Source organism: Roseovarius tolerans, assembly GCF_900109855.1.
GTDB lineage: Bacteria > Pseudomonadota > Alphaproteobacteria > Rhodobacterales > Rhodobacteraceae > Roseovarius > Roseovarius tolerans.
In genome coordinates, this window is the sequence record NZ_FOBO01000014.1 from 57,463 (window position 1) to 106,988 (window position 49,526).

The 49,526-nt window shown below is 61.9% G+C and carries 47 protein-coding genes and 1 pseudogene (1 of these 48 running past the window's edge); 25 read left to right on the plus strand and 23 right to left on the minus strand.

Annotated features, from left to right (window positions below):
- Positions 1 to 393, minus strand: partial view of a xanthine dehydrogenase molybdopterin binding subunit gene (xdhB, locus tag BMX04_RS13805; protein WP_074787422.1) — the beginning only. Its footprint begins 1,944 nt before the window's first position; 393 of the gene's 2,337 nt are visible here — the first part of the coding sequence; it begins with the start codon at positions 391 to 393; its stop codon lies off the left edge, out of view.
- Positions 390 to 1,796: a xanthine dehydrogenase small subunit gene (xdhA, locus tag BMX04_RS13810; protein ID WP_074787424.1), complete on the minus strand. Its 1,407-nt coding sequence runs from the start codon at positions 1,794 to 1,796 to the stop codon at positions 390 to 392. Before xdhA ends, xdhB begins: the two co-directional genes overlap by 4 nt.
- A 162-nt stretch (positions 1,797 to 1,958) precedes the next feature.
- On the opposite strand from xdhA, the gene dnaE reads away from it, so the two are divergent.
- Complete coding sequence (gene dnaE, locus BMX04_RS13815; protein ID WP_074787426.1) at positions 1,959 to 5,459, plus strand: DNA polymerase III subunit alpha; 3,501 nt, start codon at positions 1,959 to 1,961, stop codon at positions 5,457 to 5,459.
- A gap of 96 nt (positions 5,460 to 5,555) precedes the next feature.
- On the opposite strand, the gene BMX04_RS13820 is transcribed toward dnaE, so the two are convergent.
- A complete protein-coding gene (locus BMX04_RS13820) occupies positions 5,556 to 5,750 on the minus strand; it encodes a SlyX family protein (RefSeq protein WP_050662312.1) in 195 nt (64 codons plus the stop codon).
- Positions 5,751 to 5,860: 110 nt separating this feature from the next.
- On the opposite strand from BMX04_RS13820, the gene hisS reads away from it, so the two are divergent.
- The 3 genes from hisS to hisG are packed head-to-tail and all read left to right on the plus strand — an operon-like array spanning position 5,861 to position 9,209.
- Positions 5,861 to 7,432 carry a histidine--tRNA ligase gene (gene hisS / locus BMX04_RS13825; RefSeq protein ID WP_074787428.1) on the plus strand — a complete coding sequence of 524 codons (1,572 nt, stop codon included), beginning with the start codon at positions 5,861 to 5,863 and terminating at the stop codon, positions 7,430 to 7,432.
- Positions 7,432 to 8,517 carry an ATP phosphoribosyltransferase regulatory subunit gene (locus BMX04_RS13830; protein WP_074787430.1) on the plus strand — a complete coding sequence of 362 codons (1,086 nt, stop codon included), beginning with the start codon at positions 7,432 to 7,434 and terminating at the stop codon, positions 8,515 to 8,517. Before hisS ends, BMX04_RS13830 begins: the two co-directional genes overlap by 1 nt.
- Positions 8,514 to 9,209 carry an ATP phosphoribosyltransferase gene (gene hisG / locus BMX04_RS13835; RefSeq protein ID WP_074787432.1) on the plus strand — a complete coding sequence of 232 codons (696 nt, stop codon included), beginning with the start codon at positions 8,514 to 8,516 and terminating at the stop codon, positions 9,207 to 9,209. The genes BMX04_RS13830 and hisG overlap by 4 nt, the downstream gene beginning before the upstream one ends.
- Positions 9,210 to 9,280: 71 nt before the next feature.
- Here hisG and BMX04_RS13840 read toward each other — a convergent pair whose 3' ends face one another.
- The 3 genes from BMX04_RS13840 to BMX04_RS13850 form a co-directional block, all read right to left on the minus strand.
- Positions 9,281 to 9,874: an outer membrane protein gene (locus BMX04_RS13840; RefSeq protein ID WP_050662316.1), complete on the minus strand. Its 594-nt coding sequence runs from the start codon at positions 9,872 to 9,874 to the stop codon at positions 9,281 to 9,283.
- Between the two features lie 288 nt (positions 9,875 to 10,162).
- On the minus strand, positions 10,163 to 10,792 hold the full coding sequence (locus BMX04_RS13845) for an outer membrane protein (protein ID WP_074787434.1): 630 nt from the start codon (positions 10,790 to 10,792) through the stop codon (positions 10,163 to 10,165).
- Positions 10,793 to 10,933: 141 nt separating this feature from the next.
- Complete coding sequence (locus BMX04_RS13850; RefSeq protein WP_074787436.1) at positions 10,934 to 11,383, minus strand: DUF1489 family protein; 450 nt, start codon at positions 11,381 to 11,383, stop codon at positions 10,934 to 10,936.
- 101 nt (positions 11,384 to 11,484) lie between these two features.
- Between BMX04_RS13850 and BMX04_RS13855 the strand changes: the two genes are divergently transcribed.
- Positions 11,485 to 13,752, plus strand: a complete 2,268-nt coding sequence (locus BMX04_RS13855; protein ID WP_074787438.1) for an adenosylcobalamin-dependent ribonucleoside-diphosphate reductase — start codon at positions 11,485 to 11,487, stop codon at positions 13,750 to 13,752.
- A gap of 443 nt (positions 13,753 to 14,195) precedes the next feature.
- Here BMX04_RS13855 and BMX04_RS13860 read toward each other — a convergent pair whose 3' ends face one another.
- The 4 genes from BMX04_RS13860 to BMX04_RS19575 form a co-directional block, all read right to left on the minus strand.
- A complete protein-coding gene (locus BMX04_RS13860; RefSeq protein ID WP_074787439.1) occupies positions 14,196 to 14,543 on the minus strand; it encodes a hypothetical protein in 348 nt (115 codons plus the stop codon).
- A gap of 265 nt (positions 14,544 to 14,808) precedes the next feature.
- A complete protein-coding gene (locus tag BMX04_RS13865; RefSeq protein ID WP_074787441.1) occupies positions 14,809 to 15,150 on the minus strand; it encodes a hypothetical protein in 342 nt (113 codons plus the stop codon).
- Positions 15,151 to 15,331: 181 nt separating this feature from the next.
- The gene (locus BMX04_RS13870; protein ID WP_244888555.1) at positions 15,332 to 15,823 is read right to left on the minus strand and encodes a CIA30 family protein; all 492 of its coding nucleotides are present in this window, start codon (positions 15,821 to 15,823) and stop codon (positions 15,332 to 15,334) included.
- A gap of 267 nt (positions 15,824 to 16,090) precedes the next feature.
- The gene (locus BMX04_RS19575; RefSeq protein WP_217644487.1) at positions 16,091 to 16,492 is read right to left on the minus strand and encodes a hypothetical protein; all 402 of its coding nucleotides are present in this window, start codon (positions 16,490 to 16,492) and stop codon (positions 16,091 to 16,093) included.
- Here BMX04_RS19575 and BMX04_RS13875 point away from each other — a divergent pair.
- The 5 genes from BMX04_RS13875 (at position 16,487) to BMX04_RS13890 (ending at position 20,250) form a co-directional block, all read left to right on the plus strand.
- Positions 16,487 to 16,774, plus strand: a complete 288-nt coding sequence (locus BMX04_RS13875; RefSeq protein WP_244888558.1) for a hypothetical protein — start codon at positions 16,487 to 16,489, stop codon at positions 16,772 to 16,774. The two genes, BMX04_RS19575 and BMX04_RS13875, sit on opposite strands and share 6 nt — an antisense overlap.
- A gap of 195 nt (positions 16,775 to 16,969) precedes the next feature.
- On the plus strand, positions 16,970 to 17,257 hold the full coding sequence (locus tag BMX04_RS13880; protein WP_074787443.1) for a co-chaperone GroES: 288 nt from the start codon (positions 16,970 to 16,972) through the stop codon (positions 17,255 to 17,257).
- Between the two features lie 44 nt (positions 17,258 to 17,301).
- On the plus strand, positions 17,302 to 18,939 hold the full coding sequence (groL, locus tag BMX04_RS13885) for a chaperonin GroEL (protein ID WP_074787445.1): 1,638 nt from the start codon (positions 17,302 to 17,304) through the stop codon (positions 18,937 to 18,939).
- Between the two features lie 107 nt (positions 18,940 to 19,046).
- Positions 19,047 to 19,181, plus strand: coding sequence for a hypothetical protein (locus BMX04_RS19770; protein WP_276325617.1), 135 nt, complete (start codon positions 19,047 to 19,049; stop codon positions 19,179 to 19,181).
- Positions 19,182 to 19,617: 436 nt separating this feature from the next.
- On the plus strand, positions 19,618 to 20,250 hold the full coding sequence (locus tag BMX04_RS13890; protein WP_074787447.1) for a tyrosine-type recombinase/integrase: 633 nt from the start codon (positions 19,618 to 19,620) through the stop codon (positions 20,248 to 20,250).
- A gap of 97 nt (positions 20,251 to 20,347) precedes the next feature.
- Here the strand turns inward: BMX04_RS13890 and BMX04_RS13895 are convergent, their stop codons facing one another.
- Positions 20,348 to 21,199, minus strand: coding sequence for a LysR family transcriptional regulator (locus BMX04_RS13895; RefSeq protein ID WP_074787509.1), 852 nt, complete (start codon positions 21,197 to 21,199; stop codon positions 20,348 to 20,350).
- A gap of 106 nt (positions 21,200 to 21,305) precedes the next feature.
- On the opposite strand from BMX04_RS13895, the gene BMX04_RS13900 reads away from it, so the two are divergent.
- The 5 genes from BMX04_RS13900 to BMX04_RS13920 are packed head-to-tail and all read left to right on the plus strand — an operon-like array spanning position 21,306 to position 26,098.
- Positions 21,306 to 21,905, plus strand: a complete 600-nt coding sequence (locus tag BMX04_RS13900) for an amino acid synthesis family protein (RefSeq protein ID WP_074787449.1) — start codon at positions 21,306 to 21,308, stop codon at positions 21,903 to 21,905.
- Positions 21,877 to 22,665: an alpha/beta fold hydrolase gene (locus BMX04_RS13905; protein ID WP_074787451.1), complete on the plus strand. Its 789-nt coding sequence runs from the start codon at positions 21,877 to 21,879 to the stop codon at positions 22,663 to 22,665. The genes BMX04_RS13900 and BMX04_RS13905 overlap by 29 nt, the downstream gene beginning before the upstream one ends.
- On the plus strand, positions 22,662 to 23,573 hold the full coding sequence (locus BMX04_RS13910) for a flavin reductase family protein (protein WP_074787453.1): 912 nt from the start codon (positions 22,662 to 22,664) through the stop codon (positions 23,571 to 23,573). The genes BMX04_RS13905 and BMX04_RS13910 overlap by 4 nt, the downstream gene beginning before the upstream one ends.
- Positions 23,574 to 23,576: 3 nt before the next feature.
- Positions 23,577 to 24,611 carry an LLM class flavin-dependent oxidoreductase gene (locus BMX04_RS13915; RefSeq protein ID WP_074787455.1) on the plus strand — a complete coding sequence of 345 codons (1,035 nt, stop codon included), beginning with the start codon at positions 23,577 to 23,579 and terminating at the stop codon, positions 24,609 to 24,611.
- An 8-nt stretch (positions 24,612 to 24,619) separates the two neighbouring features.
- On the plus strand, positions 24,620 to 26,098 hold the full coding sequence (locus BMX04_RS13920) for an aldehyde dehydrogenase (RefSeq protein ID WP_074787457.1): 1,479 nt from the start codon (positions 24,620 to 24,622) through the stop codon (positions 26,096 to 26,098).
- 272 nt (positions 26,099 to 26,370) lie between these two features.
- Here the strand turns inward: BMX04_RS13920 and BMX04_RS13925 are convergent, their stop codons facing one another.
- Positions 26,371 to 27,294 carry a LysR family transcriptional regulator gene (locus BMX04_RS13925; protein ID WP_074787459.1) on the minus strand — a complete coding sequence of 308 codons (924 nt, stop codon included), beginning with the start codon at positions 27,292 to 27,294 and terminating at the stop codon, positions 26,371 to 26,373.
- 104 nt (positions 27,295 to 27,398) lie between these two features.
- On the opposite strand from BMX04_RS13925, the gene BMX04_RS13930 reads away from it, so the two are divergent.
- The 3 genes and pseudogenes from BMX04_RS13930 (at position 27,399) to BMX04_RS13935 (ending at position 29,563) form a co-directional block, all read left to right on the plus strand.
- Complete coding sequence (locus BMX04_RS13930) at positions 27,399 to 28,385, plus strand: sterol desaturase family protein (RefSeq protein ID WP_074787461.1); 987 nt, start codon at positions 27,399 to 27,401, stop codon at positions 28,383 to 28,385.
- 43 nt (positions 28,386 to 28,428) lie between these two features.
- Positions 28,429 to 28,527 (plus strand): annotated as a pseudogene (locus BMX04_RS19445) (integrase); the annotation flags it as partial.
- 223 nt (positions 28,528 to 28,750) lie between these two features.
- Positions 28,751 to 29,563 carry a class I SAM-dependent methyltransferase gene (locus tag BMX04_RS13935; RefSeq protein WP_074787511.1) on the plus strand — a complete coding sequence of 271 codons (813 nt, stop codon included), beginning with the start codon at positions 28,751 to 28,753 and terminating at the stop codon, positions 29,561 to 29,563.
- An 87-nt stretch (positions 29,564 to 29,650) separates the two neighbouring features.
- Here the strand turns inward: BMX04_RS13935 and BMX04_RS19450 are convergent, their stop codons facing one another.
- Positions 29,651 to 29,791, minus strand: coding sequence for a hypothetical protein (locus tag BMX04_RS19450; protein WP_175477375.1), 141 nt, complete (start codon positions 29,789 to 29,791; stop codon positions 29,651 to 29,653).
- A 293-nt stretch (positions 29,792 to 30,084) separates the two neighbouring features.
- On the opposite strand from BMX04_RS19450, the gene BMX04_RS19670 reads away from it, so the two are divergent.
- A complete protein-coding gene (locus tag BMX04_RS19670) occupies positions 30,085 to 30,219 on the plus strand; it encodes a LacI family DNA-binding transcriptional regulator (protein ID WP_083398195.1) in 135 nt (44 codons plus the stop codon).
- Positions 30,220 to 30,509: 290 nt separating this feature from the next.
- Here BMX04_RS19670 and BMX04_RS13945 read toward each other — a convergent pair whose 3' ends face one another.
- Both BMX04_RS13945 and BMX04_RS19120 read right to left on the minus strand, forming a co-directional pair.
- Positions 30,510 to 30,863, minus strand: coding sequence for a hypothetical protein (locus BMX04_RS13945; protein ID WP_074787463.1), 354 nt, complete (start codon positions 30,861 to 30,863; stop codon positions 30,510 to 30,512).
- A 279-nt stretch (positions 30,864 to 31,142) separates the two neighbouring features.
- On the minus strand, positions 31,143 to 31,484 hold the full coding sequence (locus tag BMX04_RS19120; RefSeq protein WP_074787465.1) for a hypothetical protein: 342 nt from the start codon (positions 31,482 to 31,484) through the stop codon (positions 31,143 to 31,145).
- Between the two features lie 575 nt (positions 31,485 to 32,059).
- On the opposite strand from BMX04_RS19120, the gene BMX04_RS13960 reads away from it, so the two are divergent.
- Entirely contained in the window at positions 32,060 to 32,935 is an 876-nt protein-coding gene (locus BMX04_RS13960; RefSeq protein WP_244888556.1) for a class I SAM-dependent methyltransferase, read from the plus strand.
- 27 nt (positions 32,936 to 32,962) lie between these two features.
- Complete coding sequence (locus BMX04_RS13965; protein WP_074787469.1) at positions 32,963 to 33,211, plus strand: nitronate monooxygenase; 249 nt, start codon at positions 32,963 to 32,965, stop codon at positions 33,209 to 33,211.
- A 60-nt stretch (positions 33,212 to 33,271) separates the two neighbouring features.
- Here BMX04_RS13965 and BMX04_RS13970 read toward each other — a convergent pair whose 3' ends face one another.
- The 4 genes from BMX04_RS13970 to BMX04_RS13985 form a co-directional block, all read right to left on the minus strand.
- Complete coding sequence (locus tag BMX04_RS13970) at positions 33,272 to 34,360, minus strand: extracellular solute-binding protein (protein WP_074787471.1); 1,089 nt, start codon at positions 34,358 to 34,360, stop codon at positions 33,272 to 33,274.
- Positions 34,317 to 36,005, minus strand: coding sequence for a chloride channel protein (locus BMX04_RS13975; RefSeq protein ID WP_175477376.1), 1,689 nt, complete (start codon positions 36,003 to 36,005; stop codon positions 34,317 to 34,319). Before BMX04_RS13975 ends, BMX04_RS13970 begins: the two co-directional genes overlap by 44 nt.
- A gap of 427 nt (positions 36,006 to 36,432) precedes the next feature.
- Positions 36,433 to 37,242: an SDR family oxidoreductase gene (locus tag BMX04_RS13980; protein ID WP_074787475.1), complete on the minus strand. Its 810-nt coding sequence runs from the start codon at positions 37,240 to 37,242 to the stop codon at positions 36,433 to 36,435.
- A gap of 12 nt (positions 37,243 to 37,254) precedes the next feature.
- A complete protein-coding gene (locus tag BMX04_RS13985; RefSeq protein ID WP_074787477.1) occupies positions 37,255 to 38,124 on the minus strand; it encodes an SDR family NAD(P)-dependent oxidoreductase in 870 nt (289 codons plus the stop codon).
- A gap of 160 nt (positions 38,125 to 38,284) precedes the next feature.
- Here BMX04_RS13985 and BMX04_RS13990 point away from each other — a divergent pair, with 160 nt between their 5' ends.
- The 3 genes from BMX04_RS13990 (at position 38,285) to BMX04_RS19580 (ending at position 41,096) form a co-directional block, all read left to right on the plus strand.
- Complete coding sequence (locus BMX04_RS13990; protein ID WP_074787478.1) at positions 38,285 to 39,169, plus strand: AraC family transcriptional regulator; 885 nt, start codon at positions 38,285 to 38,287, stop codon at positions 39,167 to 39,169.
- A 210-nt stretch (positions 39,170 to 39,379) separates the two neighbouring features.
- A complete protein-coding gene (locus BMX04_RS13995) occupies positions 39,380 to 40,168 on the plus strand; it encodes an enoyl-CoA hydratase/isomerase family protein (RefSeq protein WP_074787480.1) in 789 nt (262 codons plus the stop codon).
- Between the two features lie 235 nt (positions 40,169 to 40,403).
- Complete coding sequence (locus BMX04_RS19580; protein WP_083398197.1) at positions 40,404 to 41,096, plus strand: alpha/beta fold hydrolase; 693 nt, start codon at positions 40,404 to 40,406, stop codon at positions 41,094 to 41,096.
- Positions 41,097 to 41,209: 113 nt separating this feature from the next.
- On the opposite strand, the gene BMX04_RS14005 is transcribed toward BMX04_RS19580, so the two are convergent.
- The 4 genes from BMX04_RS14005 to BMX04_RS14020 form a co-directional block, all read right to left on the minus strand.
- Complete coding sequence (locus tag BMX04_RS14005; RefSeq protein WP_074787484.1) at positions 41,210 to 43,225, minus strand: CocE/NonD family hydrolase; 2,016 nt, start codon at positions 43,223 to 43,225, stop codon at positions 41,210 to 41,212.
- A gap of 82 nt (positions 43,226 to 43,307) precedes the next feature.
- On the minus strand, positions 43,308 to 44,606 hold the full coding sequence (locus tag BMX04_RS14010; protein ID WP_074787486.1) for an ATP-grasp domain-containing protein: 1,299 nt from the start codon (positions 44,604 to 44,606) through the stop codon (positions 43,308 to 43,310).
- 70 nt (positions 44,607 to 44,676) lie between these two features.
- Complete coding sequence (gene cphA / locus BMX04_RS14015; protein WP_074787488.1) at positions 44,677 to 47,319, minus strand: cyanophycin synthetase; 2,643 nt, start codon at positions 47,317 to 47,319, stop codon at positions 44,677 to 44,679.
- A complete protein-coding gene (locus BMX04_RS14020) occupies positions 47,306 to 48,166 on the minus strand; it encodes a cyanophycinase (RefSeq protein WP_083398198.1) in 861 nt (286 codons plus the stop codon). The genes cphA and BMX04_RS14020 overlap by 14 nt, the downstream gene beginning before the upstream one ends.
- Before the next feature lie 219 nt (positions 48,167 to 48,385).
- On the opposite strand from BMX04_RS14020, the gene BMX04_RS14025 reads away from it, so the two are divergent.
- Positions 48,386 to 49,312, plus strand: coding sequence for an isoaspartyl peptidase/L-asparaginase family protein (locus BMX04_RS14025; protein ID WP_074787490.1), 927 nt, complete (start codon positions 48,386 to 48,388; stop codon positions 49,310 to 49,312).
- Positions 49,313 to 49,526 lie beyond the last annotated feature (214 nt).

The window sequence follows — 49,526 nt, forward strand, 5'->3', positions numbered from 1 at the left end:
GTCGTCGATGCTGAGGATCGGCGTAGCCTCATCATAGGCAACCTCCGCCTGCCGCGCCGCGCGGCGCGCGGCAAGGTGGCTCTCGGCGATGACCAGAAACAGCGGCTGGCCGTGATACTGCACCGCGCCGGTGCAAAGCAGCGGCTCGTCATGCGCCGAGGGCGAGCAATCGGCACCGTGCGGCAGATCATCGGCCGTCAGCACCGCCACCACACCGGCGCTCTCACGCACGCGCGCCAGATCCATCCCAGTCACCCGCCCGCATGCAATCGCGCTCAGGCCAAAGGCCAGATGCAGCGTGCCGCGCGGGGTGGGGATATCGTCGACATAGCGCGCAGCGCCCGTCACATGCAGGCGAGCGGCGTCATGGGGCAGCGGTTTGGCGATGCTCACGGCTGCACCTCCAGCACCGATATGGGTGCGCCTTGATCCTCGAAGAAATAGCGCCGCAACAGATTGCACGCGACGCTGAGGCGATACTCGGCAGAGGCGCGCATATCCGAAAGCGGTGCGAAATCCTCGGCCCAGGTCTCCTGCGCGGCGTCGATGGTCGCCTCGGTCCAGGGCTGACCCAATAGCGCTGCCTCGACATGGGCAGCGCGTTTTGGAATGCCCGCCATGCCGCCGAAACCGATGCGCGCGGCGCGCACATGGCCCTCCTCGACGGTGATGTTGAAACAGCCGAGAACCGCCGAGATGTCCTGATCGAACCGCTTGGAGACCTTGTAACAGCGCAGCCGGTCGAGCTGGCGCGGGACGCTGATCGCTTCGACGAATTCCCCCGGCGCGCGGTCCTGCTTGCCGTAGTCCAGAAAGAAATCCTCCAACGGCATCGCGCGGCGGGTATCGCCGTGACGCAGATGCAGTGTCGCGCGCAGCGCGATCAGCGCGGGCGCGTTGTCGCCGATGGGCGAGCCATTGGCGATATTGCCCCCCAGCGTCGCCGCCGCGCGCACCTGTTCCGATCCATAACGCCGCAGCATCGCCGCATAGGACGGGTGATGCGGTGCGATCACCTCCATCAGCAGGGCGATGGTCAGCCCGGCACCGAGGCGAATCTCGGTGTCACTGATCTCGACCGCCTGCAGATCGGCACAACCGTTCAGGAAAATCGGCCTCTCCAGATCGCGCAACTGCTTGGTCACCCAAAGCCCCACATCCGTCGCCCCGGCAATCAGCGTGGCCTGCGGATGAGCGGCAAAGAGCCGTGCCAGCTCATCCGTGGTTTTTGGGTGCCACGCCCGAGGGGGGCTGTCTGCCCCCCGCCCTTCGGGCTCCCCCGAGAGTATTTCTGCCAAAAAGAAACCGGGATCGTCTCGCATCCAATCCGGCACCGGCGCATCCTCGGCGGCGCGGGCGGCGCGCAGGATGGGGGCGTAGCCGGTGCAGCGACAGAGATTGCCGGCGAGCGCGCGGTCGTGATCGGTCTCGCCATTGAGATGCGCGCAGGCCATGGAGGCGATGAACCCCGGCGTGCAAAAGCCGCATTGCGAGCCGTGGCACTCGATCATCGCCTGTTGCACCGGGTGCAGCGCGCCATCCGGCCCGCTGATGCCTTCGACGGTGCGCACCGCCTTGCCGTGTAGCTGCGGCAGCAAGAGGATGCAGGCGTTGAGCGGGCGCGCGCCGGTCTCGTCGCTGACGATCACCGTGCAGGCGCCGCAATCGCCTTCGTTGCAGCCCTCTTTGCTGCCGGTGAGGCCGCGCACCTCGCGCAGCCAGTCGAGCAGGGTCGTGGTCGGGGGAAGGCCCCCCGCATCCACGGTCTCTCCGTTCAGAAGAAACGTGAGGGTCATGTCCGGTGCCTGCCGCCTTACCGAATACCTGCCCGTGATGTGCCTGACCTTCGATGCGGCGTAGAAGGCGGCGGGCGTGTCCTGTCGGTCTTCGATGAAAACGGTCGAACCGGCGTTTGGCAAGTCTTTTGTTTCGCGCGCGCCCTCAGTAAGGTTGCCCTCATGAGCGCCAATCCCCGATTCATTCACCTGCGTGTCCACACCGAATATTCCCTTCTCGAAGGGGCGGTGCGGCTCAAGAAACTGCCCGGCCTGTGCGAGGCGGCGGGCATGCCCGCCGTGGCCGTTACCGACACCGGCAACATGTTCGCAGCCCTAGAGTTTTCCGTCTCTGCGCAGGCGGCGGGGGTGCAGCCGATCATGGGCTGTCAGGTCGACCTCGAATATGTCGCCACCAGCCCCGGAGAACGCATCAAGCCGCCCGCACCCGTGGTCCTGCTGGCCCAGAACGAGCGTGGCTACGAGAACCTGATGAAGCTCAATTCTTGCCTCTACCTGCGGGGCGACGGGCAATTGGCGCATGTCACGGTCGAGGAGCTGGAGCACCATGCCGAAGGCGTGATCTGCCTGACCGGCGGGCCCGACGGCCCAGTGGGGCGGCTCTTGCAGGGTGGGCAGCGCCCGGCAGCCGAGGCGTTGATGGGGCGGCTGGCAAAGGCGTTCGGCGACCGGCTTTATGTCGAATTGCAGCGCCATCCGGGCGAGAGCGGCGCGCCGGACCCCGAGCGGCTGACCGAGCGCGGCCTGATCGAGATGGCCTATGCGATGGACCTGCCGCTGGTGGCGACCAATGACGTCTATTTCGAGACCCCGGACATGTACGAGGCGCATGATGCGCTCCTCTGCGTGGCCGACGGGGCCTATGTCGATCAGAGCGAGCCGCGCCGCCGCCTGACGCCGCAGCATTATTTCAAGTCGCAGGAAGAGATGGCGACGCTCTTCGCCGACCTGCCCGAGGCGCTGGAAAACACCGTCGAGATCGCCAAGCGCTGCGCCTTCGGATGCTACCGGCGCGACCCGATCCTGCCGCGTTTCGCCGATGACGAGATCGACGAATTGCGCCGCCAGGCACGCGGGGGGCTTGAGGCGCGGCTTGCCGTCATTCCCCATGCCGCCCCGGTCGAGGACTATGAAAAACGGCTCGATTTCGAGCTTGGCATTATCGAGGGCATGGGCTTTCCCGGCTATTTCCTGATCGTCGCCGATTTCATCAAATGGGCCAAGGAGCAGGATATTCCGGTTGGGCCTGGGCGCGGATCGGGCGCGGGTTCGCTGGTGGCCTATGCGCTCACCATCACCGATCTTGACCCACTGCGCTACTCGCTCCTCTTCGAGCGGTTCCTCAACCCCGAGCGGGTGTCGATGCCCGACTTCGATATCGACTTCTGCATGGATCGCCGCGAGGAGGTGATCCAGTATGTGCAAGGAAAATACGGTCGCGACCGCGTGGGGCAGATCATCACCTTCGGGGCCCTGCTCTCCAAGGCCGCGGTGCGCGATATCGGGCGGGTGCTGCAAATGCCCTATGGGCAGGTGGATCGCCTGTCCAAGATGATCCCCGTCGAGGGCGTCAAACCGGTCAGCATCTCACAGGCGCTGACGCAGGAAGAGCGGCTGCGCGAGGCCGCGAAATCAGAAGAGGTGGTGGACCGACTGCTGAATTACGGCATGAAGGTCGAGGGGCTGTTGCGCAACGCCTCCACCCATGCTGCAGGGGTGGTGATCGGCGACCGGCCCTTGGATGAGCTGGTGCCGCTCTATCAGGATCCGCGCTCCGACATGCCCGCCACGCAGTTCAACATGAAATGGGTGGAACAGGCGGGTCTGGTCAAGTTCGACTTTCTCGGTCTGAAAACCCTGACCGTGATCCAGAACGCGATCGAGCAGATCCACAACGAGGGGCGCGACCTGCATATCGCCGCCGATGGCAGCACCATCTACGAGCCCTTCCCGGGGGCCGAGAACGATATCGGGCAGATCCCGCTCGACGACGAAAAGACCTACGAGCTTTATGCCCGCGCCCGCACCGTCGCCGTGTTTCAGGTGGAAAGTTCCGGCATGATGGACGCGCTCAAGCGGATGAAACCCACCTGCATCGAGGATATCGTGGCACTCGTCGCGCTCTACCGTCCCGGCCCGATGGAGAACATCCCGAAATATTGCGAGGTCAAGAACGGGCTGAGCGCGCGCGATAGCCTGCACCCCTCGGTCGATCACATCCTCGACGAGACGCAGGGCATCATCGTCTACCAGGAACAGGTGATGCAGATCGCGCAGGAAATGGCGGGCTATTCGCTTGGCGGGGCCGACCTCTTGCGCCGCGCCATGGGCAAGAAAATCCAGGCCGCGATGGATGCCGAACGGCCCAAGTTCATTGCGGGCGCCAAGGACAACGGCGTCGACGATGCCAAGGCGCTCGAAGTCTGGAACCTGCTTGATAAATTCGCCAATTACGGCTTCAACAAGTCCCACGCCGCCGCCTACGCGGTGGTCAGCTATCAGACGGCGTGGCTCAAGGCCAATCACCCGGTCGAATTCATGGCCGGGGTCATGAACTGCGATATCCACCTCACCGACAAGCTGGCGGTCTATTTCCAGGAGGTGAAGAAGGGGCTGCGCCTCGACTGGCTACCACCATGCGTGAACCGGTCCGAGGCCACATTCATGGTGCGTCAGGGCGTGCTGCACTACGCGCTTGGCGCGCTCAAGAATGTCGGCGTCGAGGCGATGAAGCTGATCGTCGAGGGGCGCGGCGACAAACCCTTTGCCACGCTCTACGACATGTCGCGGCGGGTGGATTTGAAACGCATCGGCAAGCGGCCGCTGGAAATGCTGGCACGCGCAGGCGGCTTCGACGAGTTGGACCGCAACCGCCGCCGGGTGTTCGAGAGCATCGAGGCGCTGATGAACTATTCCGCCGCGATCCACGAGCAGAAGAATTCGACGCAGGTTTCGCTCTTCGGCGACGCCGGTGAGGATCTGCCCGAACCGCGCCTTGTCCCGGTCGAGGATTGGCTGCCCGCCGAACGCCTGACCGAGGAATTCAAGGCCGTCGGCTTCTACCTCTCGGGCCATCCGCTCGACGATTACATGACCGTGCTCAAGCGGCAGGAGGTCAGGACGCTGGACGAGGTGACCGCCCGCGCCGAGCAGGGGCCGTTTCTGGCCAAGATGGCGGGCGTCGTCGCCGGGCGGCAGGAACGCAAGTCGGCGCGCGGCAACCGCTTTGCCTTTGCGCAACTCAGCGACACCACGGGCGGGTATGAGGTGACGATCTTTTCCGATGTGCTCGAGAAATCCCGCGATTTCCTGGAAACCGGCACGCAGGTCGTGATCAGCGCCGAGGCCACGATGGAGAGCGATCAACTCAAACTCCTCTGCCGCTCGGTGCAGCCCATCGACGGGATGGTCGCCGATGCCGGGGCGGTGGGCTTGCGGATTTTCGTCGATCAGCCTGGGGTGATCGGCTCGGTCGCGACGGTGCTGGAAGGGGCGGCAAAATCAGCCCGCGCCGGTGCCCCCGGACCGATCCATTTCCGCCTGATGGGCGAGGGGTTGCCCGGCGAGGTCGAGATCGACAGCGGCGTGGAATACCCCGTCACCCCCCAGATTAAGGGCGCGATCAAGAGCCTGAGCGGCGTGGTGATGGTCGAGGAAATCTGAACCCTGCCCAACGTCATCCCGGGCTTGACCCGGGATCTCTGAGCCGCACGAGACCCCGGATCACGTCCGGGGTGACACGGACCTTCACAGTCCCCGTCAATAATGCGGCGGGCGCTCGTCGCCGAGGAACACGCTGCCCTCATTGTCCTCGCGCCGCGCCGCCTCGCGCTCCAGCAGCATCTGCACGCGCCCGCGCAGCCAATCGATCTCGCGGTCCTGCCGCGCGATGACATCCGACAGGTCATCGACGCTGCGCATCAGGTGGGCGAGTTTCTCTTCCAGATCGGTCATGGCATCGCCTTACGCGCACGTGCGCGCGCGGTCAATCATGCGGCTTGCCTTGCCCCCGCGCAGCCCTTCGGCTAGACCGCGCCACGACAGCCGCCGCAAGGACGACACCCATGGCCAAGCCCAAGAAACAGCCCCGCCCCAAGGCCGAAACGCCGAAAGGGTTCCGCGATTATTTCGGCGCGGACGTGACCGAGCGCGCCGCGATGCTGAACGCCATCGCCGGGGTCTATCATCGCTATGGGTTCGACGCGCTGGAATCGAGTGCGGTGGAGACGGTCGAGGCGCTTGGCAAGTTTCTGCCCGACGTGGATCGCCCCAACGAGGGCGTCTTTGCCTGGCAGGACGAGGACGAGAAATGGCTGGCGCTGCGCTATGACCTGACGGCGCCGCTGGCCCGCGTCTATGCCCAGCACCGCAACGACCTGCCGACGCCGTATCGCCGCTACGCCATGGGGCCGGTCTGGCGCAACGAGAAGCCGGGGCCGGGGCGGTTTCGGCAGTTCTATCAATGCGATGCGGATACGGTGGGCACGAACAGCATGGCGGCGGATGCCGAGATCTGCGCCATGCTGGCCGATGCGCTGGAAGAGGTAGGCATCCCTCGTGGTGACTACGTGGTGCGAGTGAATAACCGCAAGGTTCTGAACGGTATTTTAGAAGGCTTGATGGTCGATAACGAGAAAACGCGTGCGTTGCCACGAAGCTTCCGTGAGTCGCTTGATACTAAATTGAGCGACTGGGAGTTTGTCGATCCAGAAGCAGTACTTCGAACAATTGACAAATTCGACAAGGTCGGTGCGTCGGGAGTGCTTGAGTTATTGACCACGGGGCGAAAGGATGACTCAGGCGCATTCATTAAAGGTGTCGGCCTTTCTTCTGAGGATGCATCCCGAGTAGTAAAATTTATGGAGTCGCGCGGAAGCGATAACACCAAGACCTTAACTAACCTACGCGAGTTGATGGGGACTTCTTCGCTGGACTTGCACGAGGAACAGGGTGTTTCCCATATCGGTTTAGACGGCATCAAGGAACTCGAAGAGATCGCCACCCTGCTTGCCGCCCAAGGCTACGGCCCCGACCGCATCGTGATCGACCCCTCCGTCGTGCGCGGCCTCGGCTACTATACCGGCCCGGTCTTCGAGGCCGAACTGACCTTTGAAATCCTTGACGAAAAGGGCCGCCCGCGCCAGTTCGGCAGCGTCGCGGGCGGGGGGCGTTACGACGATCTCGTCGCGCGCTTCACCGGGCAGCAGGTGCCCGCCGTGGGTGTCTCCATCGGCGTCGACCGCCTCCTCGCCGCTCTGCGCGAAAAGGGCCGCATCGGGGGCGAGGCGCAGGGCCCGGTGGTCGTCACCGTGATGGATCGCGACCGCATGGCCGATTATCAGGCCATGGTCGGCGAGTTGCGCCAGGCAGGCATCCGCGCCGAGGTCTATCTCGGCAACCCGAAGAATTTCGGCAACCAGATGAAATACGCCGACCGGCGCGGCAGCCCGGTGGCGATCATCGAGGGTGGCGACGAAAAGGCGCGCAGCGTGGTGCAGATCAAAGACCTGATCCTCGGCGCGCAAATCGCCGAAAGCGCGACGCTGGAAGAATGGAAGGAACGCCCCAGCCAATACGAAGTGCCGCGCGACCAACTGGTCGAAAAAGTCCGCGACATCCTGACGGGGCAAAGCTGATGCCGCACCGTGCCGCAGTCCGCGCCGAGGCCGCGCGCCTGCGGGGCCTCTTCGAGGCGGCGGGGGCATTGCCCGTTGAAACCTCCGTTCTGCAACCCGCCGAAGTGCTCCTCGATCTTTATGGCGAGGATATCCGCGCCCGCGCCTACGTGACCTCGGACGCCCTGCGCGGCGAGCAGATGCTGCGCCCGGATTTCACCGTGCCGGTGGTGCAGATGCATATGGAGCACGGCGCCGAACCCGCGCGCTACACCTATTCCGGTGAGGTATTTCGCCGTCAGGAAGAGGATGCGGCCCGCGCCAATGAATACACGCAAGTGGGCTTCGAGATCTTCGAGCGCGCCGCGCCCGAGTCGGCGGATGCCGAGGTGTTCTCGATGTTCTTCGATATCCTGCGCCCGCTTGGCCTGCGCGCGGCCACGGGCGATATCGGCATCCTGATGGCCGCGGTCGAAGGGCTGCGCACGACCGAGCGGCGCAAGGCGGCGCTCCGGCGGCATATCTGGCGGCCCCGGCGGTTTCGCGCGCTGATCGACCGGTTTTCGGGCAAATCCCCGGTGCCGGATCAGCGCGCGGCGCTTCTGGCCGCAGCAGAGCCGATGGCCAAGGCCGAACCGATGATCGGGCTGCGCGGCCCGGATGAAATATCCAGCCGGATCAAGGCGCTGCGCGATGACGCCCAAACTGCCCCAATCTCGGCCACCGAGGTGGAACTGCTCGACGCGGTTCTGGCGGTGCGCGAGACCAGCGACAATGCACTGGAACGGCTGCGCGATATCGCCGTGGACCTGCCCGCGATTCAGGGCGCGGTGGACCGGCTCGCCAAACGGCTGGAGGCGCTGACGGCGCGCGGTCTGGACATCACCAAACTGGATTTCGAGGCCAGCTACGGGCGCACGCAGATGGAATATTACGACGGCTTTGTCTTTGGGTTCTATGCGGAAAAACGCCCCGACCTGCCCCCCGTCGCGACCGGCGGGCGCTATGACGCGCTGACCCGGCAACTGGGGCAAGGGCGCGAGATTCCAGCCGTCGGCGGGGTCATCCGCCCCGGTCTGGTCCTGAGCCTTGGGGGTGCGACATGACCCTGAAACTCGGCGTGCCGTCCAAGGGGCGGCTGATGGAAAAAACCTTCGACTGGTTCGGCAAACACGGCATCGAACTGGGACGCGCCGGGTCCGAGCGCGAATATGCGGGCTTTGTCCAGGGCATCGACAACGTCGAACTTATTCTGCTGTCGGCCGGGGAAATCCCGCGCGAACTGGCCGCCGGACGCATTCATCTGGGCGTGACCGGCACCGATCTGGTGCGCGAAAAACTCGGCCAATGGGAAAATCAGGTCGGCGAACTGGCCGAACTGGGCTTCGGGCAGGCCGATCTGGTGCTCGCGGTGCCGCGCTGTTGGGTCGATGTCAGCCATCTCGACGACCTTGACGCCGCCGCCGCCGCGTTCCGGCTCAAGCACGGGTTTCGCTTGCGTATTGCCACGAAATATCACCGCCTTGTGCGCGATTTCCTGCGTGAGAACGGGGTCGCGGATTATCAGCTGGTCGACAGTCAGGGGGCGACCGAGGGCACCGTCAAGAACGAGACCGCCGAGGCCATCGCCGACATCACCTCGACCGGCGACACACTGCGTGCCAACCACCTGAAAATATTGGAAGACGGGATGATCCTGAAATCTCAGGCGACGCTCTTCAAATCACGCGTGGCCCCGATGGAGGATGCCGACCGGCACACGCTGCGGGCGCTCAAGAACCGCCTGCATCTCGACTGAGGCACGGCTAGCACCCGCCACGCAAAAGGGCGGCCCCGAAGGACTGCCCCCTTGAGTTCAATCCAGCCGGATCAGAAGCGGAAGGTCGCCCGCGCCTGAACCGTCGTCGCTTCGACGTCAGAGCCCGAACCGTTGAAATCTTCGAACTCGTGATAGAGCACTTCACCGCCGAGCGAGACTTGCTCAGTCACCATGTGCTCATACCCGGCACCGACGAAATACCCGTCATCGTCGCCAAGATTGTCGGTATCCGCCCAGGCATAGCCGCCGGTGGCATAGGCCAGACCGCGACCGATCTTGTAGCCGCCGCGCAGTTTGGCGCGGAACACTTCTTCGGCGGTGGCGACGTTGCCGATATCGGCATCGAGGAAGTCATAGTCGAGGCCGGCACCGACGACGAACCCGTTCTGGAAGTCGTAGTCATAGCCACCGGTGAGACCACCGATCAGGCTGTCATCGTCATCGAATCCGTCGGCATCGACATTGGCCCAGCCAAGTTGACCACCACCGTAAAAGCCGGTCCAATTCGGCGAAAGGGGGGCCGCAGGGACGGGCGCCGGGGCCTCAATCACCGGCTCAGGGGCCGGTTCGGTCACGTTGCCTGCGAATGCGGGCGCTGCAAAAATCGCGGTCACTGTCGCGAGGGCTGTGGTTGTCTTCAGCATTGTTTTGTCCTTTCAGTGGTCTGTCACGCCCCGCAATCGCGTCACGATCCGGGGCACGGCGCGTGCCGTTGCGATGCATATCGGTCACCATACCACTGCCGACAAGGGCATGTGTCGCCCAGAATGGTCACGACCCTGTGAGTGGCAGGGATACGCTGAAATCTAACGAAAAATCGGCGGAAAACCGCAAAACCCTGTCACTGACGCGCAACCATCGAGTGAATTCTGACGTCTTCCCCTTGAACCGAAAACAGCGGGCACGCTGGAGGACGCGCCGCCGTATGACCGTCAGAAACGGTAGGTGGCACGGATCTGCACGGTGGTGGCCTCGATGTCGTTGCCACTGCCATTGAAGCTGTCGAAGTCGTGATAGAGCACCTCGCCGCCAATCGAGAACTGGCTGTTGACCATGTAGTCATAGCCGCCGCCGATGAACCAACCGTCATCGTCACCGAGAGTGTCCGTATCGGCATTGGCCCAGCCCGCCGCACCGTAAAGCAGCCCATTGCCGATCTTGGGTCCGCCTCGGATTTTCAGGCGGAAGATCTCTTCGATTTCCGCACCGGGACCGGCATTGATTTCGGCGAAATCATAATCGAGCGCGCCGCCCAGCACCCATTGGCCGAAATCATAGTCATAGCCGAGGGTGACCCCCCCGATGACATCCTCGTTCTCGCCGCCGGTCGAAGTATCGACGCTGCCGAATCCTAGCTGCCCGCCGATATAGACGCCGGTCCAGTTGGCCGACCGATTGGGCGAACGGGACTGCGTGGAGACCGCCACGGACGCGCTCTGCGTCGCGCTGTCAAAGCTCAGATCCTGCGCGGCGTCGAACCTCGGCGCGTCGGCCTCTGCGAGGGCCGGGACCGCGAACAAGAGGGCGATTGCGACGCTGATGAAGGGGAGTTGGGGGCGCATGTCACTTGTCCTTTCGGGTAGTGGTCCGTCTGGAACAAGGATCAGCGCAGGGCGCATGCGGCGCAATGAACGATACGGTCGCGCAACGTCAATAGCGGGTGAGCGACGCGTGTGTCAGTTCGCGCCGGACCGGGGCAGCCTTCACAGCACCCCGATATCCGCCAGTGCCGCCGAGAGTTCCGGCGGCAGGCTGTCATCGCCCGCACGTGCAGGGCCGATATCCGCAGGCGCATCCGTCCCCGGCAGATAGCGCCAGCCCTGAAACGGCCGCCGCGCCGCGGTGCTGGTGCGGATAAGCACCGGGTCGAGCACGATGGCGCAGCGGCGGATACCGTCGCCGCCCGTCACCTCGTCAAGCCGCAGGATGCGCTGACGGCATTGCACAAGCCCCTGAATCACCCAGTAGATCGACCCACCGTCGAGCAGTTCCGTCTCGCGCTTTGGCCACATCCGGGTGACATGGCAGGGATGGCCGTCCGGGGCCTTGGCACGCGGGTTTCTATGCCATTCCATCAGCCCTTCGACCGATTTGGTGCCGACGCTGAGTTTGATGAGATGCAGAGCCACGCGCGAATCCTCAGGTTCCTCCATATATCGTAGCGGTCTCACCGGGCAGGGCAAGAGATGGTGGAAATCTCAAGGCGAGAGGGTTATTGTATCTCTCTGTCTCTGACGCAAGGGAATCGCCGCTCATGACCCGTTTTGCCGCCCCGATCGCGGAACAGATCTGGACTATGAAATACCGCTACATCACCGACGACGGCGGCGATGCCAGCGTCGAGGACACATGGCGGCGCATCGCACGATCGCTGGCCGAGGTCGAGGCCGAACCGGACATCTGGGAAGGTCGGTTCTACGACGCCCTCGAGGATTTCAAGTTCCTGCCCGCGGGCCGGATCACGGCGGGCGCGGGCACCGGGCGCAAGGTGACGCTGTTCAACTGCTTCGTCATGGGCACCATTCCCGACGACATGGGCGGCATCTTCGATAACCTGCGCGAGGCCGCACTGACCATGCAGCAGGGCGGCGGCATCGGCTATGATTTCTCGACGATCCGGCCCAAGGGCGCGGTGGTCAAGGGCGTGTCGGCGGATGCCAGCGGGCCGCTCAGCTTCATGGATGTGTGGGACGCGATGTGCCGCACGATCATGTCCGCCGGATCGCGGCGCGGCGCGATGATGGCCACCATGCGTTGCGACCATCCCGACATCGAGGATTTCATCGCCGCCAAGTCCGACGCCGCGCGGCTGCGGATGTTCAACCTCAGCGTTCTGGTCACCGATGCCTTCATGGAGGCGGTCAAGGCCGATGGCCCGTGGGAGCTGCAATTCGACGGTCGGGTCTATCACACCGTGCAGGCGCGCGACCTGTGGAACCGGATCATGCAGGCCACCTATGATTATGCCGAACCGGGGGTGATCTTCATCGACCGGATCAATCAGGCCAACAATCTGGCCTATTGCGAGGAGATCGCGGCGACCAATCCCTGCGGCGAACAACCCCTGCCGCCATATGGCGCCTGCCTGCTGGGGTCGATCAACCTGGCACGGCTGGTGCGCGATCCGTTCGGGGAGTACGCGTCGGTCGACGAAGACGAACTCGCCCGCCTCGTCGGGCTGGCGGTGCGGATGATGGACAACGTCGTGGATGCCTCGAACTTTCCGCTCGAGGCGCAGGCGCGCGAGGCACAGGCCAAGCGGCGCATCGGGCTGGGGGTTACCGGGCTCGCCGATGCGCTCCTGATGTGCGGGTTGCGCTACGGGGCCGAGGATGCCGTGGCACAGACCGAAAGCTGGCTGCGCGCGATTGCCCGGGCCGCCTATCTGGCAAGCACCGATCTGGCGAAGGAAAAGGGCGCTTTCCCGCTCTTTGACCGCGATGCGTTTCTGGCCTCGGGTACGATGCAGGCGATGGACGAGGAAGTGCGCGCGGCGGTGGCCGAACACGGCATCCGCAACGCTTTGCTGACCTCGATCGCCCCCACCGGCACGATCAGCCTCTATGCCGGCAATGTCAGCAGCGGGATCGAGCCGGTCTTTGCCTATTCCTACACCCGCAAGGTCCTGCAAAAGGACGGCTCGCGCAGCGAGGAAGAGGTGGTCGATTACGCCGTGCAGATGTGGCGCGACCGGATGGGTGACGCCCCGCTGCCCGATCATTTCGTGAACGCGCAGACCCTCGCCCCCGAGGATCACGTGGCGATGCAGGCGGCGGCGCAGAAATGGATCGACAGCAGCATCTCGAAAACCATCAACGTCCCCGAGGATATCGGTTTCGAGGCGTTCAAGGATGTCTACATGCAGGCCTATGAGACCGGCTGCAAGGGCTGCACCACCTACCGGCCCAATGACGTGACCGGCAGCGTGCTGAGCGTGAGCGAGAGCGCCGACAAGGTGCCCGGTGAGGGCGCGATGCCGGGCGAGGGCGGTGAAGTGATCTACATGTCCGACCCGCTCGACCGGCCCACCGAACTCGAAGGCGCGACCTACAAGCTCAAGTGGCCCGACAGCAACCACGCGATCTACGTGACGGTGAACGATATCGTGTTGAACGGGCACCGGCGGCCTTTCGAGGTGTTCATCAACTCCAAGAACATGGAGCATTACGCCTGGACCGTGGCGCTGACGCGGATGATCTCGGCGGTGTTCCGGCGCGGTGGCGATGTGAGCTTTGTGGTGGAGGAACTGAAGGCGGTGTTCGACCCGCGCGGCGGCGCATGGATGAACGGCAAATACATCCCCTCGATCCTCGCCGCCATCGGCGGGGTGCTGGAACGCCACATGGTGCAGATCGGCTTTCTCGCGGGCGAGGGCCTCGGCCTAAAGTCCGACCCCACGGCACAGGTCTCAAGCCTCACCACCCCCAAGGGCCCCGCCTGCCCCGCCTGCGGCAGCTACGACCTGCGCATGATCGAAGGCTGCAGGACCTGCGCAAGCTGCGGCCACAGCAAATGCGCGTAAGGGGCGGTGATCGGCTATTATTCTATTCCGACTACCAATTCATAGCCACCGGCGGGGTTAAAAGCGCCATTTTGCAAGCAAAAGAACGGGATCGGGCTAAGAGGCCCGTTCCATGTTTCTCTCGTTCAGAGTCGATGTTGCTATGGTTTGACTCCTTGTAGAGTACATAGGTTCGTCTCTATAGAGCCCAAAGCGCACAGCGCATCATTTTTTGATCTTAGCCAGCGCAATGTTCGATGGCACGGTGCTTCTGCAGGACATCGACACTGTTTTCGGGGCCCAGTCGATTTCAAATAGCGGTCCGTTTCTGACGCAGTGATCGCAAAGGTCACGCTTCAGGACACGTAGTCTCTTAAATTAGGACGGCGCTGAAGATCACACAAGAAAGCCGCGGTCGCAAAGACCGCGGCTTGGGCATGGTTTAGGCAGAATTTACAGGCGTGTTACCTAAAGGCGCCCAAAAGGTCGCTGACGCGAGCCCCGTACCACCTAACGGAGGTGTCGACGCAATAACCTTTTCTGACGCTCAGCGCGTCAATGGCACAGGTTTCCTGTGCGGCGAGGGCTGCGTGGATTTGCCGAAGCCCGCGCTGAACAACGCATGCATCAGGGAGCAAGGCTCCGGACTGGGCATGCAACTCGCACAGCGCGTCGAACGCAGTTTCCTCGGCCAAAAGACCAAGGAGATCGCAAAGTCCCCCACCGTGTCGGCGCAGGAAGTCGAGCGCGGCCAGGGCTGCCGCACAAGACGCGCCACCGTCATCGGTGCGCGGGGCGTGTTTCATGAACATGGTAGAACTCCCGACAGCCAGCCTGCGGCAGAGGCCGCATGTTTGTTGCTGGTGTCAGATTGGCGGTGTCGGGAGGTGCGTAAATCTTGCTTCTGGCCTGTGCGGTTCTCCGGATCGGTTTCAGGGGTAGGGTTTTTGTGCTGGTAACTGGAACATTGGCTCGATCGGCTGGAGGCGAAGAAAAAATTTTGGCGAAGACCGGAAATGGCGCTTTGTGTCGTAGTCCCCGCCCTGCAACTCGTTGGCGCAAGGCGGGGATAGAGGATCACCGCTTACTATCTTCTGCCACGCGCGCCGCGCGCAGACCTTCAAGCAAAAGACAAACCTCCTCGACAGCGGGGTGTTCCGGGTCGATCATCGCAAAACGCGCGGCCTCGACACGGTCGAGATCATCGACGTGGCGCAGGCTCAGCAAGTCTTCAAGCGCATCGAGCGCGCGGTTAAGGCGGCGAGAGACCGCCGGCGCGAGGGTCAATTCATCGACCAGCGCCTTGACGCGTTGCTCCGCCTCGGGGCCGCCGAGCAGTGACGCTGCCGAGGTCAACGCCGAGCAATTCGCAACGACGAACTGCGATAGTGGTGAAGGTGCAAACAGGTCTTTGGGCATTCCAGATGGTCCTTCTCATCCGTGCCGGTCCCCAATGGACCGGTGTCAGCCGTCTACAGCGCTGCCCATCTGCGCCGCTTGGATAGAGAGATTGGCTGATATCGGGCCGGACGAAGAAGAAAATGGCTTCATGGGGATTGATGCAGGTGAGGGAAGACTCTTCAATCCGCCAGCCGACGTATCATGTCCGATAGAGCCGCGCCCCGGCGACCGCGATCTCGGCCCGAAACTCCCGACCGATAGCGAGGATGCCGATCCGCCGGAGGCTTCGTGGGTCGAACGTGGCCTCGGTCTTGTGCGGCGCAACCGCATCGAAGGGGATGCGAACGGACTGCCATTGGCGGGTGGTCTGGACCCCTGTACGAAACGATTGCCAGGGCCGTGTCAGCTGATCAGTGCGCAGGCGGATATCATAGGTCTCGCCGTTGCCGCAGAGGTCCAGCGCGATCCCGTCCCAGGCGCTTGCGTCGACCCCGGTGCCATCGGACCGCAGGTTGAAGGCGATCTGGATGAAGCCGCCGTTGTTGTCGAGAGAGACATCGCCGCGCAGAACAGTCGCTTCACGGCCCTGGTAGGTCTCGTGCGTCATGTCCCCGTCCGAGATGCCGCCCATCACGGCGTCGGGCACGAATTCCCAGTCTGGGTAAAGATCCATCTCGCTCGGTTCGGCCATTTCTTCTGTGCGTGCCTTTATTGCTTTTGGGCCATACTGCCACAGCCGTTAAGCTACACGTCAATCATGAAAGCAGCGAATTCCCATCGCGCCGCGTAGAATTTACCAGTTTCCGGTGCATAACGCCTGGCGCGCCGTGCTCAAGTCATCCCGCCACCTACCCTTGGTGGTTAGCAAGACGTCACCGCGTTGGTGGGCGGACATTCCGCAAAAAGCATACCTGCCTCGCGCAGGAGTAAGTGTCAGCATACCGCCGAAAAAAGGTCTTCAATAGCCAACTCCATCAAACGCGCCCAGGCGATGCGAACGGCCCACAGCCGCCTTTGACGGACCGTCTCTGCGCTGCGGAGCAGCTTTCGCATTGCTGCCATTCGTGCATTTCGCAGCATTCTTGGAGGGTGACTGGCCGTAGTGCAGGACAAAGTAAGCTCTCGCTACGATTGAACGAATAGCTGCTTTGGTCCGCGTTTCAGATTTTCTCTTTTGATTGCACAGGACTTGCGTACTACAGGACAGGGCGACGAAGGCTGAGAGCTTGCGGGTGAGGGGGCTGTGTTCAACTGATGCCATGGGGCCTCCCGGCGTTGTGAACCAAGAGCGGAAATCGGCCCGGACAATGCTCTGAATCAGTTCAGCATAGAGCTCTTTCTGCGAGAAGTACCGATGCATTTGAACCTCACCTTCCCGCCGGTTCACGATGCCACAAAAGGAAATCCGGATGTCCACGGCGAGCGAATATGCAGGCTAGGCGTCCTGTCGATATGCGAGACGCTCCTGCTTGCCATGAACGATCACGGGCTTCTGCCAGAGCACGAGATAGTGGGCCTTCGCGACGCGGCGGCGACCCATGAGAACGCCGTCGGCATCGAATTCGAAACGGAAAGGCACCATGCCGTATCGGACTTGATCAACGCGATCATCGCTGGCGGGAACTCTGTTCGACGCTTGTGAAGTGGGGCTTCGAAGATGTGCGGGAACAATTATGGATATGCATTGAAGGAAAGCAGAAAGATATTCTTTGAGGCGCTATTGTAGAACCCCTGCCGAGCCATCATTTCAATAGTATTGGTGCTCCGGTATGGCGAGTGCCAATGCACTTCCGAACATCGCCATGCTCCCTTGAACATCTGAAGAAGGAGCACTCAAGTGTCGTTCACTCCACTCCACGACCGCGTTCTCGTCCGCCGAATCGAAGGCGACGCGAAGACCGCAGGCGGGCTTATCATCCCTGACACCGCGAAAGAGAAGCCGCAGGAAGGCGAGATCGTCGCGGTCGGCGCCGGCGCAAACGACGAGGACGGCGACCGCATCGCCATGGTTGTCGAAGTCGGCGACCGGGTCCTGTTCGGAAAATGGTCAGGAACCGAAATCAAACTCGATGGCGAAGACCTCATGATCATGAAGGAGAGCGACATTCTCGGCGTCATGGCCTGACCCCGACAGCGACGCCGAAATTTCATTCTCAGGAGCACCCGACCATGTCCGCCAAAGACGTCAGATTCAGTACCGATGCCCGCGACCGCATGCTGAAAGGCATCAACACGCTGGCCAACGCCGTCAAAGTTACCCTGGGCCCCAAAGGCCGGAACGTCATCATCGACAAATCCTGGGGTGCCCCGCGCATCACCAAAGACGGTGTGACCGTCGCCAAGGAAATCGAGCTGTCGGATCATTTCGAGAATATGGGCGCGCAGATGGTCAAGGAGGTCGCGCAGCGTACCAATGACGAGGCTGGCGACGGCACCACGACCGCGACCGTACTCGCCCATGCGATTGTCCGGGAGGGCATGAAGTCGGTCGCGGCTGGTATGAATCCGATGGATCTTAAGCGCGGGATCGACAAAGCCGTCGCTGCGGTTGTGGCCGAGATCAAGACCATGTCCCGGCCCGTCGGCGACAGCGACGAGATCGCGAAGGTCGGCGCCATTTCGGCCAACGGAGAGGTCGCGATCGGTCGGCAAATCGCAGATGCGATGGCCAAGGTCGGCAATGAAGGCGTAATCACCGTCGAAGAAAACAAGGGACTGGAGACCGAGACTGAAGTGGTCGAGGGCATGCAGTTCGACCGCGGGTACCTTAGCCCCTATTTCATTACGAACGCTCAGAAGATGCTCGTCGAGCTGGATGACTGCGTCATCTTGCTGCACGAAAAGAAACTGACCTCTCTGGCATCCATGGTACCGCTGCTGGAGGCTGTGATTCAGGCCGACAAGCAACTGCTGATCGTGGCTGAGGACGTCGAGGGCGAGGCACTGGCGACGCTGGTCGTCAACAAGCTGCGCGGCGGGCTGAAGGTCGCGGCCGTCAAGGCACCGGGCTTCGGAGACCGCCGCAAGGCGATGATGGAGGACATTGCCGTGCTGACGGGCGGTCAGGTGATTTCCGCAGAGATGGGCACCAAGCTCGAGAAGGTCACAATGGACATGCTCGGCGCGGCGAAGAAGGTCGCGATCACCAAGGATGACACGACGATCATCGACGGTGCCGGCGACAAAAGTGCGATCGCGGCGCGCGTCACGCAGATCCGGGCGCAGGTCGAGGAGACGACGTCGGACTACGACAAGGAAAAGTTGCAGGAGCGGCTGGCCAAGCTTGCGGGCGGCATTGCCGTGATCCGGGTCGGCGGAGCAACCGAGATCGAGGTGAAGGAGCGCAAGGACCGCGTCGACGATGCGCTGAATGCCACCCGTGCCGCGGTTCAGGAAGGTGTCGTGCCCGGTGGCGGCGTGGCCCTGGTTCATGCCGGTAAGGTGCTGGCGTCGCTGAAGGGGGAGAACAATGATCAAGTTGCCGGCATCAAGATCGTCCGCCGTGCGCTCCAGGCACCGCTGCGCCAGATTGCTGGAAATGCCGGGGTCGACGGATCGGTTGTCGTTGGCAAAGTGATCGAGAACGATAGCCCGAGCTTCGGTTTTGACGCGCAGACCGAGGAATACGTCGACATGCTGAAGGCCGGTGTCATTGATCCGACGAAAGTCGTCCGGATCGCTCTCGAAAACGCCGCGTCCATTGCCGGGCTATTGATCACGACGGAAGCGATGGTCGCGCAAAAGCCCGAGAAGGCCGGCGCCGGCAGCGAAATGTCCGACATGGGTGGAATGGGCGGAATGATGTGAATGGCGGCGTCCCGCGGGCAGGAGCCCCGGGACACCAACCCACAGTGTTGATGGAAACAAACACCGATCACTGCGTCAGAGAAAACTCAGGACCAGGAGCAATCAAAATGTCCAAAGGTGACAAGCAAAGCGGCAACCGTGAAGCGAAGAAGCCCAAGAAGGTGAAGGAAAAGGTCGTTGCGACAGCCGATTTCACGAAGAGCAAAGCCTTGACCAATCTGGGTGAGCACAAGAAGAAATAGATGATGGTGGACTCCTGTTCTGTGAACGGAATAGACATGACACAGAGTTGTCCTTGGCCGTCCTTTCTTCACCGGAGCTGCTATTCTATCCCGGGCCGATTGAGGCAGACTGTCGCTCGGCAGAGGATGAACGTGCATGTCGTAGCAAGCGCGACATAGCATGAAAAACGCGATCGAAACATGACCATTTAATGCAAACGGGACTATTTAATCGTCTGAAATTCCATGTAAATCGCCCCTGTCCATCAATAGACAAGCAAAACTGAATTTTTAGAAGGCGGCTTTGAACGGTACCGCATTTATCGATGTAGACCGCAGCATCGGTCATGTTGGGCTCTCTGCCGACCTCGGAGGCGGCGCAGCATTCCCGTGGTACTGTGTCTTGTCAACGTCGGGTTGTCGTTGTGTGAGGGTGCGGCGGATCGGAGGATCAGTCATGGAAACACCAAACTTACCTGCCATTCGCGCGCTTCGCCCCGCTTGGAACAAGGGCCGGATTGTCGGTCAGAAACGACCACTCAAGCCCAAACATGTCTGGGCGATCAGGGTTCGGCTTGAGCTGGCTGAGAACCATCGCGATCTGGCGCTCTTTAATCTGGCCATCGACAGCAAGCTGCGCGGCTGCGATCTGGTCGGGATGAAGGTGATCGACGTCATGGCGTCCGGCCAGCTCAAGGAACGGGCGTCTGTCCTGCAAAGCAAGACGCAGAAACCTGTCCGCTTCGAAATCTCGGAAGGCACGCGGGGTTCCCTCGACAGATGGATGCAAGACCCGCTGATGGTTCGATCCGAATACCTCTGGCCCGGCCGATTTCACGAACGTCTTCACATCTCGACCCGCCAATATGCACGGATTGTACGTGACTGGGTGACGTCGATTGGCTTGGAGGCGAGCGCGTACGGCACGCATTCGATGCGACGAACAAAGGTGACGCAGATCTACAGAAAGACTGGCAACCTGCGTGCAGTCCAGCTGCTGTTGGGCCACACGAAGATGGACAGCACTGTCAGATACCTTGGCGTAGAGCTGGAAGATGCACTCGCTATCGCCGAAGCCATCGAAATCTAAAGGCGTGGGCCGTCTTCACGGACGGCCCAAACCGGACATTCCTGCACTGCGTTGTGAATGACCACTGACAGATGCTTTTCACGCCAGAGATACCGCACTAACCAACCACGCCGTCGTTTTCGCTCACCAACCAAGCGCACAACTCTGCAGCCTCCGGCTTTTTGGAAGCGACTGACAAGTGATACGCCTCGTGAGCGGGGATCGATGCGGGGTGGGCAAGTTCCACCAGTCCCTGTCGCAAGGCGTGACCGGCCAGCCATTCGTTGACGAGGGCGACGCCGTTGCCGAGCGCGGCGAGATGTAGTGCCATGCCGTAGGTGTCGGTGTGCAGGCTCGGGTCTGGCACCGGCTCGACTGCCTTGGCCCAACTTCGCCAGCCGCTGGAGGTGCCGACAGCCTCAATCAGGGGCAGCTCCTGCGGGCGCCCCACAACCGTCGGAGATTTCACCGCGATCAGGCGATCGGGTAGGATGGCCTTCGCATTCACGCCAACCTGCTGGGCCGATCCGAACCGGATTTCGATGTCGGCGCGGAGGGTATGGTAATCGTCGGGCCAGATTGCGCTGAGCAGCCTGACCTTCAGGTTCGGATGCCGGCAGCGAAACCTCGGGAGCAACGGCGCGATAACCCAGTGCGCGACGCTGACCGAGGTGGCGATCGTGAGAAGGTCTGCAGGCTGCTCCCTGTCCATACCGACCATGGCAGTCTCCAAGGCGAGTAGCGGCACCTGGACGTTTGGGAGCAGGCGCCGGCCGGCATCTGTTAGGTCCAGACCTCGGGCGCGCCGCAGGAAAAGTGGCACGCCGAGCCGCGTCTCGAGCGACTTCACCTGCTGGCTGACGGCTGACTGAGTAAGGCCCAGTTCGTCAGCCGCAGCGGTGAAGCTAAGGTGGCGCGCGGCGGCTTCGAAGGAGCGCAGCCAGCCGAGCGGAGGAAGCGATTTTGCCATGATCAAGTGAGCCATAAGGTTTCGTAATGTCTAAGCACATAAATCCGTCGTTTGTCAAAAACACCGCCGCTTCGTAGCTCTGGATCAAAGCGCACAGGAGGATGGGATGACACCGGAGATCAGGAAAATCGTGACATATGACGAGGAGGTCTTCATCGAGGGGTTTCGCGCAGCCGAGACGCCTTGGCGCATGTTCGCCGTCGCTGCCATTCTGAAGAACCCTTGGGCCGGACGTTTCGTAGAAGACCTGAAAGCAGAGATCTACGCATACGGGCCCGCGCTTGGAAAAATGATGACCGAGCGGATGATCGCCCTCGCCGGTGATGGGGAGGCGATCGAGGCCTATGGCAAGGCCGCTGTCGTGGGTCTGGATGGCGAGATCGAGCACGCATCGGGCCTCATCCACACCCTGCGTTTCGGCAACCACTACCGGGAAGCGGTGGGCGCCAAGTCCTACCTTGCATTCACCAACACCCGCGGTCCAGCGAACGCGCCGATCATGGTGCCCTTGATGGATAAGAATGACGCCGGGCGGCGCTCGCATTACCTCACAATCCAGTTCTCGATTTCCGACGCACCGCGCGACGACGAAGTTGTCGTCGTGCTCGGTGCAGCGTTGTCTGGCCGGCCGCATCACCGCATCGGGGACCGCTACCAGGATCTCAAGGAATTGGGCCATGGCCTCGACAACCCTGCCGCGGTTTGACGTCGCCGGCCTCTCGGCTATCGACCTCGGCCAGGGCTGTCCCGTGGTGCTACTCCACGGCGTCGGCCTGAACGCGGAAGTTTGGAGACCGCAGATCGAAGGGCTGCGTGGGGCTTATCGCGTGATCGCACCGGACCTGCCTGGCCACGGGGATAGTCCCTGCCCGGAAGTGACGCCGACGCTGGAGCACTACGTGCAGAGCGTCGCGCCGCTGATCAGATCACTCCCCGAACCCGCTCTGGTGATCGGCCATTCCATGGGTGCGATCATCGCGCTGGCGCTGGCCGCGCAAGTGCCTTCCAAGGTCTGTGCGGTGGCTGCGCTGAACACCATTTTCGAACGCTCGCCGGAAGCCTCTGCCGCCGTGCGCGCCCGCGCCACCGAGCTTGACGGAACGAACGCGCCGGACCCCGCGCCGACCCTCCTGCGCTGGTTCGGGCATGTTATGTCGCCCGAGCGCGAGGCCTGCGAGCGCTGGCTGCGCGAGGTGGATCCGAAGGGTTACAAGCTGGCCTACACGGCCTTCGCCGAAACCAACTGTCCGAGCCGTGCCGCAATAGGCTCGCTCACCTGTCCCGCTCTCTTCGCCACAGGCGCGCTGGAGCCAAATTCCACCCCTGAGATGTCACGCGCCATGGCCGCGCTGGCGCCGAGGGGCCGAGCGCTGGTCGTTGCCGGCGCGGCGCACATGATGCCGCTGACCCATGCCGAGCAGATGAACAACGCGATCCTTGCCTTGGCGCGCGAGGTCTGGACATGACCACGCTCGATCCACACGCGCTGCGCCATGCCTTTGGCAGTTTCATGACTGGCGTCACGGTCGTCACGACGAAGGCTGCCGACGGCACACCACTGGGTTTCACCGCCAATTCCTTCTCCTCGGTCTCGCTCGATCCGCCGCTCCTGCTGGTGTGTCCGGGTAAGTTCCTGTCCTCCTACGACAGCTTCGCGCGGGCCTCGCGCTTCGCCGTGAACGTCCTCGCCGAAGGCCAGGAAGAGGTGGCCAATACCTTCGCGCGCTACAAGGGTGACCGCTTCGCGCGCACTACGCACCATGGAGATGACCACGGTAACATCCTGATCGACGGAGCCGTCGCGCAATTCTCCTGCACCACGCACCGGGTCATGGAGGCCGGCGATCACGCCATTCTGGTGGGTAAAATAGAGGACTTCAATCACGATAAGGGGCGCGGCCTGGGCTATGCTGCGGGACAGTTCTTCAGCCTCGGCCTGGAACGCGCCGCGCTTGAACATGCGGGCAGAAGCGCGCTCTTGGGCGCGATCATCACGCGGGGCGACGATGTGCTCTTGGAGAAGACCGAGGCCGGCTATCGCCCGCCACAAGTGATCTCGACTGAGCGGCAGGATGTGCGTCGGACCCTTGTCAACAACATCTCATCGCGAGGCCAACCAGTCACCCTTGGGCCCGCCTACGCGGTTTTCGACGACGGAAATACCCAATGTTCTTACTTCCTGGCGCAGACCGAAGCGCCCGGCACTGTCTTCGCCCGCTGCGCAATCCGCGACATCCCCAAGGTGACCTTTGCCACCCTGGCGATTACCGACATGATGCGCCGATTCGCACTGGAGGCGGAGACCTGTAACTTCGGTCTCTACGTCGGCGATGCGCAGCGCGGCGATGTTCACCACTTGCAAGAAAGGACCTGACGCATGGATTTCTCGCTCTTCGTGCACATGGAACGCCTGGCGGACGAGCAATCGCACCAGCAGCTTAACGAGGAGCTGATTGCGCTTTGCAAGATGGCGGACGAGGCCGGGATGCGCGCCATCTGGACTGGCGAGCATCACGGGATGGAATTCACCATCGCGCCCAACCCCCTGATGACTCTGGTAAATCTGTCCCACCACACACGAAACGTGAAACTGGGCACGGGCACCGTCATCGCCCCCTTCTGGCACCCCGTCAAGCTGGCGGGAGAGGCTGCGGCAGCCGATTTGATGACTGGCGGGCGGATCGAGTTGGGTATAGCGCGTGGCGCCTATTCCTACGAATACCAGCGGCTCATGCCCGGCATGGACGCCTGGGAGGCGGGTCAGCGCATGCGCGAAAGCACCCCGCTTTTGCCAAAGCTCTGGGCCGGCGACTGCGCGCACGAGGGCGAGTTCTACAGCTTTCCCGCCACGACTGCCGTGCCGAAACCTGTGCAGGAAGGTGGTCTACCGATCTGGATCGCCGCGCGGGATCCAAATAGCCACGAATTTGGCGTCCACAACGGCTTCAACATCCAAGTGACGCCGCTCTGGCAGGGGATGGACGAGATCGAAACACTGATGAACCGCTTCAACGCAGCCTGCGACAGCCACGACGGCCCGCGCCCGAAGATCATGCTCTTGCATCACACCTATGTTGGCGCGGACGCGGATGACGTGGCGCTGGCGGCGCGGGAGCTTTCGCGCTTCTACTGTTACTTCGGGGCCTGGTTCCAGAACTCGCGGCCGGTCGACAAGGGTTTACTCGCGCCGCTCTCCGAGGAGGACATCGCCGGAAACGCCATGATGGCACCGGAGAATATGGCCCGGGACCTGACCATCGGCACCGCGGAAGATGTTATTGCCAAAATCAGGAAATACGAAGAGCTTGGCTATGACGAATATTCCTTCTGGATCGACAGCGGTATGAGCTTCGAGCGCAAGCGCGCCTCGCTCGCCCGTTTCATCGATCACGTCATGCCCACTTTCACGTGAGGTTCGATATGAACGCCCGACCACACTTCCAACTCTTCATCGACGGTACGTGGACCGAGGGTGCCGACGGCCAGGTCATGACCTCGCAGAATCCGGCCACTGGCGAGGATTGGGCGACCTTCGCCTGCGCCTCGCCAGAAGATGTCGACCGCGCCATCACCGCCGCCCGCCGCGCGCTGAACGATCCCGCGTGGCGTGACATGACGCAAACCCTCCGCGGCAAGCTGCTCTACCGCTTGGCCGAATTGATCGAGGAGCACGCCGCCGAGATTGGCCGGATTGAGACCACCGACAGCGGCAAGCTGCTGGCCGAAACGGCGAGCCAGACGGCTTACGTGGGCGATTACTATCGCTATTACGCCGGGCTCGCCGACAAGATTGAAGGCGCTGTCCTGCCGATCGACAAACCCGACATGCATGTCTTTACACAGCGCGAGCCGATCGGTGTGGTCGCCGCCATCGTACCTTGGAACGCGCAGATGTTCCTGACAGCGACCAAGCTTGGTCCGGCCCTCGCCGCGGGCTGCGCCGTTGTTCTGAAAGCCTCCGAGATCGCGCCCGCACCGATGCTTGAGTTCGCCCGACTGATCGAGGCGGCTGGCTTTCCGCCGGGCGTCGTTTCCGTGATCACCGGTGATGCGGAGAGTTGCGCTATCCCGCTCACCCGCCACCCGGAGGTCGATCGCATTGCCTTCACCGGAGGGCCTGAAACGGCGCGGCACGTTGTGCGCAATTCGGCCGAGAATTTCGCCGTCACGACGCTGGAGCTGGGCGGCAAATCCCCGATCCTTGTATTCGACGACGCGGACCTTGAGGGCGCGGCCAACGGATTGATCGCTGGCAATTTTGGCGCCTCCGGCCAAAGCTGCGTCGCCGGATCCCGCGGGCTGGTGCACCGCTCCGTTCTGGATACGGTGGCGCGGAAGATCGAAGAGAAGATGAAAGGTGTTGTCATCGGAGATCCGCTTGACGCCGCTACTCAGGTCGGCCCGCTCTGCACCGCAGATCAGGTCCGCAGGATCGAGACGACACTGGCCGCGGCGGTCACCGGCGGCGCCAAAGTACGGTTCGGCGGCTCTCCGCTCGACCGGCCCGGCAACTACATGGCTCCAACGCTGGTAGAATGTGCCAACGCAGATACTGAGACCCTGCGGGTGGAGATGTTTGGGCCTGTCATGTCACTTTTGCCCTTCGACACCGAGGATGAGGCCATTGCGTTGGCCAACAACACGCAATTCGGCTTGGGTTCGGGCGTGTTTACAGAGAATCTGGCCCGCGCGCACCGGGTCTCCTCGAAGCTCAAGGCAGGTATCTGTTGGGTAAACACCTACCGCGCCGTCTCACCGATAGCGCCCTTTGGAGGCTTCGATCAGTCCGGCTACGGGCGCGAGGCGGGGCTGGACGCAATTCACGATTACACGCGGACGAAAACCACCTGGATCAATACCTCGGCCAAACCCATGGCGAACCCATTCGTGATGCGGTAATGCTTGACAAATTGACGAGATTTTTGGCGCCCTATGCGTGCGTGCGCCCCACTACGGTCATTCGTTTGCCTCGCGGCGAAGGTCGGCTCCCCGCCGCTCCTGCTTGAGCGACGTGAACGGCCCATTGCTGCCTCGCGCCAAGGTGACCGGTGCTGCGGCGCAGCTTTTGGTTTGCAGCCATTTGTTCCTCGCGCAGCATTTGAAGCGGTGAGGGGCAGCAGTGCGGAACAAGCGGTCCTTTGTGCGGCAAGGATCAATGAAGGCTTTTTGACTCAGCACTCCACGATGCACTGCGATGAACCTGCTTTTGCGAAATAGGTTTGGCATGCTTCAACAAATTCTTGGACGCTTCGTCGTGGGCGCGATTTCTCGTATCCGATTGCAAGGGTAAGCGGCGGCAGATCGTCTGAAATCGGGCGAGCGACAACTTTCGCACCTGTGTAGCTTTCCGAGGTCAGCGGTCGCATGTTGAGGATGGCGCAGCCCCGCCCAGAGGCCACGAGGCTTCGGACCATTTCGGTCGAGTTCGCATAAGCCACGACAGGTGCTTGGCGGGCACCCGGTTGGAAAAGTCCCTCGTAATACGACGCGGCAACGGGGCGGTTCAGCACGACGAGGGGCTCCTTGGCGATCTCTTCCATTGAAACCGAAATCTGCTGCGTCAAGGGGTGTGTGGCGGGCAACAGGCAGTAGGGCGGTGCTGCGATCAATGTATCGAAATCCACTGATGGCCGTACCCCTTGTGCAACAAATAGGGCCACATCGAATGTGCCATCAAGGAGTCCGTCCTGCGCTTGGTCGTTGTCACATTCTGTCATTTCAAGCGCTACGGTGGTACTGGCTGTTAGAAACGTATCAAGGATCTGCGGTAGGAAGGCGGGTGCGATGGGCGCATAATACCCGATCCGAAGTGTTCCGCTGAGGGCGTGCTTGAGTTCCGCCCCTTCGGTTAGCACGGACCGGTATTCTTCCAGCAAACGCTCGCATTTGCGTGCCACTGCGCGCCCGCTGGCATTAGCCTGAATGCCACGCGCGCGGTGTCGTGTCACAAGCGTGAGATCAAACTCGGCCTCGACTTGGTCAATTGCGGACGAAATCGCAGAGGCTGCAATGTTCAACTCGCCCGCCGCTTTGGCGATATTGCCGTGGCGTAAGGCGGTCGTGAAATATTCCATTGCTTTCAAGGTGAGCGCCATTCAAAACCCCGTATTTTTCGATGTTCAATATCTGATAATACTATTTTTCAGATGATGAAGGCCATGCCAATATAGGACACACTGCCCCTGCCATGAGGCCCACCATGTCCGACGCTCCCCTCAAAGGCTGGAACCACACGCCCGAGGTTCCGCTTCAAGTTTCACCGTTCTTCAGCTGGCCGCCTCGCCCGATGGCGATGGCCAAGTGGGTGTTCAATTCGTGGTTTTTCATGACCGAAAAGCTGATCATCGTCGGGATCGCCTTCATTTCATTCTACTGGTTGCAGCCGTCGCTGGACGTGACACGCACGCTCGCCTTTGGCTGGATTGCCGAAATGTTCATCCGCAACGTGATCCTGATGAGCGTCGTTGCAGGCGGTCTGCACCTTTATTTCTTCACCTTCACCAAACAGGAGCAGAAGTTGAAGTATGACGCCCGCCCGCTGATGAAAAACGGGCGGCAGTTCACGTTGGGCGGGCAAATCCGCGACAATATGTTCTGGACAATTGCCAGCGGCGTCACCGTCTGGACCGCCTATGAGGTGCTGATGTTCTGGGCCATGGCCAACGGCTATGCCCCCATGTTGACTTGGGCCGCGCACCCGATCTGGTTTATCGCGCTGTTCCTGCTGATCCCTGTTTGGGAGAGCTTTTACTTCTACTGGATCCACCGCGCGCTGCACGTCCCGTTTCTGTATAAACACGTGCACGCACTGCATCATCGCAACATCAACGTTGGGCCGTGGTCGGGCCTGTCGATGCACCCTGTCGAACACCTGATCTTTCTCGGGTCGGTTTTGGTCCACTTCGTGGTCGCGGCGCATCCGGTCCACATCCTGTTCCACTTGCAATACTACGCCCTGACGGCGGCCACGACCCATACAGGGTTTGAGGGGATGGTGATCAAGGATAAGAACCGCCTGAAGCTCGGCACGTTTCACCACCAGATGCATCATCGCTATTTCGAGTGTAACTACGGCTCGCTCGAATTGCCGTGGGACAAGTGGTTCGGTTCGTTCCATGACGGCACCGTTGAATCTGACGCTAAAATCCGCAAACGGCGCAAGACATTCACCAACGGGGCCAGATGATATGGGCGGGATGACGGTCAAAGACCTGGACGATGCCACGGGCCGGTTGCTATTGGGCCACACGAAGATGGACAGCACTGTCAGATACCTCGGCGTCGAGCTTGAGGATGCTCTTGCGATCTCAGAGGCCATAGAAATCTAAGAACTTAGGCCGTCGGTGAAGACGGCCCTGAATGGCCGTTGATCGGTAGCGCCGGTGCTGCGACGCAGCTTTGCCAGACCAGCCGCTCATGCAGCGCGAAGCATTGTCCAAGGGCGAGCGACGGCAGCGCGGGACAGGGCTGTTGTTGAACGCCGCAAGGACAGCGACTTTTCGGCTCGCGTCTGGTATGATCAGGAAGGACCTCTTGCCGAAAAGCCTCGCCATGACCAACATCGATTCAGACTTCTCCGGCTCCATCCCCGAGGTCTACGACAGTCACCTCGTGCCGATCCTCTTCGAAGGCTATGCCGCCGATCTGGCTGGTCGGGTAGCAAAAGCAGACCCGACCGCTGTGCTGGAGGTGGCAGCAGGTAGCGGTGCAGTCTTACGCGCGCTTGCACCGCGCCTGAACGACGGGTGCCGCTATGTCGTCAGCGACATCAATCCGGCCATGCTCGAACGCGCCCGACAGCGTTATTCGGACGACAGGCTCGAATGGCGGGAGGCGAACGCGATGTCACTGCCCTTCGAGGACGAAACCTTCGATATCGTCCTGTGCCAGTTCGGCGTGATGTTTTTCCCGGACCACATCAAGGGATTTTCCGAGATCCTCCGGGTTCTTCGGCCGGGCGGTCGCTTCATCTTCAACAGCTGGGGTCCACTCGAAACGAACGATTTCGCGCATATCGCCCTCGAGACGTTGATTGCGTTGTATCCTGAGGACCCTCCGCTCTTTCTCGCCAGGACCCCGTATGGATACGCCGAGACGTCCCGGATCGAGGCCGATCTGGCGGCGGCCGGTTTCAAGCGTATTCGGATCGAGACTGTCGAGTTGCAGAGCCACGCCGGTTCGGCCGACGCCTTCGCCTTCGGTCAGACCTACGGGTCACCCCTCCGTCTTGAAATCGAGGCGCGCGGCAAGCCACCCCTGCCACAAGTCCGGGCGGCCTTTGAAAACGCGCTCGTGACGCGATTTGGGAGGGGTCAAATCACCGGACGGATGACGGCGCTCGTGACCGAGGCCATCGCACCCTGAGGGCCGCCCCGCCCTTCACCAGCGTGTGCCAAGGGCGCGCATTGGCCCTGCAGTGGAGCCCTTTCCAAGTCGTCTGAGTGCTTGACGTCACCGCAACGGCATGATCGCTTTGCGCTCGCAGAGCAAATCCACTTTCCGTCCGCGCGTATCGACCCAGACATGGTTGGCGTTCTCGGCCCATTCCGGCCATTGACCAACCGAATTGACGCTGCGACGCAGCTTTCGCATTGCAGCCGTTCGTGTATCGCGCAGCAATTTACAATTGTGAAAGAAACAGGGCGCAGACATTTGCGCCGTTCAGCTTTGGAACTCGGAGTGTTGCCGGGGCGGCTGACGGTTACAGTCGCAGGTCTGCACGTCAAAGGGTCTCGACCACCTCGCAGTGGCGTTGGTGAGAGCTGGATTTTTCTGACGGGTGAACATCACCTGTCACATCCCTGTAGCGAATCAACAGTAACAGTCATGGAAACGTTTCCATAAAGTTTCCTGTGGACACTTTCTGAACCGAAAAGACTGCTTGGATGGACTATAGGCAGAAAATTACCATCAAGGATGTCGCGCGCAAGGCCGGGTGCGGAATCGCCACGGCAAGTCGGGTCCTGAACTTCGGGGCCGCTGAAATCGAGGCAGCTCCGACGTTCGAAACGCTGAAATGACGCTTCGAATCTCTGAAGAGGATTTAGGTCCGCTCATAAGGGACGCAAAACAGGCTGACGAAGAAATCCGCTCAGTCTTTCGCACGCCTTCGATCGCCTGACGACCCCAGGGACCAAGGTGACGACAATCTGACGAGACTACGCTCAAGGCTTGCAAGCGATCGTTCGGTCGTCTGCGACTGTGGTTGCGTGGACTCTTGGGAGACTGCGCTCGGCGAAAGCGGTGCCTGAAGAACAGAAAAAGCCGCGGCCAGTAAGGCCGCGGCTATCGCATTTTTTGGCGGCTGATTTTACCGGAAAGCGGCCAGCAAATCGCTGATCCGGGCACCGTACCACCGCAGGGCGGTGTCGACACAGTATCCCGCACGCAGGCTCAACCCGTCGAGCTTTCCGGCTTGGGCCGCGGCGAGCGCATCGTGGATGGTCCGCAGCGCACTGTGGACAAGACGTGTGTCCGGGAATACGGATCCTGACTGCGAATGCAGATCGCATAGTGCATCGAACGCAACCTCATCGTTCGCGATGTCGAGCAGGTCGCACAGTCCGGCGCCGTGACGACGCAGGAAATCGGTTGCATCGAGGGCGGCCTCGGCGGCTCTGTCGGTCCCGCCATGATCCGTGGCGGGGTGTGAAGTGGTGAGCATGAATGCACTCCCGACATCCAGCCCGTGGCGTGTGCCACGCGTTTCTCGCTGGTGTCAGATCGGCCGATGCCCGGGCGTGCGGTGGGTTGCCGGTGGCAGATGGTGTCGCGGGGGCAGTGGTCTCCTTGATCGTTGCTGTCTCGTGGCTCGGTGCTCGTAGTCTGAACGTTGGCTCTTTCGGGCAAAGCGGAAGTGGAAATCTTCAGTTCTGTCGAAATTTTTTTGGTGTGCCCCGATGAAGGGTGCGCCCGGCGTGCGAGAGGCCGGGCGCACAGTCGTTCAGCCTGTTGCAGCTTGTGCCGCCCGGGCATCGCGCGACCCGTCGAGCAGCTCGCAGATCTCCTCGACGGCTGGGTCGAACGGTTCGATCCGACTGAATCGGGCGGCTTCGACGCGGTCCAGATCGTGGACATGGCGCAGGGCCAACAGGTCATCAAGCGCGTCGAGTTCTCGGTTCAGTCTCCGGGTCAATGGCGGCGCGAGGGACAGGTCGTCGATCAGACGCTGGACTCGCTGCAAGGCGACTGGCCCGCCGAGCAGATGGGCCGCTGAGGCCAGGGCGGCGCAGTTGCCAACGATGAACCCTGCGCAAGGCGAGGGGCTGAAGATATCCTTGGGCATTTCAGATGGTCCTTCTCATCCGTGCCAACCCCCTGTGGGTCGGCGTCAGAACGCCGCCGCGCTGCCCATTTGCGCTGCGTCGGGGATGAGTTTGGCCATTGTTCGGTCAGACGAAGGAAAAACTTTTGCCGACCCATATGCGCGTGTCGTTCGGGACCCCGAGGCCCTGCCCTTGGTGTAGCCGAACGCCCGCCACTGCGATCTCGGCCTCGAATTCTCTGCCGATGGCGAGGATGCCTATCCGCCGCAGGCCGCGCGGATCGAATGCGAGGTCAGTCCTGTGCGGGGCCACCGGGTCGAAGGGGACAACATGCGTCTGCCAGTACTCGGTCGCAATGACCGACGTCCGGTACGACTGCCAAGGACGGTTCAGCGCGTCGGTGCGCAGGCGGATGCCGTCGAGGGTCTAAAGGTAGGAAATCTCCTGCTGCAGAGGGCGATCAAAGTCGGTCATGCTCGGCGTCAATCACACCGCCAAGAATAGTCGGCATCTAATAGATCCTATGGCATTAAATCTCCCGCGCGCATGCCTGTCGGCGGATTGCGAGAAACTGTGGTAAACTCCGACCTGGAACTTGGCGGCGCTGAACAGAAGTCGGTTCGCGCCGGAACGGAAGGAGGCGGTCGTGGGAGACACAAGAGCCTTTGCGGAACTGGAAAAGCGGGAATGGTCCGAACCCGACGTCGCGGGTGCCTATGCGAGCGGGTTCTCGAAAGCCTCGGACATGGTCGTCCCGCACCTCGTCGCCGCCGTGGATGCGGGGCCAGACACAGATGTGCTCGACCTCTGTTGCGGTCACGGCAATGTCTCGGCGGGTCTTGTGGGGGTCGGCGCGCGGGTTACCGGCCTCGATTTCTCCGCTGCCATGCTCGAGCTCGCACGCGCAGCGGTGCCCGGCGCGCGTTTCGTAAGTGGCGATGCGATGCAGCTTTCGTTTCCAGATGCGAGCTTTGACGCGGTGACCATTGGCTTCGGCATGCCCCATGTCCCCGAACCGCCCCGCGTCGTGGCGGAAGTACGCCGCGTTCTAAAACCGGGCGGGCGGATCGCCTTTTCGACTTGGTGCGGTCCCGAGGTGGATGGTGCCTTCGGCTACGTCTTTGGCGCGATCGGGTCACATGGATCGCCGGAAATCGTCTTGCCTCCCGGGCCGGGCGCCAACGACTACGCCGACCCGGACATCGCCTATCCGGTGCTGGAAGCCGCAGGCTTCGGGAAGTTCCGCTGCGAGGTCGTCGCCTCCTGTTGGCACGTGAACGATCCGGGTCTCGCCTTCGACTTTTTTCGCGACGGCACCGCCCGAGGTGGTGCGCTTCTCCGTCCGCAACCAGATGTTCACGCGAGTGCCATCCGGGCTGCGGTGGTTGAGAGAGTGCTTGAAAACCATGGTGATGGCCCGGAATGGATAATTCCGATGCCGGCCGTTGTCATTTCCGCTCAGGCCATCTGAGCCGGAGAGGATCACAGGAGAAGGCACATGCTCACGCCCCCCGATCTTCGCGACATCCTCGGAATCGAGATCCCCATACTCTCTGCACCTCTCGGCGGTGCCACCGGCCCTGAACTCGTGGCTGCCGTTTCCAATGTCGGCGGCTACGGCGTCATTCCGCTCTGGGGCGCTCCGATAGACAAGATCCGCGATGGCATCCGTCGCACGAGGGAACTGACCGGCCGGAACTTCGCGGTCATGTGCCGACGACGGAATTTAGGACCTGCCAGCTGGTAACTATGTTGATCGATAAGATAATTGGCCGAAGAACCGAACAAAGAGACGAACCGGTTCAGCTTACTCTGCTGCGTCAAGCCAACTGTGGAAACGGCGCTGGCGCAGCTCTTCGGTATTCGCGTACCAACTGCTATCGCGAACGAGCACGCGGCCGCCATGCTGAGGGGCGTTCGGCAGATAGGCGCGCATCGGCAGACCGATGTCGGGGTTGAACCCGATCCGGTCGAATGCGGACCGGCGTGTCGGACCATAGGGGATACGCGTGGCGAAGCGCGCCATGCTGGCAGGCGTGGTCGCGTGAACGATGAAATCGCGCGCGGCATCGGGCACATCGGTTGTGGCGGCAATCGCCCAGACCTCGATTCCGATGATCCGGCCATCCCATACGATATCGATGGGCGCCCGGTCGCGCTGCGCCACGTCGAAGAACCGGCCGTTGAAACCCACCGCCATGACAGCCCGGCCATCGCCAAGCATTTCGGCGGGCTCCGCCGGGTCGTCCCACCAGACGATTTCGTCCCGGATCGTGTCGAGCTTGCGGAAGGCCAGCCTCAGCCCGCGCTCGGTGCTGAGCAGGCCATAGATCTGTTCCGGGGGGACGCCTTCGGCCAAAAGGGCCCATTCGAGAATGCCATCCGGACTACGCTGAATGGCGCGCGGACCGGGAAAGCGGGTGATGTCGAAAAAATCCCCGATACGGGTCGGTTTGACGCCGGCAAACGCCCGGTCATCAAAAGCCATGACGCGGGCATAGGCATTTTGGGGCACGGCACATCGATCGGGCCCGAACGGGGTGAAATCTTGAAGCGCCGCTTGGGAGAAGAGAGAACTCGGCTCGATCTCCAGCAACAGACCGCGTGCGCAGGCGACGCTGGCCTGGTCGGCCAGCATGTCAATGACGTCCCAGCCCTCGGCGGACCCGCGCTCTGCCAGCGCAGACCAGCTTCCATCGTACACGGCAACCTCAATGTCGAGGCCGGTCTCCGTCGTAAAGGGACTGATGATGGCCTGTCGTTGCGCGGCCTCATACGCGCCTCCCCAAGACACGATCGTCAACTCTTCTGCGGCGACTGGCGCCGAGATGAGCGATGAAATCAGAAGTACATCAGATAGACGCATTTTCTTCCTTCCGCAGCCGGGCGGATTCATCAAGCCAGGCAGACACAAGATCCGCCTCCGATACCGCGCCGAGGTATTTCCCGCTTTCGCCCGACACGACGGGCACCGCGTCACCGACAAAGCTACGCAGGCGCTCCATCGCTTCGGCAAGATTGGTTGTGTCGTCAAAGACCAGCCTGGCCGGAACGGCGCCTGACCTGACACTGCCAATATCGCAATGGATGCCGGGCGTGAACACACCCAGCAGCTTACCGTCACGGTCCAGAACAAAAGCTTCGCGCCATCCTTGCTCACGCAAACGATTGGCCACATGCTCGGGCGCGTCATCAGCATTTGCGGTGACGGCTTCGGGTTGAAGGTGGTCGACAACCTTTAGTGCCGCGAGACGCGCCCGATCCCGCCCGAGCGAGAAATCGATGCCGCGCCGGGCAAGCTGCACGTCGAACAGGGACCGGCCAAAAGCGCGATGCGACAGCAGGTTGGAAAAAACGACCGCAACCATAGCTGCGATGGTGACATCGTAGTTCCGGGTCAGCTCAAACACGATCAGAATGCAGGTCAACGGTGCCCCGATCACGGCACTGGCAAATCCCATCATGCCACAGATTGCGTAGATCGCCGCCCCGGAACTGGGCACGCCCGCGATACTCGACGCCATGATCCAGAAGAACACACCGATCAGGCTCCCGATCAGAAGCGAGGGACTGAAAGCGCCCCCGGAGAAGCCGGCCGCGATGCACAGGGCGGTCAGCACGGTTTTGGCGACGATCAAAACGATCACTTCGGTCAACCCGAAGGCGCCGTCGATCGTGGCAAAGCGCAGGGTCGAGGTTCCGATGCCCAGCACGTCCGGCAGGGCCAGCGCCGTCAGACCGACCGCGAGGCCCGCCATTGCGGTGCGCAACTCGGGTCGGGTGATCCACCGTGCCAGCGTCGGCCCGATGGACAAAAGCAGCCGCATGAAGAGGATGGCCCCCACAGCGACGAGAAGGCCGAGGGCCGCGACAAAGACGAATTCGTAGCCATGTGCGATGCCGGGGGACTCGATCCGGAACAGGGCGGGCCGTTCGAAAATCACATTTGCGACGAAATAGCCGCTGACCGACGCCACCGTCACAGGCGCAAAGGCACGGGTGGCGTAGTGGCGCAAGACGACCTCATGCGCAAAGAGAACACCCGCAATCGGCGCGTTGAACGCCGTCGATATCGCGGCTGCGACACCGCACCCGATCGCGATGCTGGCAAGGTTCGGCACGCCCAGACGCAGGCGCCGTGCAAACCCGCCGAAGATCGCGCCGAGATAGACCATCGGGCCGTACTGGCCGACCGAGGCCCCCGCGCCGAGCGACAGCGCTGCCGTTGCGGTCGAGATCACCCCGTCGCGCAGGCCCGGAAGCGGTTTGTGGAACTGCACGGCCTCGATCACATCGGGTGGTCCCAGCGGTCGTCCCGCAGGCGACAGATGACGATGGGCCAGCCCCACCATAAGCCCGCCAAGCGTTGGCACAAGGACCGTGGTCGTGGCCACCAACAAGGGCAGGCTTTCCCATTGCACCCGCGCCTTGGGGGCGACCAGCAATCCCGTATTCAGCAGGGACACCAACTCCACAAGTGCGATGGCGGCCAGCGAGGCGGCGCCTCCAACGACAAGCGCCACGCCGGTCAAGACAAGCATGCGTAGGAGCGGAGGCGCCGGAATGGTGTTTGGTCCTGCGGTCATCCCAAATGAACCTGAACCACTTTCGATGAGGGCGCAACGTTGCAAATACCGCGATGAAAACCAGACGAACAATGTAGGACCTCAACAACGGCGACCACATTGACAGCGGCGCCTTGGCCCATCGGTGGCTCATCACAACCTTGGCCGAACATGCGGGACAGCGCAATTCGCTGCGTCGGCAAGATCGACTGTTGAGCCAACGACCAAAACCATTGTGGGCCAGCTTTCGCATCTCAAATGGTATTAACAACTCGCCTTCCCGTCCCTCTCGTAGGAAGGTCAACTCGGCCAAGTTCGCCCAAAGCCGCAGTTCAGCAGTTGGTTTGGTTAGTGCGGTGCGGCGCGCCGAAGCGGACATAGCGCCGCTTCGGCCGGAAAGAGTTTATTCGTGCATCAACGCCTTGATGTCATCGATGAAACTGGCGTCGTCCTGCTGTTTGCGCCGATCCAGCAAGTCGGCGGCGTCCGGTCCTGCGCGGAACCGCAGTTGGTTACCGGGTGCGTGGGCGGCCTGCCAAATGGCGTCAGCCACGACCTCGGGCGAAGACGGGTTCGAGGCCAGCTTGCCGAACAGGCGCCCCATGGCTTCGGCGCTGGGGGCGTAGTCCGCCAGGCTATCGTCCATGGCGAAATCGAAAGAGCGCCCGCCGAAATCGGTCTTGATCATGCCGGGCTGGACGATGCGCACGCGGATGCCCAGTGGCTCCAGCTCGTAGTGCAGCGCTTCGGACAGGCCTTCGACGGCGAACTTGGTGCCGTGGTAGAGCGTGCCCAGCGGAAAGGTGATCTGACCGCCGATAGACGAGATGTTGACGACGGTGCCTGACCGGCGCGCTCGCATGTGCGGCAGGACGGCCTTGGTCACCTCCAGTAAGCCGATCACGTTGGTGTCGAACTGGCGGCGGATGCGGTCGGTCGAGAAGGCTTCGAGCGGGCCATAGGCTCCGTAGCCTGCGTTGTTCAGCAGCACGTCGATGGCGCCGAAGTGGTCAATGCCTGCGCTGACGGCGGCAGTGATAGACGCGAGGTCGGTCACGTCGAGGCGAGCGACCAGCACGTTGTCGAGGCCGGCAAGGTCAGAGGAGGAGGGATCACGCATGGTGGCGATAACATTCCAGCCTTCGGCGTGAAAGCGCAGGGCGGTGGCGCGGCCGATGCCGGAGGACGCGCCGGTGATGAGAATGGTGGGCATGGTAAGGCTCCTTCAGGCATTGAGGCGCAGCATCTCTTCGATGCCGAAATTGGTCAGGACGGTGCGGGTGACGTCATGCAGCACGGTGTTGTAGCGCTCGATCTCGGGGCCGGCGCCGGTGTGATCGACCACGGTTCGAAAGGGCTTCTGGCCGAAAGGCAGCGCCAACAGGGCGGTGACGGCCTCGGCGATGCGCTCGGGGCGTTGATCGGGCGTGGCCTCCAGCATTTGCGCGAGACCCTGCGCCGACATGGCCGGAACGGCGGCGAACTCGCCGTACTGCGCCTCGCGCGCGGGATCATCCGGTATGACCAAATTGTCGAAGAAGGCCGTGGGCATGGCACCCGGTTCGATGATGCAGGATTCGATTCCAAAGCCGGACAGTTCGGTCCGGTAGCATTCGACGATCGCCTCCAGTGCCCACTTCGACGCGCAATAGGTGCCGTAGAACGGCGTCGCGATGCGCCCGATCAGGCTGGAGGTATAAAGGATCGTGCCGCGCCCCTGCGCCCGGAAATGCGGCAGGGCGGCGCGCATCACACGCTGCACGCCGGTGACGTTGACGTCGAAAACGCGGGTCATATCCTTGGGCGACATCAGTTCCTGGATGCCATAGGATCCGATCCCGGCATTGTTGAAGAGCACGTCCAGCCCGCCGAGCGCGGCAATGGCCCCGGCCACGCCCGCCTCCGTGCTGGCGGTGTCCGTCACGTCCATTTCGACAACCCATGCGCCTTCGGCCTCCAGCGCGGCTATGGTGTCAGCTTTGTGCCCTGTGCGGCTGCGGACGCTGCCCGCGACCTGATGCCCTTGCGACATGAGCTCCCGTACAGTGGGCAGGCCAAATCCGCCTGCGAGTCCGGTGATGAATATCTTTGCCATCCGTCCAATCCCTGTCCTGTTGATAAAGTGACGATACTCCTGGTGCGGCGACGTTTCTTTCTCGATTATCCGAAATACTTGTCTGATCCTCCGAGTAATAGATTTTCTTGTCACGGAACCGGTCTCTTCCGTGCTAACAGGTCCATGAAGGGAGTGCCGCATGACAAGGTTGCTGGATCGCGCAACGGCGCTGATGGATCGTGCCGGGCTGCCTCAGGGCAGCTTGGCCCATGCCGACAGCGGGATGCATGTCCTCCGGTTCCATACACCCAGCCCGCAGCAGGCCACCGTCTATCGCCCGCTTCTGTGCCTTGTCCTGCAGGGTTCAAAGCAGGTCAGCGCGGGCGCGCGCAACCTGACTGTGGCTGCCGCGGATTCGCTGATCGTCAGCCACGCTCTGCCGGTCGTCTCGCGGATCACAAGGGCCACTCCCGAGACGCCCTATGTAGCGCTGGTCTTTCCGATCGACCTTGATCTGCTGCGCGGCCTTGCAGCCGCCGTGCCGCCTGCAGGCGGGATGCGCAGCAACGACCCGTTCTCGATCACGCGGTGCCCGACCGATCCCGCGATGCAGGACGCGCTGACCCGCTACCTCGACCAATGCGCGAAGGGCGGGACGCGCCAATTGCTGGCCCCGATCACGCGGCAGGAAATCCACGCCCGGCTGATTCTTGGCGCCCATGCCGACGCACTGCAAAAACTGCTCTGGCAGGAGACTACCGCCAGCCGAATCTTTCAGGCGACGCGCGAGATTCAGTCCGATCTGTCGCGCACGGTGGTTGTCGGAGAGCTCGCCGATCGTATCGGCATGAGTCAGTCCGCCTTTTTCGTACATTTCAAGGCCGTCACGGGCACCTCGCCCCTTCAATACCAGAAAGACCTGCGCCTGCTGCATGCCCGCGACGCGCTGCGCGGTTCGGATGCCAAGGTGTCAGAGATTGCCTTCCATGTAGGCTACGAAAGCTCAGCCCAATTCTCGCGCGAATACGCCCGGAAGTTCGGCCTGTCACCGCGCCAGGATCGGGCCACGCTGGCTGCGGAATGATCTGCTGAACAAACGGGACCGGCCCAATGCCGCCATCCAACTTGGTCGTTGACGCTGCGATGCAGCTTTCGCATTGCGGTCATTCGTGCATTGCGCAGAATTGCGATCGACTGAAGGATCAATGTCATGACGAAGCGGCCGGTCAGATTTACTTTCTGGACATGAAGGACTGCATTCTTCAGGCTCCCGGGACGTAGTCTTGGAGGTAGGATGAAACACGTAACCATTGAACGCGATGGTCCGATTTCTGTTGTGTCATTCGACCGAGGATATGCCGCAAACCCGTTTTCGTATGACCTGATGAGAGAGCTGACCGATGCGGCGCGTGGTTTTGAGGATGACTTTGAAACCTCTGCAATTGTCCTGACCGGTCGCCAGGATAATTTCTCGATGGGCTTCGATTTAAGCGATAGTGAAACCACAAGATTGAAAGGCGCAGGATTGGCGGAACGCCGTCAAGCTGCCATTGTTGGCAGGCGCATGTGTCAGGCGTGGGAAGACCTACAGCCTTTGACAATTTCTGCCATTGAGGGATGGTGCGTCGGGGGTGGCGTTGCGCTCGCAGTTGCAACTGACCTACGCGTCGTTAGTCAAAATGCTGGGCTTTACGTTCCCGAGATTGAACGCGGCTTGAACATGTCATGGGGGTCAGTTCCTCGCATTACCAATCTCGTTGGACCCGCGCGTGCAAAACGCGTGGTCATTTTGGCAGAGAAGCTCATGGCGGATCGCGCCGTGGATTGGGGGCTGGCTGATGAGATTGCCGTGGAGGGTTCGACTCGTGACAGTGCTCTGCAATTGGCATCACGCGCGGCCTCAATGCCTGTGGTTGCCCTGCGCATATGTAAGCAAGACATCAACAACTATGCCAACGCCTTGGCGGCGGTCTCGAGCCACACAGATTATGATCAGTTCACTCTCACGCAAGGCAGCGAAGACGCGGACGAAGGCATCGACGCGTTTCTGGAAAAGAGGCCCCCAAAGTTTACGGGCCAATGACAGTTTGGGATCGCTGCCGCCGTTAAATCGGTCGCAGCGTATCCACTTGGAGGGGCCGCACTCATGGTGGGGACGGCCCGGTCCGGACTTTTGCCAAGCCCGCAAGGGGCGCAGTATCTTAAGGTCTGCGGACTCGCAATGTGCCCGACTATCCGGTCGTTCGGTGGATGGTATCGAAAACATCACACGCCAACAGTGACTTTATAAGGTCACTGTTGGCGTGTAGAATCCCATCATGAAACAAAGTGTGAGATTTTGCACATCAGCAGACGGAGTTCAGATCGCGCTTGCCAAGTCGGGCGAGGGACCGCCCTTGGTCCGGGTGGCGAACTGGTTCACGCATCTCGATTTCGACCGTCAAAGCGCTGTCTGGCAGCATTGGTTCGACTTTCTGTCCGACGGGCATTCCCTCATCCGCTACGATCCGCGCGGTTCCGGCCTGTCGGACCGTAACGTCGACGATTTCTCGCTGGACCGATGGATCGAAGATCTGGACGCGGTCGTACAATGCGCTGGCCTGACACGCTTTCCGATGATCGGCCTGTGCCAGGGAGGTGCCGTCGCGGCCGCCTATGCCGCCCGGTACCCCGAAAGGATCAGCCGCCTCGTGCTCTATGACGTGCAGGTGTGGGCTGGCACACCACAGCGCAAGGGATGCGTGCAGCACGTCACGTGGCGTAAGGCGGAACGGGTCAGGCGTAGGCATCCGCGGAATAGGTCAGCTCATAGCTGTGGCTACACGCTCCTGCCCAGAAGTGGCGTCGACGCCTTTCCCGAGAAAGACAGTCTTCGCATCGTAGAACTTCCGGCGCGTTGCCACCACGACCTCTGGATCGTATTTCGCCGCGGACGCGTACTCCCGGCCCGGGTCATCCGCATCATGGGCACAATCCATGCCACCGCTTCGGATATTGGGAAGTTCGAATGAATCTTGCGCCAAATAGACATTGGGTCAGTTTCGAATGCAGATAGACACGGTCACGGCAATTCACTGGCCGCTCTGAACACCAGCCTAGCCTGCCTGCGACCGGTGCCTGCGCGTCACACGGCCTGTCTCGGAATGCTCGCCGTATAGGTCTCGTCGCGAACCGTGGCATCGCCCTCGAATGCCTGCATGCGCGCGCGGAGATGGAAATGCGTGCTGTCGCAAGACAGGTGGGTGTGCGTCACCGTCCGCACGACCCACGCGTCGCGCCGCATCTCGTGGGTCCAGGTGACCTCTCCTTCGGCGGAGGTGGGATCGCCCGGCAGGATGGAGTAGCGCTCGGTGCACTCGGCGGAATGCGTCAGACCGTGCTCGACGATACGGGCCGCACCTTCGTGGACGCCTATATCTGCCGTGACGCGCCCGGTGGTCCGGTCCTCCGTCACGGTCCATTCCGCAGTCGGGGGCGTCTCCACTTCCTGCTCTAGGGGCTCGCCAGCGCGTGGCGAACCAAATGCCGCCGCATCGCTGTGATCGCCGTCCCGCAGCGGCAGGGTGAGCTTACTTTGCTCGGTCAGGACGCGCAGTTCAACCGGTTCGGGCGCAGGCCAGGCAATCGGGAAGTAGCTGGTCGACAGGGCCAGCCGGATGCGATGCCCCGCGCGAAAGGTCTGGGCGACATGTTTCATCGGCACTTCAACCGCGTATGTCTGCCCCGGCGTTAGGGGCTCGGGATGCTCGTGCCCGTCACGATGCGTGAGATTGAGCAAGCCGTAGCTGACCCGGGTCGCCGCCTCGTCGCGGGCCACGTCCATCAGCCGCACGGCGACCTGCGCGACAGGCCGGTCCGAGGTGAACGTCAATGTCAGGCGCGCGTCGCCCACCATGTGCAGCGGCTCGGCAAGCGGCGCGGTCTCGAAGCACAGGCTGCCCGCATCGTCCCGCCGCTGATCGCCCGGCTGATCGCCGGGCAGCGCATAAGAGCACCACTTGCCGCCCTGAAACCCGACCCAGAGCGGCGAGGCGATGTTCAGCCAGCCGCCGGGCACCTCCCCGGCGCTCGACAGCCGTCCGTCGGACCCCAAGGCGAATTCGGTCGGGGTGACAGTCGGCGAGGGCCAGGACGGTTCGGTGATCCAGTGCCCGTCCCGGTGCTCGTAATGCGTTCTGGGCTCGGCGTGATCCTGAAGATAGACCCGCAACGGCGGCTCATCCGCGATGCCGGTGTCGATGCCCTTGAGCCATTGATCCCACCACCGGGTTTCCTCGCTCAGCCAGTCAATCGAGGGGCCCGGCGCGCCTACATGCGGATAGCGATGCGACCATGGGCCGATAATTCCCTTTGCCGGACCCTTGAGGTTCTCGACCAACCGAAAGACAGCGCGGCAGTAGCCGTCGGCCCAGCCGCTGACGGCATAAACGGGCACCTCGATGTCGTCGAAATTTTCGCACACCGATCCGTGCTTCCAGAACGCATCGCGGGTCTGGTGCTCCATCCATGTCTCAAGCCAGAACCCCGACCCATCGAGCCGTTCTTCCCACATCTCGCGCCAGCGATCACCGACATGCGCCGGATCCGGCGGCAGGGTGTTGATCCCGAACATCACCGACGCCCAGGACAGGTGATCGCACAGCATGGTGCCGCCCATGTAGTGAATGTCGTCCGCATAGCGATCATCGGTCGAACAGATCGACACCACGGCCTTCAACGCGGGCGGGCGCAGGGCCGCCAGTTGCAGCCCGTTGAACCCACCCCAGGAAATGCCCACGATCCCGACACCGCCATCGCACCACGGCTGATCGGCGATCCAGGCGATCACATCACAGCCGTCCTGCAACTCGATCTCGGTATATTCGTCGGTCATCACCCCCTCGGACTCGCCTGTTCCACGCAGATCGACCCGCACATAGGCATAGCCCTGCGCCGCCATCCAGGGCGCGCGCGCATGGTCGCGCTCCAGCGTCTTGTCGTTCTTGCGATAGGGGATGTATTCGAGGATCGCTGGCACGGCCTGCCCCTCCGCCCCGTCCGGCATCCAGATACGTGCCGCGAGGCGCGTGCCATCCGGCATAGGGATCTCGAGATGCTCGATTTCCCGAACGGCGACGGGAAGCGGGTGGTCGATTTTCATGACGTTTATCCTGCATTACGTGCGACGCGATGCGCCCAGCCTATCGCGCCCCCGCGTCACAAAGTCCAGCGCTGGCGGTGGCCTATTCCTCGATGTCGCTGAACTCGTAATTCAGCTTCTTCATGACCTGCTCGTAATTCCACAACAGCTTGGATTGCTTGTTGGCCCCCATCCAGATCGACGCCACCGCATAGCTATAGGCATCCTGCTCGGGCAGCTCCGAAAGGCGCATGCCCTTCTTGACGTAGGAGACGATGCGCGTGCCGTCGACCTGTTCCGAGGCCACCTCCAGTTCGGCGCGCGAGGGCACGCGTGTGAGGGTCGCGTCGTTGAAGAACACCCGGTAGAAGAATTCGGCGGCGACATTCTCCGGCCCCTCGCCACTTGGCATGTCGGGCTTGCGCCCGAGCCCCAGATCAACCGTCACCTGCTGATGGCTCACCCCGTCCACCATCTCAAAGAGGTCGCAATGCGATTGCGCGATGCGGGTGTTGATCTCCAGCAGCCAGATCTTGTTCTGCACCTCGTCCCAGTAATATTCCACGTTGAAGCCGGCATTGTCATAGCCGATATGCGCCATCACCTTGCGGGTGATCTCGTTCATCTCGTTCTGCACGCGGGGCGGCAGGGTCGAGGGATAGAGATAGTAGAAAAAGCTGAGCACCTGCGGATAGCGGATCGAATCCACCGTGCCGTAGGGGACAACCTCGCCGTCATGGACATAGCCCTCGACGGTGCATTGCCGCCCGCCGATCACCTGTTCCGCCATACAGTAATGCCCTTCGATCGCCCGTATCTCATCCGGCAAATCGGCCTGATCCAGCACGTAGTTGAACGGCTCTGAAATCTGGCCGATCTCGGCGCGGAAGGCCGCGACCGCGTAGTCAAAATCCTCTGGGCTGTCGATTCGAAAGCCGAGGCGCGACCCTGAAGACTTGATCGGCTTGACGAAGAACGGAAAGCGCAGATCAGCCTCGCCGATCCGCGAAAGCGCGTTGTCGTCGAACGGATCAAAAGCGGTGAACTTCGGGACGTGCTCGGGGATCACCTCGGCCATCACCTTGCGCGACCAGAATTTATGCTCGCACTTCAAAAGGCTCTCCAGCGAGGCATTGCGGGTGCCGTATTTCGCGCACAAGAGCGGCAGCATCGTCGAAACCGGAAAGTCGATATACCCCACGATGGCGTCAATCGAGCCGTCAAAGGCGTCCAGCGTCGCCTCGGCCTCGCGCAGCATCGCGGGGATGTCGAATTCCTGCGTATCCGAGACCGCCTCGGAGGTCAGCAGCGGGTGAAAGACGACATCCTCGACCCCCCGCAAACGGGTCAGTCGCTCGGCATTCATCGCGTTCATTCCGACGACGAAAACATTCTTGGTCATGATGTTGGTCCTTCCTGTTCAGGGCGTGCGCACCGGTGAGGCTGACGCACCGAATGGGTGCAGTTCGTCCTCAGGCCTGTGCGAGATCGGATTGAACCGGAAAACTCCGTCCCTTGAGCCGCTCCGTGGTGCCGGTGATATCGTCCACCAGCAACAGCAGGAAATCGCCCGGCACGGCATCCGCCATGGCCCGGTCAACGGCGTCCTTTTCCTTCATGATGATCTCGACCGCGCAGTCCGATCCGGCGTCGGCTGCGCCTTTCCGGATCAGGTCCGCCGTCTCGCCTTCGGCGCGACCGCGCGCATCGGATTCGTAGACGTAGAGCACGTCGCATATCTTGGCGAGTTGCGCGCCCAGAGCGGCAAGGTCTTCGTCACGGCGATTGCCCGGCGCGGTCGACACGCCGATCTTGCGCTGTTGTCCCAGCCCGTTCACCAGCGGCTCCAACGCCACCAGCGCCGGCACGTTGTGACCGTAGTCGATCAGGCAATAGACCCCGTCGGCCTCGAAATAGTTGGTGCGCCCGGGCATCTGCGCCGGGGTCGGGTGGAAGGTCAGCAGCCCGGCGCGGATATCGTCGATCTCGATGCCATGCGCCAGCGCCACGGCGGCGGCGGCCATCGCGTTCTGCACGTTGAAAGGCGCGTGCCCCTCGAATGCGATCGGCACGTCGTTCACGTCCACCACATCGACTAGAACCTTGCCGCGCAGCAAAACGATACGCCCGTTCTTGACGGTGACGACCATGCGTCGTTCGCTCAAGTGCTCCTGTAGTGCGGGGTTTTCCGGGTCCATCGTGAAGTAGATGATCTCGCCCCGCGCCCAGTAGGTGCCATGCTCCATCACCAGAGGGTCATCGGCATTGAGCACACAATAGCCGCCCTCCTTCTTGACTGAATCGACAACCACGGTCTTGCAGCGTGCCAGCTCTTCCAGCGTGTGGATATCCCGCTCGCCCAGATGATCCGACGCGATGTTCAGCAGCACACCTACATCGCATTCATCAAAGCCCAGACCGCGCCGCATGATGCCGCCGCGTGCAACCTCGAGCACCGCATGCTCGACCGTGGGCTCTCGCAGCACGGCCTGTGCCGCCGCCGGGCCGGAATAGTCGCCGCGCAGAATTATATGATTGTCGATCTCGACCGTGCCGGTACAGCCCATGCCCACCGAATACCCGGACTGCCGCAGGATATGCGTGGTCAGGCGGGTCGTCGTGGTCTTGCCATTGGTGCCGGTGATCGCGGTGATCGGGATGCGGCCATTGTCGGTCGGGTCGGGAAACAGCATATCGACGACATGCTCGCCCACCGGGCGCGGGGTGCCATGCGTTGGCGCCATGTGCATCCGAAAACCGGGGCCGGCATTGACCTCGACCACGCCCGCCGATTGCTGATCGAGCGGCTTGGTCAGCGTCTCCGCCAGAAGGTCGATCCCGATCACGTCGAGCCCGACATGCCGCGCGATCCGCTCCATCGCGAAGCGGATATCCGGATGCACCTCATCGGTCAGATCGGTGGCCGTTCCGCCGGTCGAGATATTGGCCGTCGATTTCAGGAACACCATCTCGCTCTCGGATGGCACACTGTCGAGCGTGAGCCCGGCCTGTTCGAGCATGCGATGGGTCTGTTCGTCGACATGGATCTGGGTCAGAAGATTCTCGTGGCCCACGCCGCGGCGGGGATCCTGGTTAGCGGTGTCGATCAGCGCCTGAATCGTCGACGTGCCATCGCCGGTGACATGCGCCGGGCGACGCCGCGCGGCGGCCACCAGTTTACCGCCGATCACCAGCATCCGGTGATCCTCGCCTTTGATATAGCTCTCGACGATGACCGCTCCCGAGTCGTCGCGCACCCGCGCAAGCGCCGCCTCGTAGCCCGATTTCAGGTCGTCGAGATTGCTGATATCGGTGGTCACGCCGCGCCCGTGATTGCCCGCCAGCGGCTTCGTCACCACCGGCCAGCCGATCCACTCGGCGGCCTCTTGGATCTCGTCCCAGGAATAGCAGGTATAGCCCTGCGGCACGGCGATCCCGGCATCGCCCAGTATCTGCTTGGTCCAGTCCTTGTCGTCGGCGATGGAGTGGCCGATGATGCCCGACTCGTCGGTCACCGTGGCCTGGAACCGGCGCTGTTTCACGCCATGCCCCAGCTGCGTATAGCTGGTCCCCTCGGTCAGGTTGTACCAAGGGATGTTGCGGGCCTTGGCAGCATTCACGATCGACCCCGTCGAAGGGCCAAGCGCATTGGCGTCGCGAACTTCCTTGAGATATTCGATCACCGGGCCGAGATCGACATGCCCGCCATCGTAGAGCTTGCGCACTATCTCGACCGCCGCCTCGCCCGCCGCAAGACCGGTGGCTTCGTCGCGATAGCGGTAAACGACATTGTAGACGCCGCGCTCATAGCTGTCGACGCTTTTGCCATAGCCCACCGAGAACCCGATCAGGTTCTGCAATTCGATGGCGAGATGCTCGACCATGTGTCCGGCATAGGTGCCATTGCGCACCCGCTGCAAAAACCCGCCGGGTTCTCCGACCGAGCAGCGATGCTCGTATATGGTGGGAAAAATGGCTTCGAGCTTTTCCGCGATGCCGGGCACCTTGTCGCTCGGGCGGTCTTCCAGATCCTCGATGTCGAGGCGCATGTAGATGGTTTGATAACGGCTGTAATAATTCGGCCCACGCAGCGCGCGGTGCTCAAGTATACGCATTCCTTTGCTCCAGACTTCCAGTCCCGAGCTCTTTCGGCCCGAGGACCCGCCGGTCCGTGAAACTGTACCCGTTCCCATCGACCAGCGCATGCATAATGACGTTGTGGACGCTCACCGCCTCACCGTCAGAAAGATCGAATACATTGGAACTGGTTATGGCCGAACTGTCAACGAGGATGACGTGACCGGGGCCGAAAGCGTAAATGTTGTCGTTCTCGAAGAGAACTGCCGCATCTTCTCCGAGGCCAACGCCGAGATACTCGGGATTCGTCGCCCCGACCTCCATCAGACGCGAGAATCTCCCCCGCTCAAGGAAATGCGTGTCGATGATCACGCCCTCGATCAGGCCAAAGCCCGCGGACATCTTGACCGCGCCCTTGCGAAGAGAATCCGTCGCATGGCCGCCATAGACCATGGTGGTCGACTGGCACGCCGCGCCCGCGCTTGTCCCTGCGATGACAGCGCCCTCGTCATAGCGTCTGCGGATCATCTCTAGCGCGTCGGACGCGCCCAGAATACTGGTCAGGCGCATCTGGTCGCCGCCGGAAATGAAGATCACGTCACTGCGCGACAGCATGTCGAGCATGGCTGATGCGGCCGCATCGGCGCGCTCGCGTATGCGAACATCCAGAACTTCGCCAGCGCCCAACCTCTCGAACACCTGCCGGTAATCCGAGAAAACATCTTCGGGAATGCTGCTGGCTGTGGTGATGACCCCGACAACCGGGTCCGAGGCCTGGCTTAGTGCCAGAACCTGCCTCAGAATCTCGGTATCCGAGGTTTTATCCTCGGCGCCGCCTATAGCGACAAGTTTTCCTCTGGGGACGGGACGAATCGACATGTCCATGAACGGACCTCCAGTCTGCGGTAGACAACACCTACATATTGTGGAAACTGCCACTCCACAAACAAGTTTGTTACAATATACCCGCCGTCGCTATGCGATGCGCCGCACCGTAACAAGCTTGTCACACTTTCAAGCAGGTTTACGCGGGCAGTATGGTACCAGAAAGTGCGATGGCACTTGTGCAACGGCAATTGTAACTGAATCAAGGAGGGGTGTCCCATGACCAAAGGTTTCGTGCTCGCCATTCACGGGGGTGCCGGTGTCTTGCCCCGTGCCGAGATGTCGCCTGAACGCGAGGCGGCCTGCCACGCCGCCCTCGCGCGCGTTCTGGCCGCCGGAGAGACGGTCTTGGCGCGCGATGGCACGGCCCTCGATGCGGTCACCGTCGCGGTCGAAACGCTCGAGAACGAACCGCTATTCAATGCCGGGCGCGGCGCGGTATTCACCCGCGATGGCACGCATGAGATGGATGCCGCGATCATGGACGGGCGTGGCCGCAGGGCCGGGGCGGTCGCCGGCATCGCCGGGGTGCGCAACCCTGTGCACCTTGCCCGCGCCGTCATGGAACGGACCGATCACGTGCTTATGGTCGGCGACGGGGCACTTGAGATCGCGCGCGACGCGGGACTGGCCTTCGAGGATGATGCCTATTTCTTCACGCAAGACCGTTGGGACAGTCTGCAAAGCACCCTGAAGATGCAAGCCGACGGCACGCTCGATGATGATCCCGCGCGGCGTCACGGAACGGTGGGGGCCGTCGCGCTGGACCGCGCGGGCAATCTCGCCGCAGCAACGTCAACAGGCGGCATGACAGCCAAGCGCAGGGGCCGTATCGGCGACAGTCCGATCATCGGTGCCGGAACCTTCGCCGACGATGCCACCTGCGCGGTTTCGGCCACCGGCGACGGCGAAGCCTATATCCGCCTCTCCGTCGCGCATGAAATCGACGCACGCATGCGTCTGGCTGGACAACCGATGACCGAGGCCGCACGCCAGATCATCCTGAACGACCTGACCGCCATCGGCGGGTCGGGCGGGTTGATCTGTATCGACCGTGCCGGTGCAGTCGCCATGCCGTTCAACTGCGAAGGAATGTATCGAGGCTGCGTGAAAGACGGCGACAAGCCGGTAACGGCTATTTATTGAACTCGGCCCCCAAAGCCCCTGCAGACATCATACCCATCAGTTTGTGCCTATCTACGCGTCGCGACGCGCTAGATGAAAGTCAGGTGTTATCTGTCAGTACCGACATTCAGTACTTGGTCTCCACTCCCAAGAGAGTAGTCTGAGGTGCCCGAGTTTCCTAGACACGTGCTTCCTTCAGTTTCTGCTGTCTGATTTCGAAGTCAACGCGCGCCAG

What these genes read in the sequence shown, in the direction of transcription:
- BMX04_RS13905 (WP_074787451.1), top strand. Translation starts at nt 21,877, where the DNA reads ATGGCCTCGACAACCCTGCCGCGGTTTGACGTCGCCGGCCTCTCGGCT.
- BMX04_RS13850 (WP_074787436.1), bottom strand. Translation starts at nt 11,383, where the DNA reads ATGGAGGAACCTGAGGATTCGCGCGTGGCTCTGCATCTCATCAAACTC.
- BMX04_RS19770 (WP_276325617.1), top strand. Translation starts at nt 19,047, where the DNA reads ATGTCCAAAGGTGACAAGCAAAGCGGCAACCGTGAAGCGAAGAAGCCC.
- groL (WP_074787445.1), top strand. Translation starts at nt 17,302, where the DNA reads ATGTCCGCCAAAGACGTCAGATTCAGTACCGATGCCCGCGACCGCATG.
- BMX04_RS13980 (WP_074787475.1), bottom strand. Translation starts at nt 37,242, where the DNA reads ATGCCCACCATTCTCATCACCGGCGCGTCCTCCGGCATCGGCCGCGCC.
- BMX04_RS13840 (WP_050662316.1), bottom strand. Translation starts at nt 9,874, where the DNA reads ATGCTGAAGACAACCACAGCCCTCGCGACAGTGACCGCGATTTTTGCA.
- xdhA (WP_074787424.1), bottom strand. Translation starts at nt 1,796, where the DNA reads ATGACCCTCACGTTTCTTCTGAACGGAGAGACCGTGGATGCGGGGGGC.
- BMX04_RS19120 (WP_074787465.1), bottom strand. Translation starts at nt 31,484, where the DNA reads ATGCCCAAGGATATCTTCAGCCCCTCGCCTTGCGCAGGGTTCATCGTT.
- hisS (WP_074787428.1), top strand. Translation starts at nt 5,861, where the DNA reads ATGGCCAAGCCCAAGAAACAGCCCCGCCCCAAGGCCGAAACGCCGAAA.
- BMX04_RS19580 (WP_083398197.1), top strand. Translation starts at nt 40,404, where the DNA reads ATGAAACAAAGTGTGAGATTTTGCACATCAGCAGACGGAGTTCAGATC.
- cphA (WP_074787488.1), bottom strand. Translation starts at nt 47,319, where the DNA reads ATGCGTATACTTGAGCACCGCGCGCTGCGTGGGCCGAATTATTACAGC.
- BMX04_RS13935 (WP_074787511.1), top strand. Translation starts at nt 28,751, where the DNA reads ATGACCAACATCGATTCAGACTTCTCCGGCTCCATCCCCGAGGTCTAC.
- BMX04_RS13845 (WP_074787434.1), bottom strand. Translation starts at nt 10,792, where the DNA reads ATGCGCCCCCAACTCCCCTTCATCAGCGTCGCAATCGCCCTCTTGTTC.
- BMX04_RS14010 (WP_074787486.1), bottom strand. Translation starts at nt 44,606, where the DNA reads ATGACCAAGAATGTTTTCGTCGTCGGAATGAACGCGATGAATGCCGAG.
- BMX04_RS13995 (WP_074787480.1), top strand. Translation starts at nt 39,380, where the DNA reads ATGAAACACGTAACCATTGAACGCGATGGTCCGATTTCTGTTGTGTCA.
- BMX04_RS13855 (WP_074787438.1), top strand. Translation starts at nt 11,485, where the DNA reads ATGACCCGTTTTGCCGCCCCGATCGCGGAACAGATCTGGACTATGAAA.
- BMX04_RS13830 (WP_074787430.1), top strand. Translation starts at nt 7,432, where the DNA reads ATGCCGCACCGTGCCGCAGTCCGCGCCGAGGCCGCGCGCCTGCGGGGC.
- BMX04_RS13895 (WP_074787509.1), bottom strand. Translation starts at nt 21,199, where the DNA reads ATGGCAAAATCGCTTCCTCCGCTCGGCTGGCTGCGCTCCTTCGAAGCC.
- BMX04_RS13890 (WP_074787447.1), top strand. Translation starts at nt 19,618, where the DNA reads ATGGAAACACCAAACTTACCTGCCATTCGCGCGCTTCGCCCCGCTTGG.
- BMX04_RS14020 (WP_083398198.1), bottom strand. Translation starts at nt 48,166, where the DNA reads ATGGACATGTCGATTCGTCCCGTCCCCAGAGGAAAACTTGTCGCTATA.
- BMX04_RS13820 (WP_050662312.1), bottom strand. Translation starts at nt 5,750, where the DNA reads ATGACCGATCTGGAAGAGAAACTCGCCCACCTGATGCGCAGCGTCGAT.
- BMX04_RS13965 (WP_074787469.1), top strand. Translation starts at nt 32,963, where the DNA reads ATGCTCACGCCCCCCGATCTTCGCGACATCCTCGGAATCGAGATCCCC.
- BMX04_RS13930 (WP_074787461.1), top strand. Translation starts at nt 27,399, where the DNA reads ATGTCCGACGCTCCCCTCAAAGGCTGGAACCACACGCCCGAGGTTCCG.
- BMX04_RS13915 (WP_074787455.1), top strand. Translation starts at nt 23,577, where the DNA reads ATGGATTTCTCGCTCTTCGTGCACATGGAACGCCTGGCGGACGAGCAA.
- BMX04_RS19450 (WP_175477375.1), bottom strand. Translation starts at nt 29,791, where the DNA reads ATGCGAAAGCTGCGTCGCAGCGTCAATTCGGTTGGTCAATGGCCGGAA.
- BMX04_RS13945 (WP_074787463.1), bottom strand. Translation starts at nt 30,863, where the DNA reads ATGCTCACCACTTCACACCCCGCCACGGATCATGGCGGGACCGACAGA.
- BMX04_RS13970 (WP_074787471.1), bottom strand. Translation starts at nt 34,360, where the DNA reads ATGAATCCGCCCGGCTGCGGAAGGAAGAAAATGCGTCTATCTGATGTA.
- BMX04_RS13975 (WP_175477376.1), bottom strand. Translation starts at nt 36,005, where the DNA reads ATGCTTGTCTTGACCGGCGTGGCGCTTGTCGTTGGAGGCGCCGCCTCG.
- BMX04_RS13875 (WP_244888558.1), top strand. Translation starts at nt 16,487, where the DNA reads ATGCATTTGAACCTCACCTTCCCGCCGGTTCACGATGCCACAAAAGGA.
- BMX04_RS13925 (WP_074787459.1), bottom strand. Translation starts at nt 27,294, where the DNA reads ATGGCGCTCACCTTGAAAGCAATGGAATATTTCACGACCGCCTTACGC.
- BMX04_RS13985 (WP_074787477.1), bottom strand. Translation starts at nt 38,124, where the DNA reads ATGGCAAAGATATTCATCACCGGACTCGCAGGCGGATTTGGCCTGCCC.
- BMX04_RS13870 (WP_244888555.1), bottom strand. Translation starts at nt 15,823, where the DNA reads ATGGCCGAACCGAGCGAGATGGATCTTTACCCAGACTGGGAATTCGTG.
- BMX04_RS13910 (WP_074787453.1), top strand. Translation starts at nt 22,662, where the DNA reads ATGACCACGCTCGATCCACACGCGCTGCGCCATGCCTTTGGCAGTTTC.
- BMX04_RS14005 (WP_074787484.1), bottom strand. Translation starts at nt 43,225, where the DNA reads ATGAAAATCGACCACCCGCTTCCCGTCGCCGTTCGGGAAATCGAGCAT.
- BMX04_RS13990 (WP_074787478.1), top strand. Translation starts at nt 38,285, where the DNA reads ATGACAAGGTTGCTGGATCGCGCAACGGCGCTGATGGATCGTGCCGGG.
- BMX04_RS13865 (WP_074787441.1), bottom strand. Translation starts at nt 15,150, where the DNA reads ATGCCCAAAGACCTGTTTGCACCTTCACCACTATCGCAGTTCGTCGTT.
- BMX04_RS13920 (WP_074787457.1), top strand. Translation starts at nt 24,620, where the DNA reads ATGAACGCCCGACCACACTTCCAACTCTTCATCGACGGTACGTGGACC.
- BMX04_RS14025 (WP_074787490.1), top strand. Translation starts at nt 48,386, where the DNA reads ATGACCAAAGGTTTCGTGCTCGCCATTCACGGGGGTGCCGGTGTCTTG.
- BMX04_RS19575 (WP_217644487.1), bottom strand. Translation starts at nt 16,492, where the DNA reads ATGCATCGGTACTTCTCGCAGAAAGAGCTCTATGCTGAACTGATTCAG.
- hisG (WP_074787432.1), top strand. Translation starts at nt 8,514, where the DNA reads ATGACCCTGAAACTCGGCGTGCCGTCCAAGGGGCGGCTGATGGAAAAA.
- BMX04_RS13860 (WP_074787439.1), bottom strand. Translation starts at nt 14,543, where the DNA reads ATGTTCATGAAACACGCCCCGCGCACCGATGACGGTGGCGCGTCTTGT.
- dnaE (WP_074787426.1), top strand. Translation starts at nt 1,959, where the DNA reads ATGAGCGCCAATCCCCGATTCATTCACCTGCGTGTCCACACCGAATAT.
- BMX04_RS13900 (WP_074787449.1), top strand. Translation starts at nt 21,306, where the DNA reads ATGACACCGGAGATCAGGAAAATCGTGACATATGACGAGGAGGTCTTC.
- BMX04_RS19670 (WP_083398195.1), top strand. Translation starts at nt 30,085, where the DNA reads ATGGACTATAGGCAGAAAATTACCATCAAGGATGTCGCGCGCAAGGCC.